The organism is Promicromonospora sp. NPDC057138 (assembly GCF_042670845.1).
Lineage (GTDB): Bacteria > Actinomycetota > Actinomycetes > Actinomycetales > Cellulomonadaceae > Promicromonospora.
This window is the reverse complement of the sequence record NZ_JBHUUX010000047.1, coordinates 1-42,958: the sequence shown is the minus strand read 5'-3', so window position 1 is coordinate 42,958 and position 42,958 is coordinate 1. Positions and strand designations below refer to the sequence as shown.

Annotated in this window: 37 protein-coding genes and 1 tRNA gene; 20 read left to right on the top strand and 18 right to left on the bottom strand. The window is 71.6% G+C overall.

Annotated features, from left to right (window positions below):
• Positions 1-87 precede the first annotated feature (87 nt).
• The 6 genes from ACFT2C_RS21145 to ACFT2C_RS21120 form a co-directional block, all read right to left on the bottom strand.
• Positions 88-1,407: an RNA polymerase sigma factor gene (locus ACFT2C_RS21145; RefSeq protein ID WP_377209051.1), complete on the bottom strand. Its 1,320-nt coding sequence runs from the start codon at positions 1,405-1,407 to the stop codon at positions 88-90.
• Positions 1,404-1,733, bottom strand: a complete 330-nt coding sequence (locus tag ACFT2C_RS21140; protein WP_377209050.1) for a YciI family protein — start codon at positions 1,731-1,733, stop codon at positions 1,404-1,406. Before ACFT2C_RS21140 ends, ACFT2C_RS21145 begins: the two co-directional genes overlap by 4 nt.
• Positions 1,733-2,110, bottom strand: coding sequence for a YciI family protein (locus ACFT2C_RS21135; RefSeq protein ID WP_377209049.1), 378 nt, complete (start codon positions 2,108-2,110; stop codon positions 1,733-1,735). Before ACFT2C_RS21135 ends, ACFT2C_RS21140 begins: the two co-directional genes overlap by 1 nt.
• 133 nt (positions 2,111-2,243) lie before the next feature.
• Positions 2,244-3,503, bottom strand: coding sequence for a threonine ammonia-lyase (ilvA, locus tag ACFT2C_RS21130; RefSeq protein WP_377209048.1), 1,260 nt, complete (start codon positions 3,501-3,503; stop codon positions 2,244-2,246).
• 29 nt (positions 3,504-3,532) lie between these two features.
• A complete protein-coding gene (locus ACFT2C_RS21125; protein WP_377209047.1) occupies positions 3,533-4,801 on the bottom strand; it encodes an AI-2E family transporter in 1,269 nt (422 codons plus the stop codon).
• Positions 4,802-4,886: 85 nt separating this feature from the next.
• Entirely contained in the window at positions 4,887-5,486 is a 600-nt protein-coding gene (locus ACFT2C_RS21120; RefSeq protein ID WP_377209046.1) for a YdeI family protein, read from the bottom strand.
• A gap of 109 nt (positions 5,487-5,595) precedes the next feature.
• Between ACFT2C_RS21120 and ACFT2C_RS21115 the strand changes: the two genes are divergently transcribed.
• Positions 5,596-6,300 carry a DUF3800 domain-containing protein gene (locus ACFT2C_RS21115; protein WP_377209045.1) on the top strand — a complete coding sequence of 235 codons (705 nt, stop codon included), beginning with the start codon at positions 5,596-5,598 and terminating at the stop codon, positions 6,298-6,300.
• Positions 6,301-6,396: 96 nt separating this feature from the next.
• Here ACFT2C_RS21115 and ACFT2C_RS21110 read toward each other — a convergent pair whose 3' ends face one another.
• The gene (locus ACFT2C_RS21110) at positions 6,397-7,167 is read right to left on the bottom strand and encodes a metallophosphoesterase family protein (RefSeq protein WP_377209044.1); all 771 of its coding nucleotides are present in this window, start codon (positions 7,165-7,167) and stop codon (positions 6,397-6,399) included.
• A 191-nt stretch (positions 7,168-7,358) separates the two neighbouring features.
• On the opposite strand from ACFT2C_RS21110, the gene msrA reads away from it, so the two are divergent.
• From msrA to ACFT2C_RS21090, 4 genes are all read left to right on the top strand, one after another.
• A complete protein-coding gene (msrA, locus tag ACFT2C_RS21105; RefSeq protein WP_377209043.1) occupies positions 7,359-8,045 on the top strand; it encodes a peptide-methionine (S)-S-oxide reductase MsrA in 687 nt (228 codons plus the stop codon).
• A 112-nt stretch (positions 8,046-8,157) separates the two neighbouring features.
• Complete coding sequence (locus ACFT2C_RS21100; protein WP_377209042.1) at positions 8,158-8,760, top strand: pentapeptide repeat-containing protein; 603 nt, start codon at positions 8,158-8,160, stop codon at positions 8,758-8,760.
• Positions 8,761-8,884: 124 nt separating this feature from the next.
• Positions 8,885-11,446, top strand: a complete 2,562-nt coding sequence (locus tag ACFT2C_RS21095) for a glycoside hydrolase family 2 protein (protein ID WP_377209041.1) — start codon at positions 8,885-8,887, stop codon at positions 11,444-11,446.
• Positions 11,447-11,511: 65 nt separating this feature from the next.
• Positions 11,512-13,689 carry an alpha-galactosidase gene (locus ACFT2C_RS21090; protein WP_377209040.1) on the top strand — a complete coding sequence of 726 codons (2,178 nt, stop codon included), beginning with the start codon at positions 11,512-11,514 and terminating at the stop codon, positions 13,687-13,689.
• 129 nt (positions 13,690-13,818) lie between these two features.
• On the opposite strand, the gene ACFT2C_RS21085 is transcribed toward ACFT2C_RS21090, so the two are convergent.
• Both ACFT2C_RS21085 and ACFT2C_RS21080 read right to left on the bottom strand, forming a co-directional pair.
• Positions 13,819-14,508: an LPXTG cell wall anchor domain-containing protein gene (locus ACFT2C_RS21085; RefSeq protein WP_377209039.1), complete on the bottom strand. Its 690-nt coding sequence runs from the start codon at positions 14,506-14,508 to the stop codon at positions 13,819-13,821.
• 134 nt (positions 14,509-14,642) lie between these two features.
• Positions 14,643-15,611: a LysR substrate-binding domain-containing protein gene (locus ACFT2C_RS21080; RefSeq protein ID WP_377209038.1), complete on the bottom strand. Its 969-nt coding sequence runs from the start codon at positions 15,609-15,611 to the stop codon at positions 14,643-14,645.
• A gap of 109 nt (positions 15,612-15,720) precedes the next feature.
• Between ACFT2C_RS21080 and ACFT2C_RS21075 the strand changes: the two genes are divergently transcribed.
• From ACFT2C_RS21075 to ACFT2C_RS21065, 3 genes are all read left to right on the top strand, one after another.
• Positions 15,721-16,122: a DUF5997 family protein gene (locus tag ACFT2C_RS21075; protein ID WP_377209037.1), complete on the top strand. Its 402-nt coding sequence runs from the start codon at positions 15,721-15,723 to the stop codon at positions 16,120-16,122.
• Positions 16,119-17,474, top strand: a complete 1,356-nt coding sequence (locus tag ACFT2C_RS21070; RefSeq protein WP_377209036.1) for a class I SAM-dependent methyltransferase — start codon at positions 16,119-16,121, stop codon at positions 17,472-17,474. Before ACFT2C_RS21075 ends, ACFT2C_RS21070 begins: the two co-directional genes overlap by 4 nt.
• A gap of 85 nt (positions 17,475-17,559) precedes the next feature.
• Complete coding sequence (locus ACFT2C_RS21065) at positions 17,560-19,548, top strand: adenylyl cyclase (protein WP_377209035.1); 1,989 nt, start codon at positions 17,560-17,562, stop codon at positions 19,546-19,548.
• A gap of 57 nt (positions 19,549-19,605) precedes the next feature.
• Here ACFT2C_RS21065 and ACFT2C_RS21060 read toward each other — a convergent pair whose 3' ends face one another.
• Together ACFT2C_RS21060 and ACFT2C_RS21055 are read right to left on the bottom strand one after the other, a co-directional pair.
• Entirely contained in the window at positions 19,606-20,007 is a 402-nt protein-coding gene (locus ACFT2C_RS21060) for an FKBP-type peptidyl-prolyl cis-trans isomerase (protein ID WP_377209034.1), read from the bottom strand.
• Between the two features lie 59 nt (positions 20,008-20,066).
• Positions 20,067-20,978 carry a LysR family transcriptional regulator gene (locus ACFT2C_RS21055; RefSeq protein WP_377209033.1) on the bottom strand — a complete coding sequence of 304 codons (912 nt, stop codon included), beginning with the start codon at positions 20,976-20,978 and terminating at the stop codon, positions 20,067-20,069.
• An 83-nt stretch (positions 20,979-21,061) separates the two neighbouring features.
• On the opposite strand from ACFT2C_RS21055, the gene ACFT2C_RS21050 reads away from it, so the two are divergent.
• Positions 21,062-22,021: a DMT family transporter gene (locus ACFT2C_RS21050; protein ID WP_377209032.1), complete on the top strand. Its 960-nt coding sequence runs from the start codon at positions 21,062-21,064 to the stop codon at positions 22,019-22,021.
• A 60-nt stretch (positions 22,022-22,081) separates the two neighbouring features.
• On the opposite strand, the gene ACFT2C_RS21045 is transcribed toward ACFT2C_RS21050, so the two are convergent.
• Both ACFT2C_RS21045 and ACFT2C_RS21040 read right to left on the bottom strand, forming a co-directional pair.
• Positions 22,082-23,419 (bottom strand): RNA polymerase sigma factor, encoded by a 1,338-nt coding sequence (locus ACFT2C_RS21045; RefSeq protein ID WP_377209031.1) that lies wholly within the window; start codon positions 23,417-23,419, stop codon positions 22,082-22,084.
• Positions 23,392-23,814 carry a YciI family protein gene (locus tag ACFT2C_RS21040; RefSeq protein ID WP_377209030.1) on the bottom strand — a complete coding sequence of 141 codons (423 nt, stop codon included), beginning with the start codon at positions 23,812-23,814 and terminating at the stop codon, positions 23,392-23,394. The genes ACFT2C_RS21045 and ACFT2C_RS21040 overlap by 28 nt, the downstream gene beginning before the upstream one ends.
• Positions 23,815-24,111: 297 nt before the next feature.
• Between ACFT2C_RS21040 and ACFT2C_RS21035 the strand changes: the two genes are divergently transcribed.
• The 4 genes from ACFT2C_RS21035 (at position 24,112) to ACFT2C_RS21020 (ending at position 28,446) form a co-directional block, all read left to right on the top strand.
• Positions 24,112-26,040 carry a glycoside hydrolase family 15 protein gene (locus tag ACFT2C_RS21035; protein ID WP_377209029.1) on the top strand — a complete coding sequence of 643 codons (1,929 nt, stop codon included), beginning with the start codon at positions 24,112-24,114 and terminating at the stop codon, positions 26,038-26,040.
• A 129-nt stretch (positions 26,041-26,169) separates the two neighbouring features.
• Positions 26,170-27,054: an alpha/beta fold hydrolase gene (locus ACFT2C_RS21030; RefSeq protein WP_377209028.1), complete on the top strand. Its 885-nt coding sequence runs from the start codon at positions 26,170-26,172 to the stop codon at positions 27,052-27,054.
• Positions 27,047-27,676: a TetR-like C-terminal domain-containing protein gene (locus tag ACFT2C_RS21025; protein WP_377209027.1), complete on the top strand. Its 630-nt coding sequence runs from the start codon at positions 27,047-27,049 to the stop codon at positions 27,674-27,676. Before ACFT2C_RS21030 ends, ACFT2C_RS21025 begins: the two co-directional genes overlap by 8 nt.
• Positions 27,673-28,446: a hypothetical protein gene (locus ACFT2C_RS21020; protein WP_377209026.1), complete on the top strand. Its 774-nt coding sequence runs from the start codon at positions 27,673-27,675 to the stop codon at positions 28,444-28,446. The genes ACFT2C_RS21025 and ACFT2C_RS21020 overlap by 4 nt, the downstream gene beginning before the upstream one ends.
• 271 nt (positions 28,447-28,717) lie before the next feature.
• On the opposite strand, the gene ACFT2C_RS21015 is transcribed toward ACFT2C_RS21020, so the two are convergent.
• Complete coding sequence (locus ACFT2C_RS21015) at positions 28,718-29,614, bottom strand: Bax inhibitor-1/YccA family protein (protein WP_377209025.1); 897 nt, start codon at positions 29,612-29,614, stop codon at positions 28,718-28,720.
• Between the two features lie 222 nt (positions 29,615-29,836).
• Between ACFT2C_RS21015 and ACFT2C_RS21010 the strand changes: the two genes are divergently transcribed.
• On the top strand, positions 29,837-30,790 hold the full coding sequence (locus ACFT2C_RS21010; protein ID WP_377209024.1) for an ABC transporter ATP-binding protein: 954 nt from the start codon (positions 29,837-29,839) through the stop codon (positions 30,788-30,790).
• Complete coding sequence (locus ACFT2C_RS21005) at positions 30,787-31,680, top strand: ABC transporter permease subunit (RefSeq protein WP_377209023.1); 894 nt, start codon at positions 30,787-30,789, stop codon at positions 31,678-31,680. Before ACFT2C_RS21010 ends, ACFT2C_RS21005 begins: the two co-directional genes overlap by 4 nt.
• 157 nt (positions 31,681-31,837) lie before the next feature.
• On the opposite strand, the gene ACFT2C_RS21000 is transcribed toward ACFT2C_RS21005, so the two are convergent.
• Positions 31,838-35,794, bottom strand: coding sequence for an efflux RND transporter permease subunit (locus ACFT2C_RS21000; RefSeq protein WP_377209022.1), 3,957 nt, complete (start codon positions 35,792-35,794; stop codon positions 31,838-31,840).
• Positions 35,795-36,025: 231 nt separating this feature from the next.
• Positions 36,026-37,261, bottom strand: a complete 1,236-nt coding sequence (locus ACFT2C_RS20995; RefSeq protein WP_377209021.1) for an MFS transporter — start codon at positions 37,259-37,261, stop codon at positions 36,026-36,028.
• A gap of 59 nt (positions 37,262-37,320) precedes the next feature.
• Between ACFT2C_RS20995 and ACFT2C_RS20990 the strand changes: the two genes are divergently transcribed.
• The 4 genes from ACFT2C_RS20990 (at position 37,321) to ACFT2C_RS20975 (ending at position 39,614) form a co-directional block, all read left to right on the top strand.
• Positions 37,321-37,812: a MarR family winged helix-turn-helix transcriptional regulator gene (locus ACFT2C_RS20990; RefSeq protein WP_377209020.1), complete on the top strand. Its 492-nt coding sequence runs from the start codon at positions 37,321-37,323 to the stop codon at positions 37,810-37,812.
• A 114-nt stretch (positions 37,813-37,926) separates the two neighbouring features.
• Positions 37,927-38,142 (top strand): hypothetical protein, encoded by a 216-nt coding sequence (locus ACFT2C_RS20985; RefSeq protein ID WP_377209019.1) that lies wholly within the window; start codon positions 37,927-37,929, stop codon positions 38,140-38,142.
• Between the two features lie 84 nt (positions 38,143-38,226).
• Positions 38,227-38,931, top strand: coding sequence for an ArsR/SmtB family transcription factor (locus tag ACFT2C_RS20980; RefSeq protein WP_377209018.1), 705 nt, complete (start codon positions 38,227-38,229; stop codon positions 38,929-38,931).
• 80 nt (positions 38,932-39,011) lie between these two features.
• On the top strand, positions 39,012-39,614 hold the full coding sequence (locus tag ACFT2C_RS20975; RefSeq protein ID WP_377209017.1) for a ClpP family protease: 603 nt from the start codon (positions 39,012-39,014) through the stop codon (positions 39,612-39,614).
• A 104-nt stretch (positions 39,615-39,718) separates the two neighbouring features.
• Here the strand turns inward: ACFT2C_RS20975 and ACFT2C_RS20970 are convergent, their stop codons facing one another.
• Positions 39,719-40,201, bottom strand: coding sequence for a helix-turn-helix domain-containing protein (locus tag ACFT2C_RS20970; protein WP_377209016.1), 483 nt, complete (start codon positions 40,199-40,201; stop codon positions 39,719-39,721).
• A 155-nt stretch (positions 40,202-40,356) separates the two neighbouring features.
• Here ACFT2C_RS20970 and ACFT2C_RS20965 point away from each other — a divergent pair, with 155 nt between their 5' ends.
• Entirely contained in the window at positions 40,357-42,597 is a 2,241-nt protein-coding gene (locus tag ACFT2C_RS20965; RefSeq protein WP_377209015.1) for an excinuclease ABC subunit UvrA, read from the top strand.
• A 108-nt stretch (positions 42,598-42,705) separates the two neighbouring features.
• On the opposite strand, the gene ACFT2C_RS20960 is transcribed toward ACFT2C_RS20965, so the two are convergent.
• Positions 42,706-42,779 (bottom strand) — tRNA-Leu (locus ACFT2C_RS20960).
• Positions 42,780-42,958: the final 179 nt, after the last annotated feature.

The following is a 42,958-nucleotide window of genomic DNA, read 5'->3' as shown; positions in this document are numbered from 1 at the left end:
AGAGCTTGTCGAGACCCGGGTCTCGACAAGCTCGACCAACGATGAGGGGCCAGGCGCTCTACTTCGCGGATCTGTCTCGCGGATCGGCTACTGCGCGGTGCTCAGCGCGGCGAGCCGACGGCGCAGGAGCTGCCGGTCGCCCTCCCGGTCCACCTGGTCGAGCGCCCGCCGGTACTCCGCGCCGGCTTCGGCTGCCCGGCCCGCGCGCCGCAGCAGGTCCGCCCGCATCGCCGGGAGCAGATGATAGGCAGCCAGCTCGGGCTCGGACGCGACGTCGTCGAGCTCGGTCAGGCCCGCCTCGGGCCCCCGGAGCATCCCCACCGCCACCGCCCGGTTGAGCGCCACCACGGGCGAGCGCGTCATGCCCACCAGGACGTCGTAGAGGGCCACGATCTCGGCCCAGTCCGTCTCGTCGGCCGACGCCGCCCGCGCGTGCAGCGCCGCGATCGCCGCCTGCACCTGGTAGGGCCCGGCGCGACGGGTCGCGAGCGCGTCGTCGAGCACCTCCAGCCCCTCGGCGATCTCGTCGCGTCGCCAGAGCGAGCGGTCCTGCTCCTCCAGCGTGCGCGGCACCGCGTCGGGTGCGGGGCCCAGGCGCGCCTGCCGCCGCGCGTGCTGGAGGAGCAGGAGCGCGAGCAGCCCGCGCGCCTCCGGCTCGTCGGGCAGCAGGCGCGCGACGAGCCGGGCGACGCGCACGGCGTCGCCCGCCAGGGCCCGGCGCTCCTCGGCTCCGGCGACGTCGTCGGCGGGCTCCGCCCACGCGTCGTAGCCCTCGGTGAACAGCACGTAGAGCACAGCGAGCACCGCGGACACCCGCTCGCGCAGCAGCTCGGGCGGCGGCACCCGGAACGCGATGCCGGTGCTGCGGATCTTGCGCTTGGCCCGCGTCAGGCGCTGGGCCATGGTCGTCTCGGGCACGAGGAAGGCCCGCGCGACCTGCGCCGTCGTCATGCCGGTGAGGGACCGCAGGGTGAGCGCAACGCGTCCCTCCAGGGGCAGGGCCGGGTGGCAGCAGGTGAAGACCAGCCGCAGCAGGTCCCCGTCGGGATCCTCCGGTTCGACGCCGGCCCAGCCGGCGTCGTCCAGCGCGGCGGCGGCCTCGGTGGCCGGGTCCTCCGCGTCCAGGGCGAGCCGCTCGGTGAGCCGCGCCGACGCCGCCACCTTCTCCACCTCGACCTTGCGCCGCCGCAACCGGTCCAGCGCGCGGTTTCGCGCCGTCGTGGTGAGCCACGCGCCCGGCCGGTCGGGCACGCCGTCGCGCTGCCAGGTGCGCAGCGCGACGGCGAACGCCTCCTGGGTGCAGTCCTCGGCGAGGTCGAGGTCGCCGGTGCTGCGCGCGACCGCCGCGAGCACGCGGCCCCACTCGTCGCGGAAGGCTGCGGTGACGGCCTGCCCGACGTCGGTCATGGTTCCGTCGGCCAGAACGGGTGCACCTCGACCAGCGCATCCCGCGCCCCCGGGGCCGCGGCGGCTATCGCGAGCGCCTCCTGGAGGGTCGCCGCCTCGATGACGTCGAACCCGCCGATGACCTCCTTGGACTCCGAGAAGGGCCCGTCCGTCACGACGGTCTCGCCGTCCCGCACCGTCACGCGGCGGACGTCGGCGCCCGGGCGCAGGCGCGAGCCCAGGACCCGCGCGCCGGAGGCGTCCTGCTGGGCGACCCAGCTCTCGGTCTCCGGCGTCGGCCCCCGGTCGGGCTCGTCCGGCTCGATGACGAGCATCAGGTAGCGCATCAGCGGGTCCCGGCCTCGGCGTCGGGCTCCGTAGCCTCGCTGTCGAGCCCCAGCGGCCAGAAGGGGCGCAGCTCGATCGCGCCCGTGTGAGCCATCGGGTGGGCGGCGGCGATCCGGATGGCCTCGTCGAGGTCCGGCGCCTCGAGGACGTCGAAGCCCGCGATCACCTCCTTGGTCTCCGAGAACGGGCCGTCGGTGACGACGACCTCGCCGGTGCGGACCTGCACGCCGACGGCGTCGGCGGGCGGGCGCAGCCGGTCGCCGAGGATCGCACGGCCGGTGCCGTAGGTGTCCCGCACCCAGTCCTCGATCTCGGGCACGTTCCCCGGCTCCGCCGGGGCGTCGGGAGTGGACAGGACGAGCATGAGGTAACGCATGGTGTGCTCCCTTCCGGGGGAGGTCCCCGGTGTCATGGTCGCGCGGCCGGGGTGGCCGCGTCAGTCTGACGACGAACGAGAGAGCGCCCGCACGACACCCGGATCGCGACGCGCTGGCCGGATCCCACGACGCTCACACGACGGCGGCCTCGAAGCCCTCCGACTCCAACCGTTCCACGACGGCGGCCCGGTGGTCGGCGCCCTTGGTCTCGAGCTGCAGGTTGACCCAGACCTCGGACACCGAGAGCGAGACGTCGGTGCGCGTGTGTTCCACCGCCACGATGTTGGCGCCGACGGCGGCGATGGTCTCCACCAGGCGGGCCAGCGCGCCGGGCTTGTCCGTCAGCCGCACCTGCAGCTTCAGGTACCGCCCTGCCGCGACGAGGCCGTGCTGCACCACCCGGAGCAGCACCAGCGGGTCGATGTTCCCGCCGGACAGCACGGCGACCACCGGCCCGGCGAACGCGCCGGGCCCCGCCGCCATGATCCCGGCGACGCCGGCCGCTCCAGCGGGCTCGACCATCAGCTTCGAACGCTCCAGCACCGCGAGCAGCGCGCGGGAGAGCTGGTCCTCGGTGACGGTCCGGACCTCGACGCCCTGCTTCTGCACGATCCCGAACGGCACGTCACCCGGCAGGCCCACCGCTATGCCGTCGGCCATCGTGGCGCCGAGCTTGCTCGCCAGCGGCTTGCCGGCCTTCAGCGAGCCCGGGTAGGCCGCCGCCGACGCCGCCTGCACGCCGACGACCTTCACGTGCGGCGCGACCTCGGCCAGCACCGCGGCGATCCCGGCCACGAGCCCGCCACCGCCCAGCGGCACGACGACGGTGGCGACGTCCGGCACCTGCTCCAGGATCTCCAGGGCCACGGTGCCCTGGCCGGCCACGACGTCGACGTGGTCGAACGGGTGGATGAGCACCCGGCCGGACCGTGCGGCCTCGACGCGCGCGGCGGCGAGGGCCTCGTCCACGGACGAGCCGACCATCCGCACCTCTGCCCCGTACCCGCGGGTCGCGGCGACCTTGGGCAGGGCCGCGTCGACCGGCATGTAGACGACGGCGTCGATGCCGAGCATCGACGCGGCGAGCGCCACACCCTGCGCGTGGTTGCCGGCGGAGGCGGCCACGACGCCGCGCTCCCGTTCGGCGGGCGACAGCCGCGCGAGCCGCACGTAGGCGCCGCGCACCTTGAACGAGCCGGCTCGTTGCAGGTTCTCGCACTTGAGCAGCACCTTCGTGCCGGCGATGGTGGAGAGCTGGCGGCTCTCGGTGATAGGAGTACGGGTGATGACGCCGTCGAGCATCTCTGCGGCGGCGCGGGCGTCGTCGGCGGTCACCGTGAGGTGGCCGCCGTAGGACTCCAGGTCGAACGGATCCAGGGGCACAGCGGGCATGTTGCCCGACTGCGCCCCCAGATGCACGTTCAGCGCTTCGGATCACCCTCCGGGGCGTCGAGATCCTCGTCGACGCCGACGTCCGAGGCGGCCTGTCCGGCCACCGCGCCGGGGGTGCGGCGCAGCCGGAGCGGGATGGGCGGAGCGTCGGCCGCGCGCCATCGGATCGGCAGGGCGTCCTCGTCGCCGAGCTCCGGGAACTTGTCGTGCCCGTTCAAGTAGAGGATCACTGTGTTCAGCACGGCCGCGAGCGGCACGGCGAACAGCGCGCCGACGATGCCCGCGGCGTACGACCCGGCGGCCACGGCGAGGATGACGGCGACGGGGTGCAGCGAGACTGCCTGGCCCATGAGGAACGGCTGCAGCGCGTGCGACTCGATCTGCTGCACCAGCAGCACCACGCCGAGCATGATGAGGGCCGCGACCCAGCCGTTGGAGACGAGCACCACCACGACGGCGATAGCACCCGTGACGATGGCACCGACCACCGGCACGAACGAGCCGACGAACACCAGGATGCCGATCGGCAGCGCGAGCGACGGGACGAAGAACACCGCGCCGATCCCGATGCCGACGGCGTCCACGGCCGCGACGAGGATCTGCGTGCGCGTGTAGGCGGCCAGCGTGACGGCGCCCCGGCGGCCCGCCTGGTTCACCGGTTCGCGGGCGGACACCGGGAGCAGGCCGACGACCCAGCCCCAGATGCCGCGCGGGTCGTGCAGGAAGAAGAACGTGCAGAACAGCGCGATCAGCGCCCCGACCAGCACGCTGCCCGCGGTTGCGGCGGCGCCCAGCGCGCCGCTCACGATGGCGCCCTGCTGCGCCTCGAGCTGGTCGAGGATGTCCTGGCTGTAGCTCTGCAGCTCCTTCTCGAGCCCGAAGGTCGACGAGAGCTGCGTCCATAGCTCCTGGAACCCCGTGACGGCCTGCGCCGTCAGGTCGGCGAAGCCGTTCGCGATCGACTGCCCCGCCAGCGTGATCAGGCCGGCGACCACCACGATCAGACCGATCAGGGTCAGGCCTGCGGACATGGCGCGCGGCAGGCGGAGTCGCTCGTTCAGCAGCCGGCGCACCGGCGTCAGCATGATCGTGAGCAGCAGGGCCACCGCGACCGGGATGAATATCGTCTTGAGCAGCGTGATCAGGTACAGCGCGGCAGCGATGAACGCGCCGATGAGGAGCATGCGCCACGACCAGGAGGCGGCGGCGCGGATGGCTGGGGGGACGACGCCCGACTCGTCGGTGGGCGGCGTCGTGGTGGGACTGGACGTCACGCTGGTCTCCTCGGTCTGCGACACGACTAATACCCTAGGGGAGCACACCGGCAACCCGCTGGCCTGCGCGCGCGCCGCACGGAAGGTGCACCGCGCGCACACGGATCCTTCAGGCGTCGAGCTTCCGCTTCTGCGGATACACCGTCTCCCCACGCTCCAGCATCCCGACGAACTTGGCGATGTTCCGCGCCCGGGTCTCCGGCTTCTTGACCCCCGTGATCCGGAACAGGATCGCGAACCGGTTCTGCGCGGTGAGGATGCCGAACATCTCCGTGGCTCGCGGGCTGGCCGCGAGCGCCTCGGCGAGGTCGGGCGGTACCTGGATGTTCCTGCTGCCCTCGTACGCGGCGTCCCAGCGGCCGTCGGCCTTGGCCTTGTCGATCTCCTCCTGGCCGCGGGGGCGCATCCGCCCCTCGGCGATCAGTCGTTCCACGATGCCCACGTTGCGCACCGACCAGCGGCTGCGGGACCGGCGCGGGCAGAACCGTTGCATAGTGGTCGTGTCGTCGCGGCCGCGACCCTGGGCGTCGATCCAGCCGCTGCACAACGCTTCGTCGAGCGCCATGTCGTAGTTCAGGGTGGTCGGGGCGTCCTTGCCCTTCTTGGCGAGGATCAGCCAGACGCCGGTCGACGTCGCCTCGTTCTCGTCGAGCCAGGCGCGCCACGCGGCGACATCGGTGAACAGGACCTCGGGGTCGGTATCGGCCATGACCGGGACGCTACGCCGGGACACCGACAGTCAAGAGCCCATGAGCGGTGGACAGCAGATATCCACATCACACCAAGCACGTCTAGCCGTGTCGTGGAAAACTGCGCTGGTGCTTCTTGCCTACATCGACGAGTCGTTCAATCGCGACCACTACCGCACAGTCGGGCTGATCATCTCATCGCCTTCTGCTCGAGCCCTTACTGCCGCTCTCGACCGTGTCGTCGCGGACGCCGCCGAGGCTTATCCCGATGTGAAGGGCTCGTTCGAACTCCACGGGCACGACTTGTTCCGGGCCTCCGCGCAATGGTCAGCCCTCGAACCCATGGTCCGTGCGCGAATCTCGATCTACCGCAAGGCCCTTCAGGCCATCGCGGAGCATGTCGATGCGTTCTATGTCGAGGGCTTGCAGCGTGACGCGTTCAGGCGTCGATATGCCGGGCAACAGGACGAGCACGTAACGGTCCTCCTCCACCTCTTGGAGAAACTCGACCAGTACGCAGCCCAGCGTGATCAGGACCTCTTAGTTGTCGCCGACGAGCACCACACGGCACGTGTGGCTCAGGAAGCCTTGCGAGCCACAAGGACCGAAGCCGTGTGGGGATATCGCGGATCCCCACGCAAGATCGTCGACACGGTCTACTTCGTGCCGTCGACCATGAGCCGGCTCGTGCAAGCGGCCGACATGGTCGCCTTCCTGCACCAGCGCATCGCCGGCGGTCTCGATCGCGACGAGCGCGCGGTCCGCGCAAACAAGGATCTGTGGTCGATCATCGCGCCCCGCTTGAAGCGGGAACGGCTGTGGACGCCCTCATAGCACTACAGCCCCCACCCGAAGGTGGGGGCTGAGGCAGCTCGCTCAGGATTTCTCCGTATCGCGCAGTAATGAGAATACGGCACGGGACTGCACATGTCACCGGAGACGCCGGCCGTCCCGGGGAGCGAACGCCCGCAGCGCGTCGGCGTCGCTGTTGGCCGACGTCACGTACTCCCGCGCCCACTCCTCGGCGCCGGGATAGGCGCTCCCGGCGGCGACGGCGGCCACGGCCGCCTCGACGTCGACCGGCGTGTGCCGGAGCTCGACCTGGCCGTCCCGCAGGAGCGCCCACGATCCGCCCGCGCGCCCGTACGGCATGCCGACGCTGCCGGGGTTGACGCACAACCGGCGGTCGACGAGCCGCACGAACGGCATGTGGGTGTGGCCCATCACGACCGTCGCGACGGCGGGGTCGAGCCCGCCCAGCACCTCGGCCCAGCGCTCCAGGGAGGAGTCGACGAGCACGACCTCCTCGTCGTCGCGCGGGGTGGCGTGGCAGAACACGACGCGGCCGAACCCGCGCACCGTCAGCTCGGCGGGGTACGGCAGCCCGGCGAGCAGCGCGACGTCGTCGGGCCGGAGCTGGGCCGCGGCCCAGGGCGCGATCGGATCGGGGATGTCCGTGCTCCCGCCACGGGCGAGCGAGACGAGCTCGCGGTCGGCGTTCCCGCGCACCAGCACCGCGCGTTCCCCCAGTGACCGGAGGCGGTCCAGGACCTCGACGGGCTGCGGCCCGGCGGCGTGGTCCCCGGTGACGACCACGCGGTCGGCCGCGATCACGTCCGGCTCGGCGAGCACGGCTTCCAGGACGGGGAGCACCCCGTGGATGTCCGACAGGACCGCTACCGAACCGACCTCGCTGCTCATGTGCCGACCATGGCGTGCACGGCCCGGAGGTGCCACCGGGATCTGCCGACGGCAGAAGGCAGGTATAAGTCTTGTACAGGAATCTTGCGCAATGCTTATGACCCGAGCGCAGCGGAACACCACCGCGCCCGCCCGCGTTGCTACTGACAAACGTGCTACCGCACGAAGCAGACCCTAAGGATGTGTGTCGGATGACGTTCCTCAACTCCCTCTTCGGCCCTGGTTCCGGTTCCACGAAGACCACCATGGTCGCCCCCGAGAACGCCCTCCCGGGCCGTTCCGCGCCGCTCCTGCAGAACCCTCGGCCGCACACCGTGCTGGGCTCGTCGATCACGGGACCGTGGGAGCAGGGCACGCGGGTGCTGTACCTGGCCATGGGCTGTTTCTGGGGCGCCGAGGAGATCTACTGGCAGGTTCCCGGCGTGGTGAGCACCGCTGTCGGCTACATGGGCGGGACCACGCCCAACCCGACGTACGACGAGGTCTGCACCGCGCGGACCGGCCACACCGAGACGGCGCTCGTCGCGTACGACCCGACCAAGGTCACCGAGGCCGAGCTGCTCAAGATCTTCTGGGAGCGCCACGACCCCACGCAGGGCTTCCGCCAGGGCAACGACGTCGGCACGCAGTACCGCTCGGCGCTCTACTGGACGACGCCGGAGCAGGCCGAAGCCGCCAAGGAGACCGCCCAGCGGTACGCCGAGGTGCTGAGCGCCAAGGGGTACGACGCGATCACCACGGAGATCGCGCCTGCCGCCGAGGCCGGGCCGTTCTACTACGCCGAGGACTACCACCAGCAGTACCTGTCCGACGCTAAGAACCCGAACGGCTACCGCTGCCACGCCACCACCGGCGTCCCCTTCCCGGACGCCGCCTGACCCCTGGCGGTTGTGGGCGCGACCGTTGCGGCATCGTCCCCGTCGTAGGCGCAACGGTCACGCCCACAACCACGCTCCTGCGGTGTCAGTGGCGGCCCGTAGGGTCGGTGGCATGATCCGGATGCCTGCGACCGAGCTCTCCGTCACCAATGAGGACTGGTACGCCCGCGACCTGTCCGGCGAGGACCACATGGCGACGCTGTTCGCCGACGTGGACATGACGGAGGCCTCGGGAACGGGCGCCACGTTCGACTCCTGCGTGTTCCGTGGGGTGCGCTTCAACAGCGCGCACCTCACGGAGTTCGCGTTCACGTCGTGCGTGTTCGACGGGTGCGTGTTCTTCGACGCGAAGCTGGAACGCTGCAAGCTCGTCGGGTCCCAGTTCGCCGACTGCCGGTTCGACCTGCTCAAGGTCGAGGGCGGCAACTGGTCCTTCACCGACCTGCACCGTGCCGCGCTGGCCGGCGCGCAGTTCGACGGCGTCCGCTTCCGCGAGTCGGACCTGGCCGGGATCAAGGCGACCGGTGTCGTGCTGGTCGGCTGCGACCTGTCGGGCGCGGACCTCGAACAGGCCGACCTGACCAACGCCGACCTGCGCGGCAGCGACCTGTCGACGCTCGACCCGCTCTCGGCGAACCTCACCGGCGCGGTCGTCGGCGAGGCTCAGGCGATCCTGCTCGCCGAGACGCTCGGTCTGGTGGTCCGGCCCGACTGAGCGGCCGTGAAGGGCCACGCGGGCGGTCGGTGATATCGGTTCGATCCGACGCCGCGCGCGGCCCTATGCTCGGGTCCGCTCCACATGTACCAGGTATCTGTACTAGTAGGGACGAGGATCGATGATGATCAGCCGCGAACTGACCGACTGGACCCTGACGGCCACCGGTGGCCCCGTCCCCGTGGAGCTCGCCGGGATCGAAGTCCCCGCGACCGTCCCCGGTACGAACCACACCGCCCTCCTGGAGCGCGGCCTCATCCCCGACCCGTATCTCGGCACCAACGAGACCTCGCTCGCCTGGATGAAACGATCCACGTGGCGGTACGCGACGGTCCTCGACGAACCGGCCGCGGCGGCCGACGAGCGGGTGGACCTGCTCTTCGAGGGCGTCGACACCGTCGCCGGCGTAGCGCTGGGCGGCGTCGGCCTGGGTCGCACCGCGAACATGCACCGCTCCTACCGGTACGACGTGCGGTCGCTCGTCGGAACGCCCGCCGACCTGGTGGTCGACCTCGACTCCGCGATCGAGACCGCGGAGGCTGAGGCGCAGCGCCTCGGCACCCGCCCCATGGCCTACGACCAGCCGTTCAACATGGTCCGCAAGATGGCCTGCTCCTTCGGCTGGGACTGGGGCCCGGACCTGCAGACGGCCGGCCTGTGGAAGCCCGTGCGGGTGGAGCGCTGGCGCGTGGCGCGCCTCGCCCGGGTCACCCCGCTGGCCACCGCAGTCCGGCCGGCGGCATCGGAGCGTTCGTCCGGAGCGAGCTTGCGAGCGCAGGACGAGAGCGACCAGATGACCGGGCTGGTCGACGTCCGGCTCGAGGTCGAGACGTCGGGGCTGTCCGACGTCGGGCAGCTCGTCGTCGACGTGTCTGTCGGCGACCGCGGCGTGACCACGGCGGTCTCACCCGGCTGGTCCGGCGGCGCCCTGGACGTCCAGGTGGAGGTGCCCGACGTCGACCTGTGGTGGCCGGCCGGGCACGGCGAACAGCCCCTGTACCCGATCGAGGTGACCCTCTACGAGGGCGACGGCGAGGACCGCTCCGATCCCCTCGACTCCTGGGCAGGCCGGGTCGCGTTTCGCACCGTCGAGGTGAACCGCGACCGGGACGAGCACGGCACGAGCTTCACGTTCGTCGTCAACGGCAAGCCCGTTTTCGCGCGCGGGGCCAACTGGATCCCCGACGACCACCTGCTGACCCGCATCACGCGCGAGCGCCTGGCACAGCGGGTCGACCAGGCCCTCGGCGCCAACCTCAACCTGCTGCGGGTGTGGGGCGGCGGCATCTACGAGTCGGACGACTTCTACGACGTCTGCGACGAGAAGGGGGTCATGGTCTGGCAGGACATCCTGCTGGCCTGCGCCGCCTACCCCGAGGAGGCCCCGCACTGGGCCGAGCTCGAGGCCGAGCTGCGGGAGAACGCCGCCCGACTGGCACCGCACCCCTCGCTCGTGCTGTGGAACGGTGGCAACGAGAACATCTGGGGCCACGAGGACTGGGACTGGAAGGCGCCGCTGGGCGACCTCACGTGGGGCGCCGGCTACTACTACGAGCTCTTCCCGAAGGTCCTGGCTGACGTGGACCCAACCCGTCCCTACTCGGACGGCTCGCCCTACTCCCCTGGCTTCACGCCCGACCTGATGCACCCCAACGACCCGAACCACGGCACCCACCACCAGTGGGACGTCTGGAACCGGATCGACTACTCGCACTACCGCGACGACGTGCCGCGGTTCCCGTCCGAGTTCGGCTTCCAGGGCCCGGCCACGTGGGCGACGATGCGCCGCGCCATCCTTCCCGACGGCGGTGCCGTGCCACCGGGGTTCAAGGAGTCCGAGGTGTTCCTGCTGCACCAGAAGGCCCAGTACGGCAACCTCAAGCTCGACGGAGGCATGGCCGCGCACCTGGACGTCCCGGAGGACTTCACCGACTGGCACTGGGCCACGCAGCTCAACCAGGCGCGCGCGATCCAGTACGCCGTGGAGCACTACCGCTCGTGGTGGCCGCGCACCGCGGGTGCGATCGTGTGGCAGCTCAACGACTGCTGGCCCGTGACGTCCTGGGCCGCCGTCGACGGCGACGGCCGGCGCAAGCCGCTCTGGTACGCGATGAAGCACGCGTTCGCCGACCGGATCGTGACGGTGCAGCCGCGCGGCTCCGACCTGGTCGCGGCGTTCGTGAACGACAGCGACGTGCCGTGGGCCGGGCAGGTCGAGGCGGTCCGGACCACCCTCGGTGGTGCGGTGCTGGCGACGTCGGACCTGGGCACCGGGGCGGTGACCGTCGGGCCTCGGTCGGTGACCCTGGTCCCGCTGACCGGTGACCTGGTCGCCGTCGCCGACGTGGCGAACGAGGTGCTGGTCGTGACTTTCGGCGAGGCCCGCGGGCTGCACCGGTGGGCGGAGAGCAAGGACCTCGCGCTCGATCCCGCCCCCGTGCGGACCACGGTGACGGCTCAGGACGGCGGGTACCGGGTGGCGGTGACGGCGACGTCGCTGGCGCTCGGCGTGACGGTGCTGGCCGACCGGCTCGACCCGGACGCGCGGGTGGACGAGCAGGTGATCGACCTCCCGGCGGGCGCCACGGCGGTGTTCCACGTGGCGAGCCGGGGCCTCGACCCGGAGGCGCTGGTCGCCCGCCCGGTGCTGCGCACGGAGAACGACCTGGTCCGCACGGCGCGCTAGGGTCGGCCAGATTCGATGTCGGTGGCTGCGCGTAGTGTGCGGTCCAGGGGCGGAAGGACAGCACCATGAACAGCCTTGTCGAGGATTCCAGCTGGTCGGTACTACGGCGCGACGGTGTCGCCGTCGTGCTCGCGCACCCCGAGCGGGGACTGCCGCTGGTGCTCCACTGGGGCGCTGACCTGGGCGAGCTCACGTCCGCCGATCTGTGGGGTCTCGACTCGGCGACGAGCCGGCAGACCGCGCCGGGCACGCTCGACTCGGCCTGGCGGCCGTCGCTGCTGCCGCAGGAGTCCGACGGGTGGGCGGGCCGCCCCGGCCTCCTCGTGGTGGCGGACGGCGTCCCGCTGTTCCCGCGCTGGATCGTCGACGAGGCGGAGCGCGCCACGGCGGAGCTGGCTGTCACGGCCCGGGACGCAAAGCTCGGGCTCACGCTGCGGTCGCACCTGGAGATCGGCACGGGCGGGCTGGTGCTGCTGTGGCACGAGCTCACCAACGACGGCCCGAACCCGGTGGACGTGCACTGGCTCGAGGCAACGCTGCCCGTGCCGAGGTCCGCGGACCACCTCACCCAGTTCACCGGCCGCTGGTCCCGCGAGAAGGCGCCCGTCACCACCGCCATGCCGGGCGGCAGCACGGCCCGCCAGACCCGGCGCGGGCGGTCGGGACACGACGCGCCCTGGGTGACCGTGGCGTCGTTGGGCACACCGCGCAACCGGGCCGGCGAGACGTGGGCCACCCACCTGGGGTGGAGCGCTGACGTCACCCACCGCGTGGACCACCTCACCGAGCACCCGACGCTCCTCGGGGCGGGCGAGCTGGTCCGGCCGGGCGAGATCCGGCTGGCCACGGGCGAGACGTATCGAACCCCCGTCGCGTACTTCGCGTGGTCTCCGGCCGGCCTGGACGGCGTCGCGGACCGGTTCCACACGTGGATGCGGGCGCGTCCGCAGCACGTGACCAGCCCGCGGCCCCTCGTGCTGAACACGTGGGAGGCCGTGTACTTCGACCACTCGCCGACCAAGCTGGAGCGGCTCGCCCGGCGTGCCGCGGCCGTCGGCGTGGAACGCTTCGTGCTCGACGACGGCTGGTTCCATGCCCGGCGAGACGACACCGCGGGCCTCGGCGACTGGGTGGTGGACCACGACGTGTGGCCCGACGGCCTGGACCCGCTCGCCGGCCTGGTGCACGAGCTGGGGATGCAGTTCGGGCTGTGGTTCGAGCCCGAGATGGTCAACCTCGACTCCGACCTGGCGCGCGCTCACCCGGACTGGATCCTGTCCAACCCGGCGGCGGTGCCGTCGCCGGACGGGCTCTCCTTCCGCACGCAGTACGTGCTCGACCTCGCGAACCCCGACGCCTGGGAGCACCTGCGCTCCCAGATCTCGGCTCTCGTGACGCAGCTCGGCATCGACTTCATCAAGTGGGACCACAACCGCGACCTCGTCGAGCCCGTCCACCCCGGGCCGGACGGCGTCCTGCGGCCGGGCACCCACGTGCAGACCTACGCCGCGTACGCACTGATCGCGCGACTCAAGGCTGATCATCCCGGGCTGGAGATCGAGTCGTGCTCGTCGGGCGGCGGCCGGACGGACCTGGGCATCCTCCAGTTCACCGACCGCGTGTGGGCCTCGGACTCGAACGACCCCCTGGAACGCCAGGACATCCAGCGGTGGACGTCGCTGGTGCTGCCGCCCGAGCTGATCGGTGCGCACGTGGGGCCGTCACCGACACACTCGTCGGGGCGGGCCACCGACCTGTCGTACCGGGTCGCGACGGCGCTGCAGGGGCACGCCGGGTTCGAGTGGGACCTCCTGAGCTGCACGGACGACGAGCTGGTCGCCGTCGCTGCGTACGCCGCGCTCTACAAGGAGCTCCGCTCCCTGGTGCACACCGGCACCGTCGTGCACGCCGACACGGTGGACCCGGCGCTGCGGGTCACGGGCTTCGTCTCACCCGACCGGACGGCAGGCGTGTGGACCGTCGCGACCGTGGCGTCGCCTCTGGAGGTCCTGACGGAGCGGGTCCGGCTGGACGGGCTCGACCCCGCCCTGCGATACAGCGTTCAGGTGCGCGACGAGGCGGGCTCCGCGAGGTGGAACGGCTGGGTGACCCCGGGCTGGCTGGGCAAGGACCCGATCGACCTGCCCGGTTCGGTACTGACCGGCGTCGGGCTGCAGCTGCCCACCCTGTGGCCGATGCAGGCGCTGATCGTCCAGGTGACCGCCACCACACCCGCGGAGTAACGGCAACAGATCACCCGTAGACACCGCAGAGCGGGCGCCCTGCCGGCTCCGAACCCGAGCCAGAAGCTCAAGGGAATCGGAGGCCGGCCGGACGTCCGCTCTACTTCGCGGTCACGCGGCGCGACTGGCTCAGCTGCCGAGCACGCCCTTGCGACGCAGCACGATCAGGGTCACGCCGCCGCCCACGAGGGCCAGCGCGATGAGCGTGAAGCCGATGGCGGTGCTGGCACCGGTCGAGGCGAGCACGTCGGGCTCGTCCGCGGCAGCAGAGGGGGACGGCGTGGCGGCCTCGTCAGCAGGGGCGACCGAGCCGTCCGACGGCTCGACACCCGGCTCGGTCGGCTCGTCGCCGCCAAGCTCCGACGGCACGACGCTCGGCTCGTCGCTGGGCTCCTCGCCCGGCACGGAAGGCGAGGGGGACGGCGTCGGCTCGATGACGCCGTCGGTGTACACGAGCGCATAGTGGCTGATGGCGCGGCCATTGCCGTCGCCGCCGCCCCACGGGTAGGTGATGGTCACCGAAGCGGCAGGCTCGTCGAGCTCGACGAAGTACGCGCCGCCCACGCCCTCGCCCTGCTTCACGGAGCCGGCCTTGACGCAGTAGCCGGAGATGAGCTGGCCCGCAGGCGCGTCGACGGTGACCTCCATCGGGTCACCCGTCGTGTCGATCTTGCCCGAGTCGTAGTCCTCGCAGACCTGGACCCCGTCCAGGTACTGCTCGGTGTCGGTCAGCACGGGTGCGGCGAACGCGGCAGCCGGAGAGGCCACGAGGCCGGCGACGAGGAGCGCGGAAGCTCCCAAGACGGTCATCTTGCGCACTGAGCGCTCCTTCGAAACGGGGGTTGGTCCCGTGCCCGACGTCGGGCACGACTCCCGGAGCGTAGCGACAATGTCGCAGATCGCCAATATCCCGTTATCTTACCGAAATACCTTACATGGGCTTGTGTTCCGCCCTACCGGCCTTTGCCTTTCTTCTTGCCTTTCGGCGCAGGACGGGCACCCTTGCCCCGCTGAACACCGCCGCCGCCCCGCTGGACGCCACCGCGACCGCCCGCATTCGTACCGCTGCGTCCCCCGCCGGAGCGCCCAGCGGCCCCGCCCGGGCCGCCCTTGACCGTTTTCTTCACCCCGGTTCCTGGGGTTTTCCCGGCCGATCCGGCGGCGGTGCCCTCCGTCTGCCGGGCGGCCGGCCCGCCCCGGCCGCGCGAGCTGTTGACCGTGCGCCCGCGCACGATCCCGATGAGCTCCTCGACCAGGTCGGTGGTGCGGTCGGAGGGCCACACCAGTCCCACCGGCGCCGTCGGCCCGTCCACGAGCGGGCGGTAGGTCACGTCCTTGCGGCGGTGCAGGCGCGCGAGCGACATCGGCAGCACCGCCACTCCCGCGTTCGCCGCGACCGTCGCGACGGCGTCGGCCGTGGTCGGAACGCGTTCCAGCGGGTTGCCGTCGGGGTCGGCGGGCAGGACGCCGGGGACCGGGTGCGCGGCGAAGAGGACGTCGTCCGCCGGGACCCAGACCGGATCGTCGGCGATATCGGCGCTGGACACGGCCTCCTCGTCGGCCAGCGCCGCGAGCAGGTGGTCCCGCGAGAAGCAGACCACTGAGGTCTCCTCGTAGAGCGGGATCGCGGAGAACACCTCCTTGTCCACGGGGAGCCTGCCGATGGCGGCGTCGGCGTCCCCGGCCTCCAGCGCGGGCACGACGGCGGCCGCCTCGACCTGCACCAGGTCGAGGTGCACGTCGGGCAGCCGCTCGCGCCACACGCTCGCCCACTTCCCGGGCGTCGCACCCGGCACGTAGGCGAGGCGGAAGCGGGGCCGGTCAGGATCGACGTCGGCCGTATCCTCCGCCTCGTCGACGAGGCGGTCGGCGGGGTCGCCGTCCGGTGCGGACGGTCCGACGTCGGGCAAGGGCTGGCTCACAGGCCAAGGCTACGGGCCTTGGATCGTCGGCAGCGGCCGCCGGCAACAAGCGGCGAGGATCACGCCCGCCATGGAGAGCGAGGCGGGCGTGCGCCGATACCCTGGGAACATGAGTTCCTCCTTCGCCTCGCAGCGGTTCAAGCCGTCCAACGCCGCCAAGCGACTCGGCGTCTACCTGCCTGCTACGCCGCAGGAGTTCCAGGACAACCCGATCACGCGCGCAGAGCTCGAGGAGCTGGAGACGAACCCGCCCGAGTGGCTGGCCGACCTGCGTCGCAACGGCCCGCACCCGCGGCCCGTCGTGGCGGGGCGTCTCGGCATCTCGATCGCCGGCCTGGCCCGCGGTGGCATCACCGAGCCCCTGACCACCGAGCAGATCAACGAGCTGCGCGACGACCCGCCGGAGTGGCTCGCGCAGGAGCGCGAGATCGCCGCACAGGTGCGCGCCGAGGAGGAGCGCGTCGAGGAGGCCCGCAAGGCTGCGGAGAAGAAGGCCCGCTCCGCACGGTGAGCCCCGAGGCCGACGCCGTCCTCGCCGAGCTGCGGCCCTACCCCGAGGACGGTTCGCGTGCCGACGGCCCCGTCGCGGTCGACGCGACCGACCGGCTCCTGCTCGACGAGGCCGCCGGGCTGATCGCGCGGGACCCTGACGGCGTGGTGGTGATCGGCGACCGGTTCGGCGCGCTCACTCTCGGGGCGCTGGCACTCGGCGCCCGCGACGTCCGGGTGCACCAGGATGCGATCACTGCCGAGGCAGCGCTGGACGCCAACTCCTCGCGAGCGTCTCAGACCCTGCGGGATGCGCACGCGCGGACCGCTGCGAACGCGCCCGTCCCGCGCGAACCGGGCGGGCTCTCGTTCACCGGACGCGACCAGCTGGAGCCTCCCTTGCTCGCGGGTGCGCGGCTCGTGCTGCTCCAGCTGCCGACGTCGCTGGCCGAGCTGACCGAGATCGCCGAGCACGTGGGCCGGTACGCCGACCCCTCGGTCACGCTGCTCGCGGGCGGGCGGGTCAAGCACATGACGCACGCGATGACCGACGTGCTCGGCGCCTCGTTCGCGCAGGTCGGGGCGTCGCTCGCCCGGCAGAAGTCGCGGCTGCTGATCGCGCGGGAGCCGCGGTCAGACGTCGGGCCGCTCACCTATCCCGTCGTCACCCGGCTCACCGACCGGGAGATCCTGGACGCGCTCGTCCCGCCGTCCGCCCTCCCGCCGTCCGCCCTCCCGCCGTCCGCCCCCGCAGGGCTGACCGTCGTGGCGCACGGAGCCGCGTTCGCGGGCGCCACGCTCGACCAGGGCACGCGCTTCCTCCTCGCGCAGGCCCACCGCTGGCCCGACCTGTCGCATGCCCCGTTCGCCCCGGTGACCTCCGCGCTTGGCCCGGACTACCTTGACGGACGCCCCGTCGCCGTCGACCTCGGCTGCGGTACCGGCATCCTGGCGACCGTCCTGGCGCTCCGGTTTCCCGGTGCCCACGTGCTCGCGACGGACCGGAGCGCCGCGGCCTGCGCCTCGACCGCGGCGACGCTCGCCGCGAACGGCGCCCAGGCCGCCGTCGAGCGGAGCGACGCCGGGGCCGCGCTCCCGCTCCCCGACGGCTCGGCCGACCTGGTGGTGCTCAACCCGCCGTTCCACGACCGCGCCGCGCTCAGCACGGACGCGGCGCACCGCATGTTCGCGACGGCGGGCCGCATCCTGCGCGACGGCGGCGAGCTGTGGACGGTCTTCAACACCGGGCTGCACTACCGGCGCGCGCTGGAGCGCGCCGTCGGGCCGACGGAGCACATCGCCCAGAACCCGAGGTTCACGGTGACCCGGAGTGTGCGGAAAGTACTTACGGATGGGTCAGTAAAGGGCCGTTAGCCTGGCTGGGCGCTCACCCGGGCGCACCCGCACCGGCAGCGTGACCGGTCCTGACCGGCCTGCCCCGAGCTCGAAGGAACTGTCGATGAGGACACTTCGCACCACGCTGCGCGGCGCCGCCGTCGCGACGGTCGCGGCATCGCTCGCCGCGGGAGCCGCGGTCACCGCCCTGCCGGCCACCGCGACGCCGACCGCCACCGACGAGGGCAGAGCCATGGCCAAGGCCGCCGTGACCAAGGCGGACCCGACGACCAGGTCCGAAGAGAAGGTGAAGAAGCCGAAGAAGGCCGCGGCGGACCCCGACTTCGGGCCCAACGTCACGTTCATCGACGAGACCTGGACCGCCGACCGGATCAACCAGCTCCTCGACACGGTGAACGACGAGGAGGAGTTCAGCCTCGACCGGCACCAGGTGTTCTTCGAGCCCGGCACGTACGGCAGCGCCGCGGGCCAGGACGACCCTGCCACCGCGACCGGCATCGTGAACGCCCAGGTGGGCTACTACGAGTCGATAGCGGGCCTCGGCGCGCAGCCCGGCGACGTCCTGATCAACGGCGCCCTGCACGTCGAGCCCGTCGTCGGCTGCCCGAACAACCCGTGGTCGTGCGGCGACCCGGGCTCGCTGACCCGGTTCTGGCGGTCCATGTCGAACCTGGCGTTCAACCCGATCCAGCGCCCCGTGGGCGACGACGCCGGCCTCCCCTACCCGGCCGGCGTCACGGAGCCGCACCAGATGCGCTGGGCCGTGTCCCAGGCCGCGCCGATGCGCCGCGTCGACATCCGGGGCGACCTCACGGTGTTCGGCCGGTACGGCGAGTTCGCCTCCGGCGGCTACCTCGCGAACTCGCGGGTGTCCGGCACCATCGCCACCGGCTCGCAGCAGCAGTGGTTCACCCGCAACACGGAGGTGGGCGGCTGGGACGGCGGCGTCTGGAACATGGTGTTCTCCGGCGTCCAGGGCGCTCCGGCCACCGACTTCGGGCAGGCGCTGCCGAACGATGCCAAGGGCGTCAAGACCACCCTCGACAGCACGCCGGTCAGCCGGGAGGCCCCGTTCCTGTACCGCGGCACCGACGGCGAGCTCAAGGTCTTCGTCCCGGACGCCACGACGGCCAGCCAGGGCGTGGACTGGGGCACGGACGCGGCGTCGGGCCGCTCGATCCCGATCAGCGACGTGTACGTGGCCCGCGCGGGCACCGACACCGCGGCCACGATCAACGCCGCGGTCTCCGGGGGCAAGCACCTGCTGCTCACCCCGGGCGTGTACGAGCTGGACGCGCCGATCCGGGTCGACCGGGCCCGGACCGTCGTGCTGGGCCTCGGCTACGCGTCACTCACGCCGACCGCGGGCAACGCCGCGCTCGAGATCGGCGACGTCCCGGGCGTCGTCGTCGCCGGGATCACCGTGGACGCGAACACGCCCGAGTCCGAGACCCTGGTCCGCGTCGGTACCCCTGACGGCGGTACGGGCGACGCCGCCGACCCGACCACGCTCAGCGACGTGTTCGTCCGCGTGGGCGGGCCCTGGGCCGGCAAGGCCGTCACCTCGATCGAGGTGAACAGCGACCACGCGCTGCTCGACCACATCTGGGCCTGGCGCGGGGACCACGGCCAAGGCATCGGGTGGGACACCAACACGGGCGCGCACGGCGTGGTGGTGGGCGGCGACGACGTGACCGCCACCGGACTGTTCGTGGAGCACTACCAGGAGAACCAGACGGTCTGGAACGGCGAGCGCGGGCGCACGGTCTTCTACCAGAGCGAGCTGCCGTACGACCCGCCGTCGCAGGCGGCGTGGAACGACGGCTCCCGCCTCGGCTACGCGTCCTACCGGGTGGCGGACGGCGTGACCAGCCACGAGGCGACCGGCCTCGGCATCTACTCGTTCTTCAACCAGGGCGTGGACATCCGGGCCGAGTCCGGCATCCAGGCGCCGAACACCCCGGACGTCCGGTTCCGCTCCATGACGAGCGTGTTCCTCAACGGCTCGGGCGGCCTCAACCACGTCATCAACGACACCGGCGCCCCGGCGGTGGGCAGCTTCGCGTCCCCGCAGGTGGTCAGCTACCCCTGACCCGTACCGCGAAGTAGAGCGCATGTCCGACACACGCTCTACTTCGCGGTCAGAGGGTCACTTGACGTCGACGACGTCCACCACGAAGACGAGCGTGTCGCCGCCGCCGATGCCCGCCTGCGGCACGCCGCGCGCGCCGTAGCCGTGCTCCGGCGGGATCGACAGCATCAGGCGCGAGCCGACGTTCTGGCCCACCATGCCCTTGTCCCAGCCGCCGATGACGGCGCCGACGCCGATCGGGAAGTCGATGGTGGTGCCGCGGTCGTACGAGTTGTCGAAGACGTGGCCGCCCCAGGTCTGGCCCAGGTAGTTCACCACGATGGTGCGGCCGGGCTCGACGACCGGGCCGCTGCCCTCGGCGAGCACCTGCACCTGCAGGCCGGCGGGTGCGCCACCCTCGGGGAAGGTCAGCTCCGGCTTGTCACCGAAGGTGCCGGAGGCGGTAGGAAGCGTGGTCACGAGGATTGCCTCTCGCTCGGAAGGACGCCGGATGCTCCCGACGTCGGTACCGACCCACCCTATGCGGCCACCACGGCTGCCCGCGAAGCGACGGCGACCTGACGCAGTGCCTCCAGGGCCGCGATCGCAGCCGGCGTGTGCGCGACGGCGTCCTGCAGCACCGCGTAGATCGAGCGCACCGGGGTGGGCCGCACCACGGGCACGGCGACGGTGCCGGGCGGCAGGTGGACAGCGCCCAGCTCGGGCAGCACCGTCATGCCGATCCCGGCGTCCACGAACGCGACAGCCGTCGGGTAGTCGTGCGCCTCGACGTGGAACGTGGGGCTGAACCCGGCGGCCGTGCACGCCTCCAGGAGGTTGCGGCGGCACCAGCCGCGCGCGAAGTCGTTGTCCACCCAGGACTCGTCGGCGAGCTCGGCGAGCTCGATCTCGTCCCGCCCGGCGAGGCGGTGGCCCCGCGGCAGGACGACGACGTACGGGTCGTCGAGCAGGTGGTGCGCGGTGAAGCCGCTCCCGGCGTCGAAGTCGGTCTGCGCCACGGCCACCTGCAGGTCGGCCCGGTCCTCGGTCTTGTCCGGGATCTGCTCGGACAGCTCCAGCTCCAGGCGGACGCCGGGGAACCGCGTGGTGAGCGTGCGCACGACGTCGGGCAGCCAGGCCGAGCCGACGGAGGCGAAGTAGGCCACGGACAGCGAGCCGGTCCGGCCGGCGCGCAGGTCGGCGACCATGGACTCGGCCTCGCCGAGCCGTTCGAGCACGCCGTCGGCCTGGGCGGCGAGGGCGTGGCCCGCGGCGGTGGGCCGGATGCCGCGGCCGTGCCGCGCCAGGAGCTTGAGCCCGGTCTCCCGCTGGAGCGCGGAGACGTGCTGGCTGACGGCGGACGGCGTGTAGCCGAGATTCGCCGCGGCGGCACCGATGGATCCTGAGGCGACGACGGAGCGGAAGACGCGGAGGCGATGGACATCGAGCATGGTGCCCACTGTACAGCGAGACTGAATCCAGATGAAGGAAGAATCGCTGGTGCTTCATAGTGTTCCGGGGCCACCATCGCAGCATGACGAACACCACGGCCGATAGCCGCCAGACGCCGCCCGTCGTCCCGGGCACCGTGGCGGACATGGCCCTCACCGCCGTGGCGACGCCCCCGGTCACCCACCGCCTGCTCGTCCCGGCGGCCGCCGCGGTGACCGTCGTGCTATGGGGATCGGCGTTCATCGGCATCCGGTCCGCCGGTTTCGACTACTCGCCGGGCGCGCTCGCCCTGGGCCGGATCTTCGTCGGCACGCTCGCGCTCACGGTCATCGCGGGCCTGGCCGGCAAGCTCCGGCTGCCCCGCGGCCGGACCCTGGTCGGTGTACTGGTCTGGGGCGTCCTGTGGTTCGGGCTGTACAACCTCGCTCTCAACACGGCCGAGCGCACGCTCGACGCCGGCACCGCCTCCCTCCTGGTCGGGCTCGCGCCGATCCTCGTCGCGGTGTTCGCGGGGATCACGCTCGGCGAGGGCTTCCCGGCGCGGCTCCTGGCGGGCATCGGCATAGCGTTCGCGGGCGTTGCCGGGATCGCGCTGGCCACGTCGAGCGGCGCCTCAGACGGGATAGCCGTCGTCCTCGCGCTGACCGCCGCCGTCGTCTACACCGGGAGCACGATCCTGCAGAAGCGACTGCTGCCGAAGGTCGACTCCCTGACCATGACCTGGCTCGGCTGCCTGGCCGGGACTGTCGCGTGCCTCCCGTTCACGCCGGTGCTCCTTGACGAGCTGGCCGCGGCCCCGACGTCGGCCACCCTGAGCATGGTCTACCTGGGCGTGTTCCCCACCGCCATCGCGTTCGTCACCTGGGGCTTCGCCCTCAGCCGGACGACGGCGGGCCGGCTCGCCGCGGCCACCTACGCCGCCGCGCCGCTCGCCCTGCTCATGTCGTGGGCACTGCTGGGCGAGGTCCCCGCCCCGGTCGCACTGATCGGCGGCGCCCTCTGCCTCACAGGCGTCCTGGTAGCAACGCTGAGACTCCGCTAGATCGTTGAGTGCTGGGAATTTGCGCTCTCGAAACGTTCCGAGAGCGCAAATACCCAGCACTCAACGGTCCAGCGAGGCAGCCTTGCGCTCAAGGACCGCGCGCTCCGCCGCGTTCCCGCACAGCTCCGCCGCCCGCAGGTACTCACCACGGGCCTCCGCGGCACGGCCGAGCCGCGCCAGCAGCTCGCCCCGCACGCCCGGCAGGAGGTGCGATCCCGCGAGCGCGCCCTGGTCGACCAGCCCGTCCACGACGCGCAGCCCGACGTCGGGCCCGTGCACCATCGCCACCGCCACCGCCCGGTTCAGGTCCACCACGGGCGACGGCGCTATGCGCCCCAAGGCCTCGTACAGCACGACTATCCGCTCCCAATCGGTCTCCGGCACCGACCGCGCCACCGCGTGGCACTCCGCTATCGCGGCCTGCAGGGCGTACACCCCCATGCCCGCCGGGCCGACGGCGCGGCGCAGCGCCGCCCGGCCGCGGATGATCGCCGCACGGTCCCAGCGCCGGCGGTCCTGGTCCTCCAGGAGCACCGGCTCCCCCGACGGCCCCACCCGGGCCGGGAACCGGGCCGCCGTCAGCTCCAGGAGCGCGAGCAGGCCGAACGTCTCCGGCTCGGGCGCGAGCCGGGTCAGCACGCGGGCCAGGCGCACCGCCTCGCGCGCCAGGTCGAGCCGGATCCAGTCGTCGCCCGACGTCGCCGACGAGCCCTCCGTGAAGATCACGTACAGCACACCGCGCACCGACGCGATCCGGGCGTCCCGGTCCGCGCCGTCGGGCACCTCGAACGGGACCCGCGCCGCGCCGATGGTCTTCTTCGCGCGGGTGATGCGGGCCTGCACCGTCGCCACGGGCACGAGGAAGGCCCGGGCGATCTCGTCACTCGTCAGGCCGCCCACGACGCGGAGCGTCAGCGCGATCTGCGCCTCCCTCGACAGCACGGGGTGGCAGGCCACGAACATGAGCGCGAGCACGTCGTCATCGATCCGGTCGGGGTCGAACATCGCGGGGTCAGAACCCAGCTCACCTGCGACGATGCCCGTTCCGGGCGCTGCGGGCGCACCTCCGGCGCCCGACGTCGCCTCCCCCTCGGCCAGGCCCTGCGCGAGCGCCCCGTACCGCTCGTCCCGCCCGGCCCGACGCCGGTAGGAGTCGATCGCCCGGCGCCGCGCCGTCGCGATGAGCCACGCCGCGGGATCGCGCGGCGTACCGTCGCGCGGCCAGGAGACGAGCGCCGCGGCGAGCGCCTCCTGGGCCACGTCCTCGGCGAGCTCGAAGTCGCGGGTGTAGCGGGTGAGCGCGCCGACGATGTGCGCGGACTCGATCCGCCAGACCGCCTCGACGGCCCGCCGGGCGGCGTCCTGCTCGCTCAGAGCTGGCCGGTCGACTCGCGCCACGCGCGTTCCTTCTGGATCCACTCGTTGTCCTGCGGGAACTCGTCGATCTGGGCGACCCGGCGGATCTCCGCCTTGCTGCCCGGCCCGGCCAGGGGCGCGCGCTTCGCCCATTCGACTGCCTCCTCCTGCGAGGCGACGTCGAGGATCCAGAAGCCACCGAACAGCTCCTTGGTCTCGCCGTAGGGTCCGTCGGTCACGACTGGCGGCTGGGACGAGTAGTCGACGACCACGCCCTTGGCGGCGTCGTCGAGCCCCTCGGCCGCGACGAGCACGCCGGCCTGGATCATCTCGTCGTTGAACTTGCCCATCTCGTTCATGATCGTCTCGAAGTCGATCTCCGCCGCCGCGGCCCAGGTCTCGTCCGTCGCGCGCATGATCAGCATGTACTTCGCCATGGTGGTTCTCCTGTGCTTCCGGGGGTCCTCAGTGGACCTTCTCACCCACAGGTCGAACGGGAAACCGCTCGATCGACACGACGCGGAAGTTCCTTGAAATTTCCCTGAACCGGCCGCGAGGCGGGGGTTCCGCGCGTCACACGTGCGCGGCTTGCCAGGCGCGCGGAACGTGCGGAACCCTTGTGCCTCATGACGCTCGAACCGATTGAGTCGCCGGGGGCTGATGTTGACGCTCCCACGACATCCGGCACCTCCCCCAGGCGCCCCCAGCCGCCGACGCCCACCAGCCCGGGCCCGGTGAAGGGACATACGTCGAGCGACGGCGCCTCCCCGCGTGCGTGGGACGGCCGCAGCAGGTTCCCGCACATCGGCGAGTACGGGTTTCTGTCGGACTGCGAGTCCAACGCGCTGATCGCGCCGTCGGGCAGCGTGGAGTGGATGTGCGTGCCGCGCCCCGACTCGCCCAGCATCTTCGCCAAGATCCTGGACCGCGGAGCGGGCCACTTCCGGGTGGGACCGCACGGCGTGCGCGTGCCCGTGGCACGCCGCTACCTGCCCGGCACCCTCATCCTCGAGACCACGTGGCAGACCGAGACCGGCTGGCTCGTGGTGCGCGATGCGATGCTGATGGGCCCGTGGCACGACGTCGAGGACCGCTCCCGCACGCACCGCCGCACCCCCACCGACGACGACGCCGAGCACATCCTGATGCGCACCATCAAGTGCGTGTCGGGCACGGTGGACCTCGAGGTCGTGTGCGAGCCGCGCCCGGACTACGCGCGGGACGACGTCGACTGGGAGTACGAGAACAGCGGGTACTCGTCGGTCGTGGCGCACATCGGCGAGTCCAACCCGGACCTGCACCTGCGCTCCAGCCTGCGGTTCGGGCTGGAGGGCAAGCGGGCCACCGCGCGCACCCGGATGACGGAGGGCGCCACGCACTTCGTCGCGATGTCCTGGGGCTCGCAGAGCGCGCCGACGTCCTATGCAGGCGCCCTCGACGCGATGTGGCGCACCGAGCGGTTCTGGCGCGACTGGATCACGCAGGGCCAGTTCCCCGACCACCCGTGGCGCATCTACCTCCAGCGGTCGGCGCTCACGCTGAAGGGCCTGACCTACTCCCCCACCGGCGCGCTGATCGCCGCCGCGACCACCTCCCTGCCCGAGACCCCGGGCGGGGAGCGCAACTGGGACTACCGGTACGCGTGGATCCGCGACTCGACGTTCGCGCTCTGGGGGCTGTACACCCTTGGCCTGGAACGCGAGGCGAACGACTTCTTCGCGTTCATCCAGGACGTCTGCCGCGACAACCGCCAGCTCCAGATCATGTACGGCGTGGGTGGCGAGGAGACCCTGGAGGAGTTCGAGCTGCCGCACCTGTCCGGCTACGAGGGGGCGCAGCCCGTCCGGGTCGGCAACGCCGCGTACGACCAGCGGCAGCACGACGTGTGGGGCGCGGTCCTGGACTCCGTGTGGCTGCACGCCAAGTCGCGTGAGCAGCTCCCCGAGTCGCTGTGGCCCATCCTCAAGCGGCAGGTCGAGGAGGCCGCGAAGCACTGGCACGAGCCGGACCGGGGCATCTGGGAGGTGCGCGGCGAGCCGCAGCACTTCACCAGCTCCAAGCTCATGTGCTGGGTGGCGATGGACCGGGGCGCCAAGCTGGCCCGGCTGTACGACGAGCCGGACTACGCCAAGGCGTGGCAGAAGATCGCGGACGAGATCTCCGACGACATCTGCACCAAGGGCGTGGACGACCGCGGCGTCTTCACGCAGCGCTACGGCGACCCGGCTCTCGACGCGTCGCTGCTGCTCGTGCCGCTGCTGCGGTTCCTGCCGCCGGACGACGACCGGGTCAAGGCCACGGTGCTGGCGATCGCGGACGAGCTCACCGAGGACGGCCTCGTGCTGCGGTACCGCACGGAGGAGACCGACGACGGCCTGCAGGGCGAGGAGGGCACCTTCACCATCTGCTCGTTCTGGCTCGTGTCGGCGCTGGTCGAGATCGGTGAGGTGGAGCGCGCCAAGTCGCTGTGCGAGCGGCTGCTCGGCTACGCGTCGTCGCTCAACCTCTACGCCGAGGAGATCGAGCCGGGCACCGGCAGGCACCTGGGCAACTTCCCGCAGGCGTTCACGCACCTGGCCCTGATCAACGCCGTCATGCACGTGATCAAGGCGGAGTCCGGCGACGCGGAACGGGGCTACTTCGGCGCCCCCCGCCCCATCTGACCCGCAACCCTCTCCGCGAAGTAGAGCGCTTGTCCGTCTCGCACGAGGTTCGCCTCGCCCGGGACGGACAAGCGCTCTACTTCGCGGAGAGGGTTGCACGGTCTGGCTAATAGGCGTAGCTTTCTGGCTATGACAACCAGCCAGAACGACGCGGTCAGCTTCCTTCCCCGGCCCGAGGGCAACATCGCCTACACCGACACGGGGTCGGGCCCCCTCGTGGTCGCCGTCCCGGGGATGGGCGACCTCCGGTCCACCTACGACGACGTCGTCCCCGCGCTCGTCGCCGCCGGCTACCGCGTGGTCGTCACGGACCTGCGCGGCCAGGGCGACTCCGACACCACGTTCCGGACGTACGGTGACGACGGCATCGGCTCCGACCTCATCGCTCTGGTCGAGCACCTCGACGCCGGCCCGGCGGTGCTGCTCGGCAGCTCGCTGGGCGCGTCCGCCGCCGCCTGGGCCGGCGCGGAGCGCCCCGACCTGGTGCGCGGGCTCGCGCTGCTCAGCCCACTCCTGCGCGAGCCGGGCTCCCCGGCCATGCAGAAGGTCATGGGAATCGTCTACCGGGTGCTTCTCGCCCGGCCCTGGGGTGCCGCTTTCTGGGGGTCGTACTACTCCTCGATCAGCAAGGGACGCCGCTCGTCCTGGCACGCGGAGCACGTCGCCGCCGTCCGCGGAAAGCTCAGCGAACCGGGCCGCCTGCGGTGCTTCCGCGACCTCACGCTCGCGCTCGACCACTCGGTCGTCGAGGCGCGGCTGCCTGACGTCCGGGCCCAGGCCCTCGTGATCGTCGGCGCGCTCGACCCCGACTACTCCGACCCGGCGGCCGAGCTCGCCTGGATCACCGAGACGATTGACGCCCGCGGCATCCTGCTCCCCGAGGTGGGCCACTACCCGCAGCACCAGGCGCCTGACGACGTCGTACCCGCCGTGCTCGAGTTCCTCGCGGGGCTGCCGGGCGGGCGGGACGCGGCGGACGCCCCGGCGTCCGAGGACGGCGGCAACCGTGCCTAGGGCGGGCCTGTCCCACGACGCCGTCGTGCGCCTGGCCGTCGAGGTCGTGGACGCCGGCGGGCCGAGCGGGTTCGCAGACCTCACGCTCGCGAAGGTCGCCGCGAAGGCCGGCGTCGCGGCCCCGAGCCTCTACAAGCACGTGGGTTCGCTGGCCGACCTGCGTCGCGAGGTGTCGGTCGTCGCCGTCCGCGAGCTCACGGTCGCCGCCGCCTCGGCGACCGTGGGCCGCGCCGGGGCGGACGCGCTCCACGCGCTGGCGGACGCCCTGCGCGCCTACGCCCTCGACCACCCGGGGCGGTATGCGGCGACGCAGATCGGCCCCGACCCGGACGACCCGGCTGCCGCCCCGCTGCGGGACGCGGCAGCCGACAGCGTCCAGGTGGTCGTCGCCGTCCTGCGCGGCTTCGGCCTCCCGGACGGCCGCGTGATCGACGCCGTCCGTGCGGTCCGGGCCGGTGTGCACGGCTTCGTGACGCTCGAGCTCGGGGGCGGCTTCCGGATGCGGGAGGACGTCGAACAGAGCTTCGCCGTGCTGGTGGAGATGCTCGTCGCGGGCGTCTCCGCGCTGGCCGCACCTGATGCCCTGCTCGACCGCCACACCACCACCGGGAGCCACTCATGACCACCGTCCGCTGGACCCGCGTCGCCCTGCTCGCCGCCGGTCTCCTCTTCCTGCTCTTCCCGCTGCTCCGACCGTGGCCCGACGAGACCGTCGCCAGCGCCGAGCTCGCCACCGCGTTCGCCTCCGACCGCTGGGTCCTGGCGCACCTGTCCGGGATCCTCGGCCTCGCCCTGCTCGCCCCGGCGCTGCTGGGCCTGCGTGCGGTCCTCGCCGACGCCGGTGCTGCCGGCGTCGGGCCTGACGCAGCGGGGCGCGGGCTCAGCGCTCCGCGGCGCGGGCTCGGCGCCGTGACCTGGGCGCTCATCACCGCCTGGGCAGGCGCCGGATGCGCCGCGCTCTACTTCGGCGCGGAGATCTTCGGCATCCGCACCATCGCCCAGGCTGCCCTGCGGGACGACGACCTCGGGCTGCTCGCCGACATCGAGGTGCTGCGCATGCAGCCGTGGGCCGTCGCCCTGTTCGCCACGGGACTCCTGCTGCTGGCGGTGTCCGGGGTGCTGATCGCGGTCGCGCTGTGGCGGTCCGGCGCGGGGCAGCCCGGCTTGTTGCGGTCCGGCGCAGGTGCGAGGTGGGCCGGCATTCCGCTGGGGCTCGGCCTGGTGCTCCTGCTCCCCCAGTTCTTCGGCGGGCCGGAGCTGCGGATCACGCACGGCTTCCTCGTCGCGGCGGGCTGCCTGCTGATCGCCGCGACAGTGCGCGACGGCGGTGGCGTCGAACCGCAGGTACCGCGCCCATCGCGGCCCGCGGCGACGTCGAACCGAGAGGTGTGAGTCCTGGTGGCGTCGAACCGCAAGGAGCACGTCCACCGAGCCCCCTGTGGACTCGTAAGCTTCGCCTGGGTGACTGCGTTGACGCACAGATTGCGGTTCGGCGTGGCAGCGGCGACTCCGGAGACACGCAAGTTGCGGTCCGGCGTGCCAACCGGAACGTGGGCGGCAACGCACGCCACAGACTGTGGACATGACAGAGGCGTGAGCCCCGTCCGGGACTCACGCCTCTGTCATGCGGGACTCACGCCTCTGTCATGCCGCCGGCGGAACGCTAGTCGCGGGCGAAGCTGCTGATGATCGCCGCGAGGCGCAGCAGCTCGATGTAGAGCCAGATCAGCGTCACCAGCAGGCCGAAGGCCGCCGACCACGCCATCTTGGCGGGCACGCCCGCCTCGACGCCACGCTTGATGGAGTCGAAGTCGACGATGAGCGACGCGGCCGCGAGGCCGACGGCGACGAGGCCGACGATGATGCCGATCGGACCGCCGCGCAGACCGAACTCGCCGCCCACGACGCCCGTGAGCATGAGCACGAAGTTCAGCAGGCTGAACAGCGCGTACCCGATCAGGGCGAACATCAGCCAGCGCGTGAACTTGGGCGTCACGCGGACCCTGCCGCTCCGGAACAGGAACAGGCTCACCGCGAACACGGAGATCGTGCCGAGCACGGCCTGCGTGACGGCGCCGTCGTACAGCGAGTTGAACATGAACGAGATCGCGCCGAGGAACGCACCCTCGAACACCGTGTACGCCACGATGAGGGCCGGGCTCGGGTTTCTCTTGAACGCGTTGACCAGGCCGAGGACCAGGCCACCGATGGCGCCGACGAGCATGACCGGCCCAAGCATGGCCGGTGGCACCAGCGTCCACGTCGCCGCGGCCACCACGACCAGGAGGGCGAGCAGCCCACCGGTCTTGATGATCACGTCGTCGTAGGTCAGTCGCTTGGTGTCCGCCGTCGTGGCGGACGGCGACTGGTACATCGCGTCGAGCTGCGACGCGTCCATCGCCTGCTGACCCCCGGCGCCGTACTGGCCGGCCTGCGGCGGAGTGCCATATGCGGGAGTCTGGTTGGGGTAGGTGGCGGTGCCGCCACGGCGTGCACCGGCCGCACCGGTACGTCGGGGCTCACCGAAGACGTCGCTTCTCGAAAAGACGGGGTTGCTCATCTGCTCCTCCTGGTCTGTCGGACCATCCTAGGGAACGCCGGGAGGGTCCCAGTAGTTCCCGGGTCATACCTTCGGATGAAGTGCGTCCGCCCAAGGGATGATCAGGGCCGGTAATGGGTGCGGCGGGCGCCGTCGGCTCCCTAGTCTCGTAGTGATCAGTCTCGTCATGACCGGCCGGTGGCCGCAGAGGTCGCCCCGGCATGCCAGATGGAAGGGCAAGTGATGATCGAGGCCACAGGCCTGACAAAGAGGTACGGCGCGAAGACTGCCGTGGACGGCGTGACGTTCACCGTGCAGCCGGGCCAGGTGACAGGCTTCCTGGGCCCGAACGGCGCCGGCAAGTCGACCACGATGCGCATGATCGTGGGGCTGGACCGGCCGACCGCCGGCACGGTCACCGTCAACGGCAAGCCGTACGCCGCGCACCGCCGTCCGCTGGCGGAGGTGGGCGCCCTGCTCGACGCGAAGGCTGTGCACACCGGCCGCACCGCGCGCAACCACCTGCTCGCCATGGCCGCCACGCACGGCATCTCGACCAGGCGCGTCGACGAGGTGATCGAGCTCACAGGCCTGCGGCCCGTCGCGACCAAGCGCGTCGGCGGGTTCTCGCTGGGGATGGGCCAGCGCCTCGGCATCGCGGCGGCCCTGCTCGGCGACCCGCACACGCTGATCCTCGACGAGCCGGTCAACGGGCTCGACCCGGAGGGTGTGCTCTGGGTGCGCAACATCGCGAAGTTCCTCGCGTCCGAGGGCCGCACGGTCTTCCTGTCGAGCCACCTGATGAGCGAGGTCGCCCTCACGGCCGACCACGTGATCGTGATCGGCAAGGGCCGCATCCTCGCCGACGCCCCCGTCTCGGAGATCGTCGACGGCGCCGAGCGCAAGCTCGTCCGGGTCCGCTCGCCGCAGGCCACGGTGCTCGCCGAGCTCCTGAAGGGCACCAACGCCGTGGTGCACGGCGTCGAGCCGGGACTCATGGAGATCCGCGGCACCGACGCGGCCGCCGTCGGCGAGCTCGCCGCATCGGCGAGGATCGTGCTGCACGAGCTGACGCCCGTCGCGTCCACGCTCGAGGAGGCGTACATGTCGCTGACCGCCGATTCGGTGGAGTACCAATCCGAGGACATCGCGGCCCACGCGGCCGCGCAGTCCGACCTCGAGGGGAGCAAGGCATGAGCGCGACGGTCACCGCCCAGGCGGGCGGCCCGGCGTCGGGCACGACGGCGGAGCACACCTCGGTGCAGAACGTCACCTTTTTCCGGCTGCTGCGCTCGGAATGGATCAAGCTGTGGACGCTGCGGTCGACGTGGTGGACGCTCGGCTCCACGGTGGTCATCATGGCCGGCTTCGCACTGATGATGGCCGTCGTGGTTCAGTTCCTGAACGACCAGATGGGCGACGTCGAGCCGGCCCAGGAGGGCCAGGCGTCGATGGACGCGGTGTTCGGTGCACCGACCGTCATCGCGGGCGGGTACGAGTTCGCCGCCCTCGTGGTCGCAGTGCTCGGCGCCATGGTGATCACCGGCGAGTACTCGACGGGCATGATCCGCTCGACGTTCGCCGCGGCGCCCGGCCGGCTGAACGCCTTCGCGGCAAAGGCAACGGTGCTCGCCGCTGTCACGGCGGTACTGACCACCGTGTCCCTGCTGCTGGGTTGGCTCGTCAGCCTCCCCATCCTGAACGCGAACGACATGGCCCTGGACTGGTCGAACGGCGACGACGTACGCAAGCTCTACGGCGTCGTGATCTACACGGCGCTGGTGGCGCTGTTCGCGCTGGGGATCGGCACCCTGCTGCGCCATACGGCGGGCGCGATCTTCACGGTCGTGGCCGTCTTCCTGGTGATCCCCTTTGTGTTCAACATCGTCGTGGCGTTCGCGTCGAGCCTGGACTGGGTTCTGGACGTGAACAAGTTCCTGCCGAGCGTGGCGGGGTCGGCGATCACGCCCTCCGGCGCGCAGGTGCCCGAGGTCCTCGACCCGTGGGTGGGCATCAGTGTGCTCGGCGCGTACACAGTGATCGTCGTCATCGCCGGAGCCCTGCGCCTCAAGCTCCAGGACGCGTAGCAAGCCGACGTCGGCCGTCGCCGCGTCAGCGTAGATGCCGGTCGGGCGTCAGCGCCGGCGCTCCGTCCGAGATCAGTTTCCAGAACACGATCAGGCATGCTCCGAACCTCGGATGCATGCCTGATCGTGTTCTCGTAGCGGATCTCAGAGACGGCCGTCAGTCGAGCGGGTCGAGCGGGTGGGGCCAGGCCGGGGGCGGCTCCGGGCGCCGGTGATCGGGCTCCGGTTCCGGTTCGGCCTCCGCCTGCCACTGGGGTACCTGGCGCGGCGATGCCTGGTGCTGCGGCGCCTCGTACTGGGCCTCGTACTCGGCTTCGTACTCGGCTTCGTACTGGGCCGGCTGGCGCTGGGGCGGGTTCGACCACTCCTGTTGCGGGTGCCACTCCTGCTGCTGGGGCACCTGCTGTTGCGGCGCCTGCCGGTGCTGGGGCGCCTGCCGCGGCGGCTCCTGCCACTGGGGCGGCGTCTGCTGCTGGTTGCGCGGCGGCTGCGTGTTCGGCGCGGCCTGCGTGGGCCAGACGGGCGGAAGCTGCCGGGACGGGCCCTGCTGGCCCGGCCCCCGCTGGGCCGGCCCGTCGTGGTGGGCCGCGTGCTGGGGCGGCAGGTGGGTCGTCGGCACGTGAGCAGGGCGGACCTGCGGGGCCTGACCGGAGCGAGTCTGCGCGGGCGGAGCCTGCGCCGGCGTCGGCCTGCTGTGCCGGCCAGGACGGGCCTGGCCCGGCTCCATCCAGGTGCCGGACGACACGGGCGAGGATTCCACGGCCGGCGGCCAGGGCTGCGTCGCCGGAGCGGCCTGGGGAACGGGACCGCGGCCGCCCGGGGCGACCGCAGCCTCCCGGGCCTGCCGCTGGGCCGCCGCCTGCCGCCCGACGATCTGGAACGCCCCGGTCGCCACGCTCGGGAACGCGCCGGTCAGCGGCCCGCGGGTGGTGCGTCCGGCAGCCTCGTCCGCGGCGCGCCGACGTTCGGCCCGGCGCTCGAAGAGCGTGTAGATCACCGGCACGACGTACAGGGTGAGCAGGGTCGAGGACACGAGCCCGCCGATCACCACCAGCGCGAGCGGCTGCGAGATGAACGCCCCGCCGCCCGTCAGGCCGACGGCCATAGGGGTCAGTGCAAAGACCGTGGCCAGCGCCGTCATGACGATCGGGCGGAGCCGCTTGCGCGAGCCCTCGCGCACCGCGTCGTCGAGGCCCATGCCGTCGTGGCGGTACTGGTTGATCAGGTCGATCAGCACGATCGCGTTGGACACGACGATGCCCACCAGCAGCAACGTGCCGATCAGCGCGGGCACGCCCAGCGGCGTGTTCGTGGCGACCAGCGTGATCAGGGCGCCCACTGCCGCGAACGGGATGGACACGAGCAGGATGAACGGCTGGGCCAGGCTGCGGAACGCGGCCACCATGACGATGAACACGAGGGCGATGGCCGCCAGGAGCGCCATACCCAGGTCGTTGAAGGCCTCGGCCTGGTCGGCGGCGGCACCGCCCACCGACACCGTGGCTCCGGCCGGCAGGTCGATCGAGGCGATCTCGGCGTTCACAGCCTCGGTGACCGCGCCGAGGTCGTCGCCCGCGGGCGTCACGGACACGGTGGCGGACCGGTCGCCGTCGATCCGGCTGATCGACGTCGGCGTCTTGGCGACCTTCACGTTCGCGACGTCGCTCAGCGGCACGGCGCCGGCCGCCGTCGGAACCGGGATCTCCCCGATCTCCGACATCGTGGTCGGCACCGCACCCGCGGAGAGCGTGACCCCGACCGGGCCCTCCGCGGTGTGCAGCTCGCCCATGTCCTGCGAGCCGGTCAGCGCGGCGGACGCGACCCCGGTCACCTGCGTCTCGGTGAGCCCGTACTCCGCGGCGGCCTTGCGGTCGACGGCCACCTCGACGATCTCCTGCGCGGCGGACAGGTCGTTGCTGACCTCGGCCACGCCGCTCAGCCCGCTCATCGCGTCCTGGATCGCACTCGTGGCCTCGGCCAGCGCCCCGTCGTCGCGCGCGCGGACCACGAGGTCGATGGCGGACGTGCCCACGGAGTCGCCGGCTGAGACGGAGACCTCCGTCGCGGGCTTCTCGGTCAGCCCGCCGACGGCGGCGCGGATGTCCGCGGCGGCGTCCGCGCCGTCGGCGTCCTCGTCGAGCGTGACGGCGAACGACGCCTTGAGCCCGGCGCTCGCGCCGCCGAACGCCGCCATCGACATGTCGCCGCCGCTGCCCACGGTGGCCTGCACGCTGTCGACGGCGTCGACGTCGGCGAGGGCGGCCTCGACCTGCTTCGCCGCCTCGTCCTGCCCCTTGAGCGACGTACCCGGCTCGTAGTGCTGCGTGACGGTCACCGTGTCCTGGCCGTTGTCCCCGAGGAAGCTGGTCTCCATGTTCGGGACGAGGGCCGCCGTGCCGCCGAGGATCGCCACGGCCACCCCGATGGTGACGACGGGCCGCGCGAGCGCGCCGTTCAGCGACGGCACGTAGATGCGCTGCCAGATGCCGCGGCTCTCCTTCTCCTCGGCTGCCGCGCGGGCGAGCGCCGCGCCGCGGCCGAGCTTCTTCGGGGGCCGGATGAACCAGTACGCGAGCACCGGCACGATCGTCAGGGCCACGACGAGCGAGGCCAGCATCGCTATCGACACGGTCAGGGCGAACGGCCGGAACAGCTCGCCCACCATGCCGCCGACGAACGCGATGGGCAGGAACACCGCGACGGTACAGATCGTGGAGGCGGCGATGGCCCCGCCGACCTCGCGCACCGCCGCGAGGATGGCCTCGGTCTTCTCCTCGCCGTACGACATGTGCCGCTTGATGTTCTCGATCACCACGATCGCGTCGTCGACCACGCGGCCGATCGAGATGGTGAGCGCGCCCAGCGTCAGGATGTTCAGCGTGTAGCCGCCGGCGTTCATCGCGATGAACGTCACCGCGAGCGACAGCGGGATCGAGATCGCGGACACCAGCGTGGACCGCATCGACATCAGGAACACGAGGATGACGAGCACCGCGAACAGCAGGCCGAGGCCGCCCTCGGTGGCCAGGCCGTGGATCGAGTCCTCGACGAACGGGGCTTGGTCGAACACGACCGCCGTCTTGACGCCGCGGTCGGTCAGCGTGTCCGCCACCTCGGGCTCGGCGAGGGCCTCCTCGATCGCGTGCGACACCTCGACCGTGTTGGCCTCCGGCGTCTTCGTGATGGCCAGTCCGAGGGACGGCGAGCCGTCGAGGCGGGAGTACGACGTCGCCTCGACCGGCACGAGCTGTACCGTCGCGACGTCGCCCACCAGCGCCGGGCTGTCCGGTGTGACGGGCGCGGTCGGGTCCGTGGGCAGGGCGTCGGCGCCCGCCTCGGCGTCGCCTGCGCCGGCGCCCGGGGTCGCGGTCCCTCCGGGGATGACGGGGAGCTGCTTGAGCTGGTCGACCATGTCGACGGGCTTGCCGAGCTGCACCGACCAGGCGCGGCCGCCCTCAGTGATCTCCCCTGCGGGCATGACCACGCCGTTGTCCTGCAGCACGGTGGTCAGGTCCTGCGTCGTGAGGCCCGCGGCCGCGAGCTTCTCCTGGTCGGGCTGGACGCGGACCTCGGTCTCGGTCTGCCCGGTCACCGAGACCGAGCGGACGCCGTCGACGTCCTCCAGCCCCGGCACGACCACGTTCTCGACGGTGTCCGCGAGGGCGTTGGGGCTCTTGTCTCCCGAGACCGCCATCTGGACCACGGGCACGTCGTCGACGGAGCCGGTCGTGACCTGCGGGCTGACGTCTTCGGGCAGGGCGGCCTGGACGCCCGCGATCGCGGTCTGCAGCCGCTGGGTGGCGGTCTCCATGTCGGTGCCGTAGGTGAACTCGATGGTCGTGAGCGAGACACCGGTGGACGCCGTGGAGCGGACCGAAGCGATCCCGTCGATCGAGGCGATCGCGTCCTCGATCACGTCCGTGACCTGTTCCTCGACGACCTCGGGCGACGAGCCCGGGTACTGCGCGCTCACGATTCCCGTCGGGAGCTGCAGGGACGGGATCAGCTCCTGCTTCAGGGAGGTCATGCTCAGCACCCCGAAGGCAGCTATCGCGATCGTCACCAGAGCCACGACGGCTCGGTTCGCGAGGGACAGCCGGGCGAGATGGAACACGAAGACTCCACGGTGCGGACGAGGATCGGGCAACGGAGCAACGCCGCCGCGTGGCCTGGGACGGACCAACGGGGTGAAACCGACCGAAGTCACAGAGTAGGGCAGTGTGCTGCACGGTCTGCAAGCCCTGGCGCGGCTTGCGTCCTGCGTCTCCCCGTGCCTGGCAGGGTGCCCGAGGGTGCCGGCCCGGCGGCCCGAGCCCAGCCCGTCCGCACTCGGGCCGGGCTGATGTCACAGCTCGGACATGGCCTCCTCGGGTGTGGCCTCGACCCGCCGCGCGCTTCTGTTCCAGCGCTGCCAGAGCACGCGCTCGCCGATCGGGCGGGCCATGACGTGAGCCGTCACCAGGAACACGACCACGCCGACGAGCAGCACCGCCGAAGCCACCCAGAAGGGCGAGGCGGGGCCGACACCCTCGGCGAGCAGGCCGGCGACCACCGGCGCCGGCGCCGCAAAGCCCCACCTGACCAGGTTGAACGCACCGGTGGTGACCCGGCGGTCCGGATCACCGAGGGCGAGCGACAGGTCGGTGAGGTTCGCGTTGGCGATACCCATGAACACACCGGCCACGATGGTCACGACCACCGAGCCGGCAGTCCCGACGCCGACAGCGAGCACCACCACGCACGCCAGCAGGCCGGTGACCGCGACGCCCAGCGTCTGCACGAACCCGATGGCGTGGGCGAGCCGGTGCCCGACCGCCAGGATGCCGACGGCGACGCCGATGCCCCAGGCGGTGAACACCAGGCCGAGCGGCACGACGTCGAGCCCGAGGAACACCGGCACGTACCCGAGCACCACGAAGAACACGAAGTTGTACGCGGCGGTCACGACCGCGAGCGCCCGGAACCCGGGCTTGCGGAACAGCCCGAAGACCTGCCCCAGTCGCAGCGGCGCGGGCCTCTCGGCGGGATCCTTGAGCCGGGTGGCGGAGACCAGGAGCGCGATGACCATGAGCAGGCCGCAGACGAAGAACGGCACGCGCCAGCTGATGTGTCCCAGGAGCCCGCCGATCAGCGGCCCGACGGCGAAGCCGAGCCCGACGCAGGTCTCGAACAGGCCGACCACCCACTCGCGGTCCTTCGCGAGCGCGACCAGGAGCGCCATGGCTGTGGCGAAGAACATCGCGTTGCCGAGGCCCCAGACGCCGCGCAGCACCGCGAGCTGGACGATGTTGCCGCTCAGGGCGGCGAGCACCGCCGCTACCGCGACGAGGGTGACGCCGGTCGCCAGGATCTTCTTGTACCCGAACTTCCCCGTCGCCATGACGGCGGGGATCATGCCGATCGCCATGACCGCGATGTACGCGGTGAACAGCAGCTCGATCTCCCAGGTGGTGGCGCCGATCTCCGCGCCGATGACGGGAAGGATCGGGTCCACGACGGCGATCCCCGCGATCGCGAAGAACGCGGTGAGCGCCGTGGCGTAGATGGCTGTCTTGTTCGGCTCGTTGCGCGTGGTGGCCACGCGGCCTCCTCACATAGATTTATCTGTACCCCACAGGTATATGCCTGTAGGCTACACCTATGTCGAAGAGGACGAAAGAGAGCCCGGGTGCCGAGCAGCCCAACGGCGCCCCCCTCTCCCGCGTCGAGCTGCAGCTCGCACTCCTGCTGCGCCGGGCAGAGCGCACCGGGGCCATCCGCCCGGACTACACCCCGACGCTCGAGCGGTCGGGCTATCTCCTGCTCCTGGTGCTCAGCACCGAGGGCCCGCTCGGCATCAACGCGCTCGCCGAGCGGCAGGGTCTCGACGCCTCCACCGTGACCCGTCAGGTCGTCAGCCTCGAGAAGGCAGGCCTCGCACGACGCAGCCGCGACCCGCGCGACGGACGGGCGGTACGGGTCGAGGCGACGCCGTCGGGCGAGGCCCAGCTGGAGCACGAGCGCACCCGCCGCAGCGCGATGTACGGCGAGATCCTCGCCGACTGGTCACCCGCCGAACGCGCGCTGCTCGCAGGCCTGCTCGAACGGCTCAACCAGGATCTCGACGCGTTCCGGCGCGACCCGGACGACTGAAGCAGATTCCAAAGAACTAGTTGCAAAGAGAGTCTTGCAAAGACATGTTTGCATGCGTAGGGTTGGGGACACCGGCCACCCCGTCCGGAGCCACCACCGAGCCAGGAGATCGCGATGAGCGCCTACGCACCCACCTTCCGTACCGTCGTTCCGCAGTCCGTCGGGATCCCTCGCGCGGCGGTCACGGCCGCCGGCCGGAAGCCGGCCGCACCGAGCCAGGCCGACCGCGCGGCGCAGCGCCGCGAGATCGAGCGTGCCGAGCGGCAGCGCGCCCAGGCCGAGCGCGCGCGCGACAACTCGGCGGCGCGTCACCCGCTCTCGCTGCGCTGACCATCAGGTCTCGCCGTCGTGACATCCGGTCGCGGCGCGCTCACCATCCGCTCCCGGCGGCGGCGAGTGGGTAACGTCCTACCTATGGCGACTGCGCGCAAGGACTCCCCCGGCCCGAAGGCGGGGCCGGACGCCCCGACCCCGCCGGCGCCGCCGACACTGCGGGTGGCCTCGGAGGAGTCCGCTCCCGCGAGCGCCGGCCCACCACCGGAGCTCGGCTCCGAGGCCCTGCGCGCGCTCGCCCATCCCCTCCGCATCCGCATCCTCGACCTGCTGCCGACTCGCGGGCCCCTCACGGCCAGCAAGCTGGGCGAGATCGTCGGCGAGTCCAGCGGCTCGACGAGCTACCACCTGCGCCAGCTCGCCAAGCACGGCCTCGTCCGCGAGGTCGAGGGCAAGGGCACGGCCCGGGAACGCTGGTGGGAGCGCACGCCTGGCGGATTCAGCATCTCCAGCGCCGGTAAGGACTCCCCTGCGGGCCGGCAGACCGCCGAGGCGGTCAACATGGAGTTCCTTCGCCTGCGCAACGAACGCGTTCTGGCCTTCATCCGTGCGGGTCAGGAGATGGACGACGAGACCCTGGAGTCGTGGGTGGGAAGCGCCACCTTCATGACGTCCAACAAGTGGGCGACGCCGGAACAGATGAAGGCGATCATCGAGGCCTGGGACCGCTTCGCGGCGGAACACATAGACCCGCTCAACGGGCAGGAAGGCGGGCCAGGAATGGTGCCGCTCGAGATCCATTTCGACGTGTTTCCCACGATCGACCCGGAGGGCAACCCGCTCTGACGCACGCGGTCTGCCGTGAGCAGATCTGCGGCGGGCAGAGATCGCTACCTCGCGGGCCAGCGCGGGGCGATCGTGGAGAGATGACCGAGACACCCCACACCCAGCCCTTCGACGATCACCTCTCGACGCGCCTGCTGCACCAGCGGATCGTGCTGATCGGCACCGAGATCGACGACGCCGTCGCCAACCGCGTGGCCTCGCAGCTCCTGCTCCTCTCGGCCGAGGACTCGAGCGCCGACATCAGCCTCTACATCAACTCCCCCGGCGGCGCCATCGGCGCCGGGCTGGCCGTCTACGACACGATGAAGTTCCTGCCGAACACCGTTTCGACCGTGGCCGTCGGGTTCGCGGGCAGCACCGCGCAGTTCCTGCTCGCCGCGGGCACCAAGGACAAGCGGTTCGCCCTGCCGCACGCACGGATCATGATGCATCAGCCGGCGGACGGCATCGGTGGCACGACGAGCGATGTCGTGATCCAGGCCGAGAACATGCGGCATATCAAGGACGTGATGACCCGGCTGCAGGCCGAGCACACCGGCCAGTCCGTCGAGACGATCGCAGCCGACTCGGAGCGCGACCGCTGGTTCACCGCGGAGCAGGCACTGGCCTACGGCATGATCGACAAGATCGTCGACCAGGTGACCGACGTCCGTCCGGGCGGAAAGCGGCGCGCCGGGCTCTGACTCCGCCGCGAGCCGTGGTGGTCCGCCGGGTCAGCAGCACGGGCGGAGCAGAGGGCTGACTCGGCGGCCGGATCAGGCCGGCCGTGCGGGGCGTTCCGTACACCTCACGCCGCCAGCAGCACCGCCTCACCTCGCTGCCCGACGGCGGAGCTGCCGGCCGGTGCTTGGAGGGGGTGCCGCGACGACGAGAAGCCGGCCGAACGGCGGGCCCCGGACGAGAGGACCCGAACCCGCCTGCCCTCTTCCTGCGCCGCCAGCGCTAGAGCGAGCTCCGCCCACGCGCGCTCCACCAGGTCGACGAGACGCATACCGAGCGCTTCGCACACGGCGGCGAGCACCTCGGAGGAGGCCTCCTTGCGACCTCGCTCGACCTCGGACAGGTAGGCGGTGGAGACCCGCGCATCCGTCGCGACGTCGGCCAGCGTGCGGCGCTGCTCGCGGCGCGTGCGCCGCAGGATGCCACCCACCAGGTCGCGCAGGAGTGGTTCGCGGGTGTGTTCGAGCGTCCCGGGTCTGGTTCCGGGCCCGTCCTCGTGCGTGGTGCCGAGCCCAGCAGTACCCGCAGTACCTATCGAGATCATTGCCATGTGCCCACTCCCGCCGTTGGTACCCGTCACGCTACCCAACCCCACTGACACTGCAGGTCGTTCCGGCGTCTGCTCCTGGCGTAAAGGGGTAGAGCGTAGGCGGGGTGAGTGTCAGTGCCTCCTGGCACCATGAGACCACCGACCAGGAGAGGACAGTGGTGTTCGGATCTATCGAGGTACGCGGAGCTCGCGAGAACAATCTGCAGGGGGTCTCGCTCGACATCCCCAAGCGGAAGCTGACGGTGTTCACGGGGGTATCCGGCTCCGGCAAGAGCTCGCTCGTGTTCGGTACGGTGGCCGCTGAGTCCCGGCGCCTGATCGACGAGACGTACTCGGCATTTCTGCAGGGGTTCATGCCGTCGCGACCGCGGCCCGACGTCGACACGCTGTCGAACCTGTCGGCCGCGATCGTCGTGGACCAGGAGCCCATGGGCGCCAACGCGCGCTCCACGGTCGGGACGGCCACCGACGCCTACACGATGCTGCGCGTCATCTGGTCGCGGCTCGGCCGGCCGCACGTCGGCGGATCCAACCTCTTCTCGTTCAACGACCCGCAGGGCATGTGCGGCAACTGCGAGGGGCTCGGACGCGTCTCCGCGGTCGACACGGACGCCCTGGTGGACCGCAGCAAGTCGCTGAGCGAGGGCGCCATCACGTTCCCCAACTTCGGGGTCGGCAGCTGGTACTGGAAGGTCTACGCCGACTCCGGCCTGTTCGACGTCGACAAGCCGCTGGCGGAGTACAACGACACCGAGTGGCACGACCTGATGTTCGGCGCCGAGCGCAAGATCGTCTCCGGCGGCATCAACGTCACCTACGAGTCGCTGGTCCCCAAGATCACCCGGCTCTACCTGGTCAAGGACGTCGAGTCGATGAAGGGCGCGATGCGGGCCGCCGTCGACCGGCTCGCCACGTTCACGGCGTGCCCCGCGTGCGGGGGCACGCGACTCAACGACCGGGCGCGGTCGTCGCTCGTCAAGGGCAAGCACATCGGCGAGGCAGCGGCCATGCAGCTCACGGACCTGGCCGAGCTGGTGCGCGACCTCGCCGACCCCCACGTCCAGCCCATCCTCGACGGGCTCAACGACCTGCTCGCCACGTTCGAGCAGATCGGCCTGGGCTACCTGTCGCTGGACCGGGAGTCGTCGTCGCTGTCCGGCGGGGAGGCGCAGCGCACCAAGATGGTGCGGCACATGGGCTCGGCCCTGACGGACATGACCTACGTGTTCGACGAGCCGACCATCGGCCTGCACCCGCACGACGTGCGGCAGATGAACGCCCTGCTCCAGCGCCTGCGGGACAAGGGCAACACCGTGCTCGTCGTCGAGCACAAGCCCGAGGTCATGGGGGCGGCCGACCACCTCGTCGACATGGGTCCGGGCGCCGGCACGCACGGCGGCACCGTCGTCTACGAGGGCGACCTCGCCGGCCTGCGCGACTCCGGCACCGCCACGGGCAAGCACCTGGACCAGGCCGTCACGCTCAAGGCCGCTCCCCGCACCCCAACCGGCTTCCTGCGGATCGAGCGCGCGAACCTGCACAACCTCCAGGACGTCTCCGTCGACGTCCCGCTCGGAGTGCTTGTCGCGGTGACCGGCGTGGCGGGGTCGGGCAAGAGCTCGCTCATCCACGGCTGCCTGCCGCGCGACGGCGTGACGTTCGTGGACCAGTCGCCGATCCGCGGGTCGCGGCGGTCCAACCCCGCCACCTATACCGGGATCCTCGAGCCCATCCGCAAGCAGTACGCCCGCGCGAACGGCGTCAAACCCGCGCTGTTCAGCGCGAACTCGGCCGGCGCCTGCCCGGAGTGCAAGGGCGTCGGCCTCATCTACACCGACCTCGCCTTCATGGCCGGCGTCGCGAGTGTGTGCGAGGCGTGCGGCGGCAAGCGGTTCACCGACGAGGTGCTGGGCTACACCCTGCGCGGCAAGAACATCGCCGACGTGCTCGCCATGGCCGTCGAGGAGGCGCAGGACTTCTTCACGGAGAAGGCCGTGCTCCCGATGCTGACCCGGCTCTCCGACGTCGGCCTGCACTACATCTCCCTCGGACAGCACCTCAACACCCTGTCCGGCGGCGAACGTCAGCGGCTCAAGCTCGCCATCGAGATGGGCGGTGACACGCCGGCCTTCGTGCTCGACGAGCCCACGGCCGGCCTGCACATGCAGGACGTCGACAACCTGGCCGGCCTGCTGGACCGGCTCGTCGACTCCGGCCGGTCCGTCATCGTGGTCGAGCACAACCTGTCCGTCGTGGCCCGCGCCGACTGGGTCATCGACATGGGCCCGGGCGGCGGGCACGACGGCGGCCGGGTCGTCTTCGAGGGCACGCCCGTCGACCTGGCGCGCGAGGAGTCATCGCTGACGGGCCGCCACCTCGCCGAGCTGATCGCCTGAGGCGACCCGGCGACCCGGCGACCCGACGGCCGATCGGTCGCGCTGCAACCGCACTACGCGCGGCGCACGGCCTGAGGTAAACCAGCCCTTCGCCTGACACCGTGGCCGTGCCCCCACCCGGATTCGAACCGGGACTGTGCCGGGTTTAAGCCGGCTGCCTCTGCCAGTTGGGCTATGGGGGCGCACCCCAGAGAATACCGAGCGGCGATCGCCCCACGGGATTTCTGACCGACTGAGTTCGGTCGGTTGCCCAGTCCCAGCACTGAGTTCGGTCGGTTGGGTTTTGTAAGGGCGACTATGTTTCCCATCTGAAAGGAAACGCCGGCAAAAACGGCGGCCACGACGCCTCGGCCCCGCGAGG

Excerpts from the sequence above, each read along its gene's own strand:
- ACFT2C_RS21120 (WP_377209046.1), bottom strand. The coding sequence starts at position 5,486 with ATGGCCGATACCGACCCCGAGGTCCTGTTCACCGATGTCGCCGCGTGG.
- ACFT2C_RS21075 (WP_377209037.1), top strand. The coding sequence starts at position 15,721 with ATGAGTTCCTCCTTCGCCTCGCAGCGGTTCAAGCCGTCCAACGCCGCC.
- ACFT2C_RS21040 (WP_377209030.1), bottom strand. The coding sequence starts at position 23,814 with ATGGCGAAGTACATGCTGATCATGCGCGCGACGGACGAGACCTGGGCC.
- ACFT2C_RS21095 (WP_377209041.1), top strand. The coding sequence starts at position 8,885 with ATGATCAGCCGCGAACTGACCGACTGGACCCTGACGGCCACCGGTGGC.
- ACFT2C_RS21010 (WP_377209024.1), top strand. The coding sequence starts at position 29,837 with ATGATCGAGGCCACAGGCCTGACAAAGAGGTACGGCGCGAAGACTGCC.
- ACFT2C_RS21015 (WP_377209025.1), bottom strand. The coding sequence starts at position 29,614 with ATGAGCAACCCCGTCTTTTCGAGAAGCGACGTCTTCGGTGAGCCCCGA.
- ACFT2C_RS21050 (WP_377209032.1), top strand. The coding sequence starts at position 21,062 with ATGACGAACACCACGGCCGATAGCCGCCAGACGCCGCCCGTCGTCCCG.
- ACFT2C_RS20990 (WP_377209020.1), top strand. The coding sequence starts at position 37,321 with ATGTCGAAGAGGACGAAAGAGAGCCCGGGTGCCGAGCAGCCCAACGGC.
- ACFT2C_RS21020 (WP_377209026.1), top strand. The coding sequence starts at position 27,673 with ATGACCACCGTCCGCTGGACCCGCGTCGCCCTGCTCGCCGCCGGTCTC.
- ACFT2C_RS21055 (WP_377209033.1), bottom strand. The coding sequence starts at position 20,978 with ATGCTCGATGTCCATCGCCTCCGCGTCTTCCGCTCCGTCGTCGCCTCA.
- ACFT2C_RS20975 (WP_377209017.1), top strand. The coding sequence starts at position 39,012 with ATGACCGAGACACCCCACACCCAGCCCTTCGACGATCACCTCTCGACG.
- ACFT2C_RS20980 (WP_377209018.1), top strand. The coding sequence starts at position 38,227 with ATGGCGACTGCGCGCAAGGACTCCCCCGGCCCGAAGGCGGGGCCGGAC.
- ACFT2C_RS21065 (WP_377209035.1), top strand. The coding sequence starts at position 17,560 with ATGAGGACACTTCGCACCACGCTGCGCGGCGCCGCCGTCGCGACGGTC.
- ACFT2C_RS21090 (WP_377209040.1), top strand. The coding sequence starts at position 11,512 with ATGAACAGCCTTGTCGAGGATTCCAGCTGGTCGGTACTACGGCGCGAC.
- ilvA (WP_377209048.1), bottom strand. The coding sequence starts at position 3,503 with ATGCCCGCTGTGCCCCTGGATCCGTTCGACCTGGAGTCCTACGGCGGC.
- ACFT2C_RS21005 (WP_377209023.1), top strand. The coding sequence starts at position 30,787 with ATGAGCGCGACGGTCACCGCCCAGGCGGGCGGCCCGGCGTCGGGCACG.
- ACFT2C_RS20985 (WP_377209019.1), top strand. The coding sequence starts at position 37,927 with ATGAGCGCCTACGCACCCACCTTCCGTACCGTCGTTCCGCAGTCCGTC.
- ACFT2C_RS20970 (WP_377209016.1), bottom strand. The coding sequence starts at position 40,201 with ATGGCAATGATCTCGATAGGTACTGCGGGTACTGCTGGGCTCGGCACC.
- msrA (WP_377209043.1), top strand. The coding sequence starts at position 7,359 with ATGACGTTCCTCAACTCCCTCTTCGGCCCTGGTTCCGGTTCCACGAAG.
- ACFT2C_RS21110 (WP_377209044.1), bottom strand. The coding sequence starts at position 7,167 with ATGAGCAGCGAGGTCGGTTCGGTAGCGGTCCTGTCGGACATCCACGGG.
- ACFT2C_RS21145 (WP_377209051.1), bottom strand. The coding sequence starts at position 1,407 with ATGACCGACGTCGGGCAGGCCGTCACCGCAGCCTTCCGCGACGAGTGG.
- ACFT2C_RS21140 (WP_377209050.1), bottom strand. The coding sequence starts at position 1,733 with ATGCGCTACCTGATGCTCGTCATCGAGCCGGACGAGCCCGACCGGGGG.
- ACFT2C_RS21030 (WP_377209028.1), top strand. The coding sequence starts at position 26,170 with ATGACAACCAGCCAGAACGACGCGGTCAGCTTCCTTCCCCGGCCCGAG.
- ACFT2C_RS21135 (WP_377209049.1), bottom strand. The coding sequence starts at position 2,110 with ATGCGTTACCTCATGCTCGTCCTGTCCACTCCCGACGCCCCGGCGGAG.
- ACFT2C_RS21100 (WP_377209042.1), top strand. The coding sequence starts at position 8,158 with ATGATCCGGATGCCTGCGACCGAGCTCTCCGTCACCAATGAGGACTGG.